This is a genomic window from Domibacillus indicus (assembly GCF_023715895.1).
Taxonomy (GTDB): Bacteria; Bacillota; Bacilli; order Bacillales; family Domibacillaceae; genus Domibacillus; species Domibacillus indicus_A.
Window position 1 is genome coordinate 1 of sequence record NZ_JAMBOO010000022.1, and the last position, 57,671, is coordinate 57,671.

Sequence of the window (57,671 nt, forward strand, 5' to 3'; positions counted from 1 at the left end):
AACACTCCATACTGCCAAACTTATTAAAACGAGAATTTAAACAAGCAACTCCAGGAAAAGTATTACTCACCGATATTACATATTTATATTACAGTAATAGAAAAAAGGCTTATTTATCCACTATTAAAGATAGTTCGACGAATGAAATTCTTGCCTATAATGTATCTAATCGGATGACATTAGAATTAGCTACGGATACGCTAATAAAGTTAAAAAGGAGTAAACGAGTAAAGCTTGCAGAAGGAGCCTTTATTCACTCTGATCAAGGAGTACATTATACTAGCCCCACTTTTCAGAAATACGTAAAAAAACTCGGACTTGGGCAATCAATGTCAAGAAGAGGAAACTGTTGGGATAACGCTCCCCAAGAGTCCTTCTTTGGTCACTTCAAAGATGAAGCCTATATAAAACAGTGTAATACTTTAGAAGAACTTAAAAGAGAAATAAAAAATTATATGACCTACTATAACAATTTCAGATATCAATGGAACTTAAAGAAGATGACTCCTACTCAATACAGAAATCACCTCCTCCAAGTGGCATGACTTTTTTTAAAATGTCCTTTACAAAGGGTACACTTTATTTTTCTGGTTGATCTTTTTTGTTTAGGATTTATCCTATCGGTAGCCGGGGTAGAACGTATCTGCCCGTGGAACAATGATTCCGCCAACTAACCTGTTCGCCCCCTACTTGTAGAAACATGTTTGAGGCTGGTTGGGACTGCGATCCCGTATAACAAGCGAAGCTATGAAACTGCAAGCAGAAATTAGGGGTTACCGGCAATTATTCAATCAGGAGGAGATAACAAGCATGAACCCAGTAATTGGTCTGGATGTGGCGAAAGGAGAAAGCCAAGCCCAGGCATTTTTAGACAAAGGAAAACCTTATGGAAAGAGCTTTAGCATTCAGCATACACGTGAGGGATTAGATACATTTCTTCACTTTCTGAAAGAGGTGGAAAAGCAGACAGGACATCAACCTGCGGTCGTTTTAGAGTCAACAGGACATTACCACATTCCTGTCATTCAGTTTCTGGAGGAGCATCATTACCTGTTTATCGTCATTAATCCTCTCATCTCTTATCAGGCGAAAAAAGCCAGTCTACGCAAGGTAAAAACCGATGCCATTGATGCTTATCATCTAGGGGAACTTTACTACAAAGAAGAACTTGAACCGTATAAAAAAAGAGGGATTCAGCTTTTAAATCTCCGGCATTTGACTAGGCAGCATGAAACCCTAACGGGTTTATGTGTTCAAGCCAAGCTGCAGTTTCATTCGATTTTAGATCAGGTGTTTCCTGAGTATAGGGGTGTGTTTGGTGACTTGTACTCCAAAGTATCCCTGCATACCTTATTGGAGTTTCCTACGTCAGAAGCTGTATTAAACGCTGGAGAAATGAAAGTAGCTGAAAGAATTGCCACACTATGTATGAGCCGTTCCGAACGGTGGGCAAAGGAAAGAACAAAAAAGCTAATGGAGGCAGCCAAACGAAATCCATTTCAAAGCATCATGTATCACAGTCATCTCATCAGCTTAGAAATGTATATCAAGATGGTTCTCCAATACCAAGAGCATCTAGCTCAGTTGGAGAGCGAAATTGATGCCCTGGCTGGAGAACTTGAAGAATATAAGATTATCCAATCAATCCCTGGTATAGGAGAAAAGATCGCCGCCACGATTGTTTCTGAAACAGGAGAAATTGATCGGTTTAATCACCCTAAAAAACTGGTTGCCTTTGCCGGTGTAGATCCTAGTGTTCACTCATCTGGTAAATTTACAGCTACGATCAATCGTATCACCAAACGAGGCTCAAGCAGGCTTCGGCATGCCTTATACATGGCCGTTCTCTATGGTATTAGAGGTTCCCGAAATAAAAAGCTGAAAGCTTTCTATGACAGAAAACGAGAAGAAGGAAAACCCTTTAAGGTGGCGATTATAGCTTGTGTAAACAAGCTAATTCATTGGATTTATACCCTGTTGAAACGCAAAGAGCTTTTCCTTGACTTAGATTAGAAAACAAGTTTAAACAAACAATCCAAAACCTTCCACACACAAAATGGAGGGTTATTTGGCATGTCTATTTTTAGTATAGCATCTAGTTTTTAAAATATTTATAGAAAAATATTGACAAACTATTAGCTGGGTTAGTTTAACAAGAAAATTAACAATATTCTTTAACAAGGCTTTCTTCTAAGTCAGTTATCGAAAGGAGCCTTTTACTCAACAATTTCGGTCAAGTCCTGATTAGTTATGCAGGTACATTTGTTAAGTAAAAAACTATTTGTTTTTCCATTTATCCATTAGTAAATATGAAAATGTTTATCAGCTAATACATGAACTCGTACTCCCTCAATTGTCATAAACTATACGAAATCTTCGTTATTGTACACACAAAGAGCAACTCTTTTACCACCGATTTTATATTAAAAAAAGCGCCGGCTCTTCTAATAGAAAACCAGCGCTTTTTTGAGTGTATCCCAATCCCAATCTTATCTTTTTTGAATTTTCATCATCGCATTCGCATTTTTCTGGAACTCAAAAGGCACCGGAATTTCTTCTACATGGTGTCCCTGTTCCTTTAATCCTGAGATCATGTCATCCAAGTGCTCATACCGGTTACCGGACAAATCAACAAGTGGGAAAAGCCGAATTTCCTTTTTAGCCACCCGCAGCAATTCTTCGATCACCTCGAGATGAAAAGACTGATCCAGCCGATCACCATATGTAAACAAAAAATGAGCGGAAAGAATAAGGTCAAATTCATCGTCTTCAAATGGAAGAACTGGCAGTTCAGCCGGGACATAGTGCTCCGGAGTAGCTTTCATTCCCGCTGCACACTCATCAAGAGCCCGTTTTCGGTGCCGGACAAGGTCATCGATATCACGAAAATAGTTAAACACATAATCTTGTTTGACTTTCTCCATGCCTTCCATCACATGTTCAATATCCTTCTTCCCCTTGCCAGCAAGTGCGTCGGCCGGGTGATAATACGCAATATCACAGGCTGTGACGTCCAGTTCTTTTTGACGTCCGATGGCTGTAAAGGAACAGGCGCCTGCCGGGCAGTCCAGCACTTTTTGTCCTTGCAATTCTTCTATGGAAAGATCGAACATGGCCATATACTCTTCAAACGTCCGTCCAATAAATACAATCCGCTCTAAGTCCAGCCCTGATTTTGTCACCGGATTCCTCCCTTTTCCTTTATTCCGCATTCGGCACTTTTCGTTTCAGCTTCTGCATCCACATGGAGCATAAAATTTATTGGTTATTCAGCATATCAAACACCTGCTCCACGTCTTTATCGCCCCGCCCGGAAATATTGACAATCAAACTTTCTTCTTTCGGCAGCGTCGGTGCCAGTTTCATCACATACGCGACTGCATGCGCACTTTCAAGAGCCGGGATAATGCCTTCTGTTTTAGATAAATGCAAAAAGGCTTCTAACACTTCTTCCTTGTTGACCGCTACATAATCGGCGCGGCCTTCTTCTTTCAAGTAGCTGTGTTCAGGGCCGCTTCCAGGATAATCAAGTCCGGCCGCGATGGAATAGGTCGGCGCCGGATTTCCTTCCTCGTCCTGCAGTACCAAGCATTTGAAGCCGTGCAGCGTTCCCGATGTTCCTTTCGTTAACGTAGCTGCTTCACTTGGTTCCACACCGATTAGGCGGACATGTTCATCAGATAGATATTCTGCAAAGGACCCGATCGCGTTGCTTCCTCCGCCTATACACGCAATGACCGCATACGGCAGACGCCCTTCTTTTTGGAGAATTTGTTTCCGGCTTTCTTTACTGATGACTGACTGAAAATGCCGCACCATCATCGGGAAGGGATGCGGTCCTACAGCGGAGCCTAGCAGATAAAAGGTATGATCATAGTTTTGGACCAGATCAGCAAATGCTTCATCTACCGCGTCTTTTAAACGCCCCTGTCCTTTTGAGACAGCCACCACTTTAGCGCCTAACAACTCCATTCGAAACACATTTAACGCCTGCCGTTTTGTGTCTTCCGCCCCCATATAGATCACGCATTCCATCCCGAACATGGCACAAACTGTAGCCGTTGCCACACCGTGCTGCCCCGCTCCGGTTTCCGCAATGACCCGCTTGGCGCCCATTCGCTTAGCCAGCAGGATTTGTCCAAGAACATTATTGATTTTATGGGAGCCGGTATGATTTAAATCTTCACGCTTCAAATAAATTTTGGCGCCGCCTAATTCCTTTGTCAGCCGCTCCGCATAATAAAGTGGACTTTCACGCCCGACGAATTCTTCTAAATACTCTGTAAATTCTTTTTGGAATTCGGGATCATCTTTATAGGTGTAGAATTCTTTTTCGAGTCTGTCCAGTACAGCTTGAAGATTTTCCGATACAAAGCTGCCTCCAAATTCGCCGAAATATCCTTTTTTCACTTCTGATTCATTCATTACAAACACTCCTTTATTCTAATTTTAAGTATAAAAAAAGGGCTTCTCATCCTATAAAAAAGGACGAGAAACCCGTGGTGCCACCTTTGTTCGTTTATTTATAAACGCGCTCGATGTACAGAAACCAAGACTTGGCTCGGTACATGGTCTCTTTTACCGGTGAGACGCTCCGCCCCGGCCTACTCTCTTGTTCAGCCAGGGTGCTCAGAAGCCCATTCAACAAAATTCCCACGCTGATTTCCACCATCCATCAGCTCTCTGAAGTGTCCGTTTTGCTTACTTTTCTTCGTCATCGCAGCGAATATTTACAAGTGTTTTCCATTTATTAATTTCTATCATTCTATTATAAACCGAAGGACGGGTCAAATACTTTTTGCTTTTCATTGGCTGGAATTTTTCTTATTCCACGTAAAGGTTACCGCGCTTTGAGAGGGCAGTGTATAAGTAAATGACTTTTCGCCGTCTCTTACCTGGAATTGCTGCTTCTCTTTACTTGGATTAGACGCAATCAAAACCGTAGAGCTGTCCGGATTTTGATAAGCGACGGTTTCAATCGCTCCCTCATACGTATCCGAGCCAATACGGACGGCACCTGTCTGTACAAATTTGCTGGCATGTCCAAGCACATAGTATTCAACGTTTTTCGTTACTTCCCCGGTTTGCTGGTTGATGGTGACGACCCCGCGGCACTCCTGGCATCCTCCATTTGCCGGACCGCTGTTTTCATCCAGCGCCACGTTCCACATCAGCACGCTTTTTGCCCAGTTTCTCGGACTTTCGATCATTAAATGGCTCATTTGCCAGCCCAAATTTTCACCGAAATCTTGACTCCACTCTCCGCCGCTGCATTCGCTCACATGCAGGTTTTTATTCGGAAAACGGGCATGTACCTCGTTCATGGCATCCGGGCTGCCTTCGTAACAATGAAACGCTGCGCCGTCTGTATAGCGGTTTGCTTTTTCATTGCTAAATAGGGAAGACGTATACGCTAAAGCATCTTTCCAATTATGGTCGTACGCAATAATATTCGTGTCGATCCCGTTTGCTTCAAAAGCCGGTCCCAGGTACTCACCAATAAAAGCCGCCTGCTCTTCTGCTCCCATACTCATCGTTGGATAATCCGGAGATGTATGGCCTGGTTCGTTTTGAACCGTTATACTGTCAATCGAAATTCCAATTTGCGCATACGCTTGAATATAGCGGACAAAGTACTCCGCATATGCCTGATAGATGTTTTCGTTCGTGTAATCCAAATACCAGCCATTGTGTGTACGTTCACCATATTTCATCCAGGGCGGTGCTGTCCAGGGTGTTCCCATAATAGTTAATGGGTGCTGCTTATCTAAAATCGACCGCAGCACGGTCGTTACATCCCCGTCTTTTTCGATTGAAAAATGGTTCAGGGAAAAGTCCTGCTCCCCATTTGTATCGTCATACGTATAAGTGCTCGGGTTTCCCTGTTCATCTACAGAAAAATCAGATGATCCGATTGTATGGCGAATGTGCGTAAGATTGATTCCCTTATTCGTAAATAAGTCTTCCAATAGCGCTTCTCTCGCCTCTTGATCCAATTTCTGATTGATTAAATAAGCGGATGACCCCGTCAGCGCCGCCCCAAATCCGTCTATCGTCTGATAGGTTTTTCGTCGGTTAATCTCAATGAGCCGCTCATTTGATTTTTCTGCAGCTGAAAAAGAAAGCGGCGGCTGTTTCGTTAATAAGCTTGTTTGATCACCTGTTGTCAGCCAGGCAGAAACCGTCGCTCCTGTTTCCTCTTTCTGATGGTTTTCTTCGGTCGATCCCCACTGAACAAACAAAACGACTAGCAGCACACCGATGAGTAAGATGAAAAGCGCTCTTCTTTGATACTGGTTCATTTCTCTTCACCTCCCTAGAAAAATTCCCCACCCGGTGGTATCCGGTGTGGGGAAAAGGAAATCAGTATTCATCGTTCATTGGATGAACGCACGCTCTAACGGCGTTTTTTTTCTATTTTGCTGCGTCGCTTATTGGTTAGCTGGCACCTTAATGCTGCCTGTTAAGCGAATGTCTGTCGACGAGCTTCCCACATAAACCGGCACGCTGCCTGAAGGCATTACCCAGTCGTGTTTTTCTTCGTCATAGTAAGAAAGTGCTTTTGAATCAAGCTGAATGGTAACTCTTTGCTGCTTGCCTGGCTCTAATTCAATCTTTTGGAAGCCAGCAAGCTGCTTCGGTGCTGTTTCTACATCCGTCGGCAATTTGCCTGTGTATACCTGCACCACTTCTGAACCGGCTTTATCGCCTGTGTTGCGTACGTTTAATGATACTTCAAACGTTGTTTCTTTGTTCTTGCCTGAAGACTGTACTTTTGTTTTTAGATTTTTATAGCCAAACTCTGTGTACGATAAGCCATGTCCGAATGAGAAAGCTGGCTTAATCCCGTACTCTTCAAATCCTCGGTATCCAACAAAAATACCTTCTGAATACTTCGATACATCGTCTACACCAGGGTATTGTTCATCAGATGAAACAGGCGTTTTGTCTTCATCTTCTGGGAACGTAACCGGTAATTTACCAGATGGATTAACATCTCCAAACAGAACATCTGCAATAGCATTTCCTTGTTCTTGTCCCGGGTACCAGGCTTGAACAATAGAATCGACGCTGTCTTTCCAGTCTCCCATTTCAACAGCCATGCCGCTTTCGTTGACAACGACAACATGTTTATTGACTTTCGCTACTTCTTTAATCAGCTGTTCCTGGTTATTTGGCAGTTCCATATCAGAACGGTCAATGTTCCCTTCACTGTCATACGTTTTAGTTACAATGACAGCTGCATCTGATTTTTTCGCCAGTTCAACGGCTTTTTTGATATTTTCATCTACTACGTCATCAGCCGCTTCCCAGCCAAAGCGTAATTTCGCACCATTGTCACGGCCAGGGTTGTACGGATAATCTGTTTTGTATTCAATTTTCAGGTCATACTTTTGATTGGCATCCAATGTGACCGTTTTTTCTACCGTGCCAAACGTTTCTCCCGTATTGTCGATGACTAGCTTTCCATCGAGATAAACTTTACTTGAGCCGTAGCTTGAAGTAGAAAGCTTGTATTCACCTGATTTTGGTACTTGGATAACGCCTGTGTATCGCGCTGACATCATGCTGTTTAAGCTTGTTGGAAGCTTATCGAGTTTTGTTGACTGCGCATTAAAACCTTCATAATTATAAAATCCTAGGTGCAGATTGGCCTGCTTAGCTGTATGTTCATAAACAGGATTGCCTTCCATTTTGGCATTAGACCAGTACTCTGCTTTTAAGCCATTTTCTTCTGAATCTGCAGATGGTGCCAAGAATGAAGATGGTACGGCATTCGGTCCAGGCAGCAAGTCTCCTGCACTAATTGGATCCGTTCCGGCTGCATATTCTACTTTTACATCCTTGCCTGCCCGGTTCTTGATTCCTTCCAATGGGCTGACTGTGTACGTTGGATTGACAAGCGAGCTTCCGCCGCCAGCCGCAGAGGCATTATCGGCATCTGGACCGATGACTGCAATGGAATCTAGTTTATCTGTATCCAGCGGTAATGCCTTGTCGTCGTTTTGAAGCAGAACCATAGACTCTGCCGCAATTTGACGGGCAATGGCACCATGCGCTTTGGCATCAATCTTATTGTTTTGTGCCGGATTATCAAATAATCCTTTATCAAACATTTGATATAAGATGCGATATGTACTTTGATCAATCGTTTCTTCACTTACTTCTCCGTTACGAACGGCCTGTACGAGTTTGTCGCCCCATAAACCGCCAGGATCTCCTGGTGTTTCTAAATCCATTCCCGCTTTAATCGAGTTTGACGTACTTACATTGGCTCTGTAATCACTCATGACAAACCCTTCAAAGCCTAATTTATCTCTTAATAGATTCGTCAGGATCTCTTCATTATCACATGCATAAACACCATTGACTTTATTGAAGGAACACATCACACTGCCCATCTCGGCATCTTCAATTACATTGGCAAACGGTCTTGCATAGATTTCATTGATCGTACGCTCACTTGCCTGTGAATCACTGACAAAGCGGTTTAATTCCTGATTGTTTAGCAGATAATGCTTCGCCGTTACTAATACGTTATTGCTTTGAATGGCTTTAACATACTCTGTTGCCATTTGAGACTGCAGATATGGATCTTCTCCTAATGATTCAAAGTTTCTCGATCCAAATGCATTTCTGGCAATGTCCAAACCTGGGCCAAGCAGGACATTGTGGGTTGTATTAAATGCTTCATCCCCAAGCAAATCTCCGTACTTTTCGGCTGTTTCTGTATTCCATGTTGCAGCAAGCCCGATCGCAGCCGGCATTGCTGTTGATTTTTTATCCTGTACATCCGGGTTGGCAATTCGAACACCGACAGGACCATCTGCCATCGTCAGGGCAGGAATCCCATATTTCTCGACCCCGTCATTGTAAAACCCGTAGTAGTTGTTTAAATTACCCGTGATAAAGTCCACTTTATCCTCGAGTGTCATTTTGTCCACTAACAGGTTCGCTCTTTCTTCAGCGGAAAGAGCTTTGTCCATCCACGGAAGCGTGTCTGCTTCTGCAGGTGAAGCGAGTGGTACAGCTGCTGTACTCAGTGCCATCGTCAAAGCGAGACCGAGCATAGCGGGCTTTTGTTTTTTTCTTAAAAAGCCGATCATTTCTTCAACTCCCTCTTTTATTACGAACAAAGCGGCTTTGTAACATTTCTGTATGCCTTTGCGCTTCGTCCCTTGAACACCAACATCATAACGAATATAAAAAAGAAGACCATAGAGAAAATGTTTTAATTTCGAGATAATTAAAAAGAAGCGTTTGGGGCTAGAAAAAGGAGATTATTTGAAAAAGACAGACGCTATTTTCACCAAAAAGAAAGTAAAGAAAAAGTGAGGCGCTTACATAAAAACGATCTTTTTGCCTATCGCTATTTTTCTTTTGTTTATATTTGGATAAAATTTCTTGAAACCTTTGTAATAAATGTGAAATCCAGATGTAACCTTCTATCACTCCTGCCGTAGAAGGCAGCAGGCTTTCCTGTTCGAAAGCCTGCAAATAGTCAGAGTACGATTCAGCTTTACCTTACTAGGGAATTATTCAGTTACTGGTGAATATCAGCTGTTTTTAATCATGAAGCAGCTGATTATTTTCAAATTCATTTATTTTGTTAATCCGTGTTTCATGTCTGCCGCCCGCTTCAAATGACGTCTCCAGCCAGACTTTCACAATATCACGAGCCAGCCCTGGGCCAATGACCCGTTCCCCCATTGCAAGCATGTTTGTATCATTGTGTTTTCTGGTCGCTTTTGCACTGAAAGTATCATGAACAAGTGCGCAGCGGACCCCTTGTACTTTATTGGCCGCAATACTCATGCCAATGCCTGTTCCGCATATCAAAATGCCGCGGTCTGCTTCTCCATTTGCTACTTTTTGGGCTGCCGGGAATGCATAGTCCGGGTAATCAACGGATGTACTGCAGTCGCATCCAAGATCTATATAGTCCATTTCTAGTTCTTCCAGCAGAGAAATAATTTCTTTTCGGATTGTTACTCCTCCATGGTCAGATGCAATGACAATTTTCATGTTGTTTCCTCCTAAATCATAAAAAGCAGTCAGGGAGAATAGAATCCCTGACTGTTTCATGTAATGAATAAAGTAAACTGTTTATCGTCAGCTAAGCGCTCCTTGTAGCTTCTCCCAGTCTTTTACGAATGTTTCGATTCCAGAAGTCGTAAGCGGATGGTTCCACAATGATGGAAGAATGCTTCCCGGAATGGTTGCGATATGAGCACCGGCTATAGACGACTGAACAAGATGATCTAGATTGCGGATACTTGCTGCAATAATTTCTGTTTCAAGTTGATAAGTTTCTAAAATGGTTTTCAGGTTAGTTACTAAGCCCAAGCCGTCTGCACCAATATCGTCTAATCTTCCGATAAATGGGCTGATGTAGGTGGCCCCGGCTTTAGCCGCCATCAACCCTTGAGCTTCCGTAAAGATAAGGGTTACGTTCGTGTTGATTCCTTCTTTTGTGAGCTGGTATGTGGCTTCTAATCCGGCTTCTGTCATCGGGATTTTAACAACAATGTTTTCTGCCCATGAAGCAATCTCACGTCCTTCATTAATCATTTCTTCTGCTGTCAGTCCAATAACCTCTGCACTGACCGGCCCGCTGACAAGTGTACAGATTTCCTGAATACGTGTTTTAAAATCTGCTCCTTCTTTTGCAATAATGGAAGGGTTTGTGGTCACCCCATCTACTAATCCTAGCTTTACAATACGCTTTATTTCTTCTATGTTTGCCGTGTCTAAAAAGAATTTCATTTTCTCCCTCAATTCATCTATTTATTCGAACATTATTCTCCCAAACCTTGTTTCGTGATCACGTCGGTTATCGCTTCCAATGCTTCGTCTGCATCCGTTCCATTTGCGGTTACTTGAATAGAAGCATTTTGTGGAATACCAAGGGACATGACCCCCATAATAGACTGTAAGTTAACACTTTTCCCCTTATACTCAAGAGTGATTGTTGATTGAAATTTTGAAGCCATTTGTACAAGCACTGTTGCTGGCCGAGCATGAATTCCGGTTTCATCAGTAATGGTAAACGTTTTTTGAGCCATCATGATCCACTTTCTTTCTTTTAATGATTGTCATTACTTTAAAAGTTTTTTAAATTGCTCCACTACGTTTTCAGGCGTGAATCCAAATTTTTTCATTAGTTCTTCCCCAGGAGCTGAAGCACCAAATTCATTAATCGAAAGAACGGATCCCTTGCTGCCCACATAAGCATGCCAGCCAAGAGGCGATCCCATTTCGATGCCTAAACGGGCAGTTACGTTTGGCGGTAAAATGCTGTTTTTATATTCTTCCGGCTGTTCCTCAAAACGGCTCCAGTCCGGCATACTGACGACTGATACATAAATACCGTCCTTCTCAAGCAGCTTCTGAGCTTCAACAGCCAGTGATACTTCTGAACCTGAAGCGAGTAATAATCCTTCTGCCGGCTGCTTTGCTTGAGAAATGATGTAAGCTCCCCGTTTTACCTGTTCGGATGCTTCTTCTGCTGAAACAAGCGTTGGCAGGTTTTGCCGTGTTAATACCAGCGCTGTTGGTTTATCCTTGCTTTCTAAAGCCAGTGTCCAGGCAGCGGCTGTTTCATTTCCATCTGCCGGACGAAGAATCGAAAGGTTTGGTATCGCCCGTAAAGAAGCAAGCTGCTCAATCGGTTCATGTGTCGGTCCATCTTCGCCTACTGCGATACTGTCATGTGTAAACACATAGGTGACAGGCAGTTTCATCAGCGCAGATAAGCGGATGGCTGGGCGAAGATAATCTGAAAAAACAAAGAACGTGGAACCAAAAGGTTTTACGCCGCCATGAAGACCCATTCCATTGATGATCGCTCCCATGGCAAATTCGCGAACGCCAAACCAAATATTCCGGCCGCTGTAGTCAGCCGCACTAAAATCACCGGCCTGCTTCAAGTTTGTTTTGTTGGAAGAAGCTAAGTCGGCTGAACCGCCTATTAAAGACGGCACCTTTTTGGCGAATGCATTTAATACTTCCCCGCCGGAAGCACGTGTCGCTAAGGAGTCTTCACCGACTTTATATTTCGGTACAAAGTAGTCGAAATCTTCAGTTAACTCTCCGTAAATTGCTTTTTTCAGCTCTTTTGCCAGTTCAGGATGATGCTTTTCGTACTCACTGTATAACTCATTCCACTTTTGTTCTTTTTCAGCGCTTTGCTCTTTTAATTGGGCAAAATATGCTCTTACTTCTTCTGGAACGTGGAAATCTTCTTCGTAGTCCCATTTGTAATATTCTTTTACGAGTTTCACTTCATCACGACCAAGTGGTGAGCCGTGGGAAGCAGATTTGCCTGATTTATTCGGTGATCCGTACCCAATTGTCGTTTTGACTTCAATAAGCGTCGGCTCATTTTCGTTTCCTTTTGCTTCTTCTATCGCTTTGGCGATCGATTCAATGTCATTGCCGTTTTCCACGCGGAGCACCTGCCATCCGTACGAGCGGAATCGATCTGCTACATTTTCACTAAACGACATATGCAGATCGCCATCAAGAGAGATGTCATTCGAATCGTAGAGAACAATTAAACGTCCCAGCTTCAAATGCCCGGCAAGTGAAGCAGCTTCTGCGGAAACCCCTTCCATTAAATCACCATCTCCGCAAATGCTGTACGTATAGTGATCCACTACTTCAAACGAGCCGCGATTATAAACAGCGGCTAAATGACGTTCAGCCATCGCCATTCCAACTGCCATGGCAAATCCCTGTCCAAGCGGACCTGTGGTGGCGTCTACGCCAGGTGTATGCCCATATTCCGGATGGCCTGGTGTTTTACTGCCCCATTGGCGGAAGTTCTTTACATCATCCAGTGATACATCATAGCCGGTTAAGTGAAGCAGGCTGTAGAGCAGCATCGAGCCATGGCCTGCCGAAAGAACAAACCGGTCTCGGTTAAACCAATTCGGGTTAGCTGGATTGTAGTTCATATATTGTGTCCAAAGCGTATACGCCATTGGCGCTGCACCCATCGGCATGCCGGGATGTCCTGAATTTGCCCTTTCTATCGCATCAATTGAAAGGGTGCGAACCGTATGAACAGCTAATTCATCAATACGTGAAGCATTTAAAATGTCCTGCATGCTTATTCTCCTTTATACTTGTTCATTTGAAAAAATAAGGAATGTAATGTTACGATTGCACAAGAACTTTGATTTGGTCACCAGAACGCACTGCATCAAATCCTTCACGCCATTGCTCAAGCGGAACAACTTTCGTAATCATTTTATCTGCATTAATTTTTCCTTCTGCCAGAAGGTTAAGTGCAATCGGCCATGAACTTGGCTTTTGTGAACGAGTCCCTACATATGTAAGTTCCCTTTGAATAATAGATTCTTGGTCAAGCGGATTTAGCTTTTCTGCAAAAATACCAACTTGCACAAATGTTCCTTTCTTTCTCACAAGAGGAAGCCCCTGGTTCAATGCAGGCACGGCACCTGAACACTCAAACAATTTATCCACACCATATCCATTTGTATGCTTCATGACCACTTCTTCTAGACTTTCTTTTTGAATATCGACAACTACATCTACTCCGAGCGATTTAGCCAGTTCAAGCCGCTTTGCATCCTTGGTAATACCCGCAAGAATGACGAAGGCTCCCTGCGCTTTAATCACCTGGCACTGTAGCAGCCCGATCGGTCCTGGTCCGAAAACAAGCACCTTGTCATCTTTCTCAATCGTTGTTTTTTCAAGTGCTGCATGCACACAGCAGGCAAGCGGTTCTGTTAACGAAGCTGCTTCAAAGCTTACATTATCAGGAAGCTTGTGAACACTTTCTTCACGGGAAACAACATACTCTGCGAAACTTCCATTCACCTGCGTACCAATTCCTTTTCGATTGGAGCATAAATTATAATCTTTTTCCCGGCAGTACTCACACTCGCCGCATGTTTCAAATGTGGTTTCACTTGTGACACGGTCGCCAACTTTTACTTTTGTCACATTTTCCCCTACTTCGACCACTGTACCGGAAAATTCATGCCCGAGAACAAGAGGTGTCTTAGAGTTTCGGTATTGTCCCGAAAATGTATGCATATCTGTGCCGCAGATGCCTGTATACTCTACTTTAATTTTAACTTGACCGCTTGCTGCCTTTGGTTCTTCAATGCTGTCTAACTCCATATTGTCGTATCCTGGTGCTGTTTTCATAACTGCTTTCATTCGTTATGCTCCTCTCCATTTGGGATGATTAAAACTTTTCCATAGGTTTCTTCACGATTGATCATCATATCGAAAGCTCGCTGTGTTTCCTCGAGAGAAAAGCGATGAGAAATCATATTTTTTACTTGAATACGCCCTTCTCGGATCAACTCCACACTTTTCGTCCATTCTTCTCCCGGAAATGGTGCTGAGTAAGAGTTCCAAAACCCGGTTAACGTCAATTCTTTGCGGAAAATATTTTCAAATGCCTCCTGAGAAATCAGCACATCTTGATACGCGATACCTAAATAGCCGATTTTCCCTTTTTTCTTTGTGATCAAAAGGCATTGTTCCTGGGTGATTTTAGAGCCGGCACATTCCATTGCAATATCGACGCCTCTGCCATTTGTGTATGTATCTATCCGCTCTAACAAATCGTCTTCTAAAGGATTAATCGTATATTCACACCCGTATTGCTTGGCTTCTGCTAACTTATCGTCTGAAATATCAATCGCAATGACTTTTGCGCCTGCCATTTTTAAGCATTGCATGACAAGCAGGCCAATCGTTCCAGCTCCAAAAACGGCGACTATATCGCCAAGGCGCGGTTCGATATTGAGCACTCCATGCAGAGAAACAGCCAGCGGTTCAATCATAGCCGCTTCCTCAAAGTCTATCTCACCAATTTTCAGCACATTTGAAGCAGGGATGTTTGCGTACTCCGCAAAGCCGCCAAATGATTTTGATCCAATCATTCCATGATCTTCGCAAAGAGAATAATGGCCGCGCTGACAATGTTCACAACTATAGCAAGGCAAAAACGGAATAACCGTTACCCGATCACCGAGTTCTACATGGTGAACCGCTGCTCCTTTTTCAACTATCCAGCCAGAAAATTCATGTCCCATGATGGCTGGCAGCGGATACTTCCACTCGCTTGTCATTTTGTGAGTGTCCGATCCGCAAATACCAGCTGCCATCACTTTTACTTTCACTTCATTTTCGCCACATGGAGGAATGGCAATATCTTCATAGACAAAATGATTTTTAGCGTGTAAAACAGCTGCTTTCATTTTCATAAGCTCCTTTCTAAAAAAGCCACCTGGCTAGATTTCTCCCGCCAGGTGCTTCATTTAATTAAAAAATAGCGGCCAAAAGCTGCGAGAATTTCAAAATAAGCCAGTTAAATAAGTTTCCTCCCATATCAAGGCTGGAAATCAAGGTTGCACCTTCAGGCATTGTAAATTTTGCCCCTTCCATCATCTCTGTGTGGACAACCGCAAAGTTTGTAGCCATGTATAAAGAAAGAGCAAGCATGACTGTTCCAGCCAGTACCGAATGAACAATATTTCCCCGTAAAAACCCTACAACGAAGGCTACGTAAAATGGAATCGTTGCCAAATCACCAAATGGTAATACTCTGTTTCCCGGTAGGATTACTGCTAATAGAAGCGAAATTGGGACAAGGATCAGCGCTGTTGAAAGTACTGCCGGATGCCCAACGGCAAGAGCAGCATCCAGCCCAATGTACAGGTCACGGTCTCCATAACGCTTTTGCAGGAACGAACGGGCTGACTCTGAAATAGGAATCAGTCCTTCCATCAAGATCTTTACCATCCGCGGCAAAAGAAGCATAACCGCTCCAAGTGAAATACCGGTGTTGAAAATATCTCCTGGTCCGTATCCGGCAAGCAGGCCGATGACGCATCCAAGAATAAGACCCATCATCATCGGTTCTCCAAAAATCCCAAAGCGTTTTTGAATCGATTCTGGATCCGCATGTAAATTCTTAATACCAGGAATTTTGGAAACTACCATTCCAACTAACATACCGATTGGTGCAAAAGCAGCCGTCGAGCCGGTTGGAAGCGAGATGCCCTGCAGCCCGTAAAAATTGGCTACCATTGGTGCTGTTTTATCTGCTACAAATAAGACGGCAAATTGGTATAAAATCGTACACAAAATCGCTACCCACCAGCTGCCGGTTACCACATATCCTGTTGCTCCGGCTGCAATAAAGTGCCAATAATTCCAAATATCAATATCTAATGTTTTGGTCGCTTTTAATAAAATAAGTAAAATATTAAATCCTAGGCAGACCGGAATAAGAATAGCTGCGACTGGCGAAGCAAATGACAGGGCTGCAGCGGACGGCCATCCAGTGTCAATAACAGTCAGGTTAAGACCAAATCTCTCAACCATTTGCTGAGCAGCCGGCCCTAGACTTGTCACTAATAAATTAATGACTAAGTTAACACCTACAAATCCAATCCCGATAATGATCCCCGATTTAAACGCTTTTTTAAATCCTGTACCAAAAATCATCCCAATAATTAAAATGGCTATTGGTAAAATAACTGTTGGCCCCAGGTTTAAAATCGATTGTACAACCTCAAACACTTTTTCCATGGTTCCACCTCATTTTTCTGCTTAATACTTACTTTTTCAAATGATCAATGATTTTTTGATCCAATGCCTCCATGCCGATGCCGGTAATGTACGCTGTCGCAATTTCAGATGGAATATTGTAAGTAGTGGGCAAAATTGTGGTTGAAACGATCAGGTCCGCGCCTTCCTGACGTGAAGCCACTTCCGAAATTTTGCATTGAACAACTTCTGCTGAGATGTTGTTGTCTTTCAATAAGTTTTCTACACGATCACACACAACTGTTGATGTTGCAATTCCTGCTCCACATGCTACTAATACTGTTTTTTTCATTTTTCTTCTCTCCTTTAATGTTTGAATAATTAATTTTTCAAGTGGTTAATAATTTTTTGATCTAATGCTTCCATGCCAATACCGGTGATATACGCTGTCGCAATTTCAGATGGAATTGTGTAAGTAGTCGGTAAAATAGTCGTTGAAACAATTAAATCCGCGCCTTCCTGGCGTGAAGCGACTTCTGAAATTTTGCATTGAACAACTTCTGCCGGGATATTGTTATCTTTCAATAAATTTTCCACACGGTCACACACAACCGTTGATGTCGCAATTCCTGCTCCGCATGCTACTAATACTGTTTTTTTCATTATGATTCTCTCCTTTAAATGTTATCTAGTTCTTCGAATAGTGTATAAACTTCCTTGGCGCTGCCTGCTGCTACTAATTTATCGTAGTTTTCTTCCTGCTGGACAATCTGCATAATTTGCTGCAGAACCGCCAGCTGGCTGTGAGGTTCATTCAATCCAAGCATTAAAATCACCTTTACGTCGATTGCTTTTGACTTATCATCCATTGATTGAAAAATAACCGGCTTTTGTAAAGTGATCACTCCAATAAACTGATGGAAGACACATTCCGGATCTGTATGTGGAATCGCAATTCCATAATGGTCTAAACTTAAACCGGTTGGAAACGTTTCTTCCCGTTCCTGAATCTTTGTTAAAAATGAATCACTCACATAGCCGCGGCTAAATGCTTCATTGTACATTAACTGAAATACTTCTTCTTTGCTTTCACAATCCGCATTCAGCTTAATTAATTCATCTTTTAAAAACTTTGCTATTGGCACTGTAATCCTCCCTAACTGACAAATAATTTATGATGAATGGGCTTGAATAAGCTCATACATTTCTTGTTTGGTGTTTAGGTGAATCATCTGGTCAAGGACTTCCCTTTTTTCTGCCAGCCGCATCAGTTGTAAAAGAGCACCTAAATGCTTGTCTTTATCAACTGCTGCAATCACAGTAACGAAATAAATTCGTTTACCTCCGCCTATAGGCAGACCATTTTTAATTTTGAGCAAGCTCATCCCTAATGCGTTTACACCGTCTTCCGGTGAGGCATGAGGAATCGCAATGTTCATCCGTAGCAAAATATGTGGTGAAACGGACGGATATTGCTGCTTCATCGTTTCAATATATTGAGCTGTAATTAACCCCTTTTCAAGGAGCGGCTGAGAAGCCTTTTCTAACGCCTCATGCCAATTATCTACGTCTTCTTCTAAAACAATTGTTTCTGGATTGATAAAATCTGATAATACGTAATCTCTGTCCTGCTTTGTTGTGCTTGATGCAGGGTCTGTAAACGTTGAAGTGGTAAAATAGGTCTCCAATGCTTTTTCGAGCTGTTTTCGATCTTTAATACTTGCATGTTTTCCAATGGTTTCAATTAACTGTTCCATGTTAAACGACGGAGTCTGAAGATCGAATACTTCTTTCATCACCCGCTGCCGCAGTTGCAGCTTTTCAAATTCTGATAAAACATGATGAACAATAAATAATTGTTTACTTGTCTGAAGTGGAATAGGTGAAAAAATAAGATCGTAGTCTTCTTTTAACTGTTTGAACTCCCGCAAGGAAAGAGGCGGATGAAAAAAGAATTCTGGAAACAGGCCTCTAAGTGTGTTGTTCATTAAATTAGAAATCGACACACCATTTGGACAGACAACAACGGCTTTTTTTCTTTTTGGAATGGACTCCCCGCTGCTAATTAAATGACCACCAATAAAGATAGTCATAAACATAATTTCGCTTTCCGGAACGGGTTCTCCTAAATATTCCTCAAATGGCTTAATCGAGTTTTTCACAATATAGTGAATCGCTTCAAATTCTTCTCCTACTTTTTCAATCATTGAATAATTAGTCGTTAATCGATACTTAATTCGGTAATAAGCAGGTTTCATATGGAGAACCAGCTTTTCTAAAAGCTTCTCTTTATCTTTTAATGTAAGGATGGCCTGTTTTTCAAACATCAGGAGACATTCCTGCAGTGCCGTTCTTAATTGAGGAATTTCCTTGTTTGTTAAAAACTGCGCCGACAAAATATTTGATGTAAGAAGCTGAAGCGTAATAAATAATCTTTCTTCATGCGGAACGGGTGTTGCCGCATTCTGAATGAAGAGTTCCGCCGCTTCATATTCCTTCGTATCTGATAATTCCTGATAATCAATATGATAAGAACCTGACAACAAATAACCGCTTTCAATTCTATTCAGGATCAGAGCGATAATATAAGGAAGAATTCTGGCCCTCTCGTCACTAAATTGAATAGACAACCGATTTTCTACCTCTTCTACCTGCTTGCTTAGCTGGCGGATCGTTTCTTCTTTTACATGACTGAATTGATAAATGTACGTTTTTCCTTTGTAAATATCTAATGTTCTTTTTAACACCGAGATAAGCAGCCGGCGTTTGTTCCACTCTTCCCCTGAAACGGTGTACCCTTCAAGGCGGGAATAAATGACTTCTAAATCATATAGTTCTACCATCTTATTTACATTCTTCAAGTCACGTAATATCGTATTTTTGCTTACCTTCAATGCACTTGAAAAATGAATGAGAGACAGTTCTTCTTTTGCACTTAATATCATAAGAAGAATAAGAATCGCTCTTTCATGCTCCGAAAGAATATACGTAGTTTGCGAATGAGCTGGCTTCTCAACAAGAAGCTCCAGCAATACAGGATTAAGAACAAACTTTCCGCTTTTGGTGCGTTTAATGGCTGGATAATTATTCTCCTCTAACCAGTCATTTATTTTTGTAAAACTATAGCTAATCTGTCTGCGGGACAATTCATACTTATTTTCCAGCTCGGCATTCGATACTTCCGGATTCCCTAATATTTCTTTAAATATTTGATTGCTCCTTTCATCCAGGTACATGATAGCAGCTCCCTTCGTTACATTTATTGTATCAGCAAAAATCTTGTTTTTGTTTACGCTTTCATTCTCACTTTCTGTCGATTAATTGTACAACATCATGATGAACAAAAGAATAAACATTCATGGTGTTATACGACAGAAAATATTGGAACTTCATTATCATGATATAACGTTTGATAAATGAAATTGCACCAGTAGTTCTTCCTGTTAAAAACAAAATGAACGGCCGTGCTTTAAAGCAAGACCGAGCAAAACTTTATTTAACTTTTATTTTCCTTAACATTCAAAATAACATTAGACAGTTATACTTTAAAAATATGTATTTTACATAGACAATAAAGAAACTCTAAAACAATCACCATCTCAGCTTTGAATAAAAGGTCTTTTCCCCTTCCAAACAGTTTGAGATGGGAGGCGGGCAGGCTTTCACACAGCTCAATCACTGTCACTGAGGAAACGGCCATTTTATGATAGAGTAGGAAGGATGAAATAAAAAGGAGAGATCACTTGCGGCAAATTGATTTTACAAATGGAAATATTTTTAAGCAGTTGTTTTTCTTTTCGACGCCTATTATGGCAGCCAACCTGCTGCAGGTGTCTTACCAGTTTGTGGACTCTTTATGGGTCGGCAACCTGCTCGGGGCGGATGCGCTAGGAGCCGTCAGCATTGCCAGTACGGTAATCTTGACCGTTCTTTCTTTTATTCTTGGAATAAACAATGCCGCTCTCACGATATTATCCCAGCAGCGGGAAAGCGAGAGTACTGCAGGATTAAAAAGCTATCTCAATGCTTTTGTTGTTCTTTTAACAGGCTTATCTCTTTTGATGGGTGCTGCAGGATATTTATATACGGAAGAGATGTTAAAGTGGCTGGATACACCAACTGAGATGATTCCTGACGCCGCTGTATACTTGCAGATTAACTTTATCGGCATTCTTTTCTTGCTTGGCTACAATTTTATCAGCACAGTACTTCGGGCACTCGGAGACAGCCAGACGCCGCTTTACTTTGTTTTGGCTGCTGTTCTTTTAAATATTGTGCTCGACCCTGTGTTCATTTCCGTCTTCGGACTCGGCATAAATGGCGCTGCCTGGGCAACTGTCATCTCGCAGGGACTGGCTTTCATCATGGGTGTTGTGTATACACTCCGCAGGAAAGCCGTGCCTTTTTCCATTCCAGTCCTTCCAAAAAGGGAAGAGGTTCTGCTTATTTTAAAGCTTGGCATCCCGGCCGGCTTACAAATGACGGTTATTTATGCAGGGGTGACAGCGATCATGACGGTCGTGAATTCTTTCGGAAGCGATGCTGCTGCAGGGTTTGGGGCGGCGCAGCGCTTAGACAGCTTGATTACACTTCCGGCTATGGCACTCGGAACAGCTGTCAACAGCATGGCCGGACAGAATATAGCCGGCCATCACTGGAACCGTGTTCGCCAAATTGCTCTTTACGGTGCTCTTTATAACTTCATTACCATGCTGGTCATTGCTGTCATTGTCTTTTTGCTGGCACGATTTGCAATCACCTTGTTTATCCGGGAGGAAGAAGCCGTCCAGTTCGGCACCTCTTACTTAAAGACGATCGCTTTTTTCTATCCATTTATCGGGCTGAATTTTATTTTAAATGGAATTGTGCGGGCATCCGGTGCGATGTATCAGGTGCTTGTCCTGAATATCCTCTCTTTTTGGGTACTGCGTTATCCGCTGACCTATCTTTGCTCAGCTTTTTGGGGAGAAGACGGTATTGCCCTGGGAATGGGAATTGGCTTTGTAATCAGCAGCGCCTTCTCTTTTGGCTATTACCGGTTCGGCAAATGGCGCCGAATTGATTTGTTTGCTTCCAAATAAGCCTGTATGAAAAAGAACCTGCACTCCTTGAGAGGCAGGTTCTTCCATGTTTACTGCATAATATTTGAAGCCGTACCAGGCCGTCTGGCTACTTTCTTTTTCGGGGCCTTTTCTTCTTTTTCTTCTTTCGGTTCTGCCGCCTCTGCTGCTTCTACAGATACCGTCTCTTTATTTTCTTTCTCGCTGCCCTTGCTGCTTTTTTCTTTTGCGGCAGGCGGATCGGTTTTAGCCGTTTCGCTTTTGGTGATTGTTTTTGAATTTAAATCATTTACAAATTTCAGCTCAACGATATCTTTATTTGCGATCGGTTCTGTTTTCTTTTTCGCCGCTGAGTCTTTTTCCGCTGTGACTCCCTGCGTTTCTTTTATTTCCTGTCCAATAACGGGCTTACTGCTGTCCTCCTGTCCGGTGGAGAGCTGCATCCGCTCCGCTTGATTGCGGGTCAGCATGGCATTTAATGTGTTGATAATAGCAGGGTCAAAAATGTCGGTGTTTCCGAAATGGGCAGCCAGCTGAATAATCAAGTATTTCACTGATTCATTCGGATTTTTTTGCCCTGCGGCCCAGTCCCCGACAATATCGGGGCAGGCGGAGCTTGCAGTTTTTACATAAATGGTCGGCTTTTTGTCTTCCTGCATATGGAGCCCTCCCCTCCTTCTGCCGTGCCTTTTTTATGAGACAGGGGCAGTCAATTCATCCATATAGATGTCATTAAATGTATTTAGTCCGTTTACGTTCATGTCCACTGCATATTGCGGCGGAATCCACAGCAGCTTGAACCGTTCTTTCTTGGCAATCGTCATTAATTTGCTGTACAAGTGATCTTTTAGCAGAATCGAGCCGCCTCCATACACGACCGCGATATGAATTTCTTTGGAACGCATATTATTTACGAAGCTCTGCACATCCTCTGCAATATCAAACGATAAGTTCTCCAGCGGTTCTCCGTTTAAATCCGTTAAAATATCTTCTTTAAAAGCATGAGATTTTGATTTGATAATTTCAGAGATGTCCTGCCGTGTATACGACTTTTTCTCTTTCCAGATACTCACGACCGACTCAAGTGCAACGCCAAGCCCGTACTCCAGACCTTCACTATGTTTTAATTCGTACCCGTTTGTAATGATCAGCTCGGTCGTCCCGTCGCCAATATCAATATGCATTAAGTTTTTATCCTGAAAATATTGACCGTCTAAATCCGGCTTCATATTATACTGCTTAATAAACTCATCAAACATATCCCCGGAGCGGTAGTTTCCTTCTCCGTCTTCAATAATTTCGAATAATGGCGGCGTTCCTTCGGCGGACACACCTACATATCCAAATGTAACTTTCACGACTACTCTTAAATCACTTTTAATGTTTACAGTGACCATATGCGTTCCTTTTTGGAACCGCTCTTTAAAGATCTTTGCGTTCACTTCATTATAAACAGAAGCCGGCAGGCATGTGGACATGTTAACCGTTACTTCTAACACATCGTTGTTTTCAATTTCTTTCTTTTCTGAAAAATGCTCTTGTACTGTTTTTACGGCTACAATGCCAAGTGTATTAATAATAGGCAGATCCTGTTCATGCTTTTTTCCTTTTTCTAAATTCATATTCTTTACTTTACTAGCGGCTACCCCTGCCATTGCCGCATGTCCTACCAATACTCTTGTATTGTCTGCGAGCTTTATGGCGGGACTTGAAATCGTAATATCAATATTGTTATGCAGTTCGTTTATCGCTTCTATCAATGTGGTTTTCTTTTCAGACCGCGGTTTGGAAATGCGGGCAAAAACGTTCGGGTGCTTTACCGGAACTCCGTTTATAACCAACTTGTGTTCGCTGTTTCCATTATCGTTTGAAACAATCAAATCATACGTTTTCTCCATTTTAATCTCTCCTTTTTAGTAAGTAGGCCAATAGAGATAAGCAGCGTGTTTCTTTTTAAAAATTAAGAGAATAATATAGGATATTACGCAACACTAGTAATTATTCTTTTAAATTACCGTTCTATGAAATTTTTTTTAAAAAAAGAATAATTTTTTTATAGACTGAGCAGTTGCGCGCTGTATTGTCCCGTGTATAAAAAGAAAAAAGCTGTTTTGAACACAAAAACAGGGCTGCTCCAGAAATCGGTGTTCATCGACTTTTGAGCAGCCCTGTTTTCTTATTTCCGGACATCTTTTGCAATATGGCGTACCTTTGCCATTGTGCTTCTTCTATCAGCAAATTTGTCAAACCCCAGAAATATACCAGCGACATGAAAACCTCCGAGAATCACTTCAGCTGCTGTGTACATTGAGCGGAACACGCAATAAAAAACCTCCATTCATATGGGCAGGTTTATGGTTATTCATCGTGTATTTGTCAAAAAAATCAGCCAAACTTTTTCCCTGTTTCGTTCTTTTTGCTTCTCTCTTCTACGGCTTTTAAAAATTGATTAATATGATTTAATTCTTCTTCATTTAAAGGGACACCATCCCAATGAAGCTCTCCAGCGAGCAGGTTTTTCGTATTAAAGCCTTCAATCCGGTCTTTTCTTTCTTTTTGGTCCGTTAAGCATAAGATGTAATCCACTGAAACATTATAATAGTGGGCAAACAACGTCATTTTTTCTAAAGAAGGCTGCCGGAACTCAGACTCGTATCCAGCATAGGTTGATTTTGCAACACTGACAATTTTAGCAGCATCATCCATGGTGAGATTTTTTTCCAATCGAAGTTCTTTTAACTTTTCTCCATATCCTATAATGATACTCACCTCATTTCAATGACTTATATGGATTGGCATATCTTATTTTGCATTTTTAAGAATAGGGAGTAAATGATTTTTAACTTCCGCTAATTTCTCCTCAATGAGTGTCATATACATGCTGAACATGTTTATTTCCTCCGCTGTAAACATTCTTTTTTGTTCGGAAAATATCACAGTGTGGCCAATGATATGATCTTTATAGGTAAGCGGACAGCAGCAGATCGACTGATAGCCATTTTTCAAAAGTTCTTTTTTATGGTTAAGAGAGGTAATATCTTCGCCTCTTTCCAAATCCGGAATGGCAACGATTTGTTTGGAATATACAGGGATCTCATCACCATCTAGAATATCATTTACAGTGGATAAACCGCTCGAATATTCATTGTACCCTGGTGAAACATTAGTCACTGCTCCGTTCCACATCTTCTTCTCATTTTCATCGTGTATGTATATGCCGCAGCTTAATTCTTTAAAATGATGCTCCATTAAAGAAGTGAACTGGTTTAACATAAATTTTGTTTGAAGTGCTGCCAGCTCATCCTCACCAATAATCCCTTTTTCGTACAGACTAAAAAAAACCGTTGATAAATCCTGATGATTCTTTAATATAGGTTCAATGTGGGAGAGGGTCTTTTTTATTTCTTTTCTATATATGAACTTTTCTAGTGATTGAGCAATGTTGATCTCGTCCATAAATCTCCATACCCTTTCATTAGTGTACATGATTTTTCAGAAAAATAAATTATTCAGTATGTTTCTATAAAAGAGACATTGCTTTACCTACTTCAATTTAGTTCTTTTTCCAGTAAACAAATCAATTTGCCAGGTTCCATTGTATTGAGGGCGGTGATTTATTTCCGTTATCGTGAGGGTACAGTCCTGAACAGTGAAATCCACTCTCCCTCCCCCTCTTGTAATCGAAGCCGACAGGCCATCCACTACTTGAAATAATCGATGCATCGGGCGCAGCCGCCATGGAAATGTATCAGGAAGCTCATGCTCTCCATGGTGATGGTAATAAATAATGTCGACAATATCTTGATGTACGGAGTAAAATTGTTTAGCAATTTCAGCCCCCCGATAAGCATGCAGTTTGCTGTCTTCAAAAACTTTTTTTGGATCGACTACATCCCCAATAGACAGAATAGGCTGAGATTTCCCCAAGTCATGAAAGATAAAAGCCTGTACTAACTGATCTTTATCAATACCAATGATTTTTGCAATACCCTGTTGATACAAATTAGAAAGAAGTTTAAGGCAATTCACCACATGGCGGTACCCGCCATCCGGTATGATTCCTGTGATGGTAATCATCTTTGTTTCAGGATCATAAATATCATTATACTCCACTGTATTCTTCAATTTATATTCCACTCTAGTATTTGGAAGTGTTAAAGCAAAAGCCATATCGATTTCATTTTGTATGTCTACAATGTCCGTTACATCTTTTCCCGTAACCAAAACGCCTTTTTTCACGCCTTCTTCCACTAAAGGAACGGCATTCATTGATAAAATCCTGTTTGTAAATGTTTTTCTTAATACGTTTTTTCGTGCTTCCCCTGTTTTTAAAACTTCTTCTAATACCTTATTATTGTAATCGATAGGCAGGTGTACAAAGTTTGCTTCGTTATAAATATGCTTGCCTTCATAGTCAACTTCTTCGAGCCCAAATAAGCGCTCCCCAGAAGGGTTAATATATTGAATCTTTAGTTCCTGGTCAATCAAAATAAGCGTTTCATCCATTGAACTTAAAATGTATTCTAAAAACTTCTCCTGAGATACTAACTTTTTCATCCCTTTCGCTCCTTTAAGCAAGCCGTAATCTATTATTTATATCGATTAAAAATATTTTCCCCTGACTCTTTGGACTTGGCTGTTCATAATAAATCTATGATAATGACTGGCCGCTTTTCTTTACTATTTTTTACAGTATGCAACAAGTCCTCTATGTCTACATAAAAGTGAAGCTTCCATTCTATATCTTGGTTAGGCTTTATAAAAAGCAACACATCTTCCGTTTCTCCATACACGTAGTGGCCAAAAGAATCTTTTGCCAGGCAGTACCGGGTTTTTTCCATGCTATTCCCCCGAAAGTTCTCGAAACGAGAACTTTATTTTTATTATATAGGTTACCAAGGAAATATTAAACAGAAAATCACTCAAACATGTTAGAATCCCTGCAAATTAATGGCACAAGAATTCACACAAACGTACGAAACCGTTTTAGGGAATAGTGGGATTAGCTGCTTTATAAAGAGAGAAAGAGTAAATACCTGTTTAATTGAAAATCGATCATTAATACACCCCTATCTTCAGAGTCAGAAAGTAAAAATCTCATAAAAAGGATAAAACCGAATAAGTAACAGAGGCATTTTTTATAGTCAAAGAAAAAGTAAATGTTTTACTTTTCCTAAAAGAACAGGTCTATGAATATGTAAAGGATAATGAAAGGAAATTTATTTGTGAGGTAAAAATCGGTATCAGTTTATTATCTTAGCTTAACAGCCATTTTAAAAAGCGTGATTATTTTTTAAAATAGAACATTTCTATATCATATTATGTTACTTTTTAATAAAGACCTGATTAAATAGTAATTCTTATTTTTCTGACTACATGGCGATTATCTAAGATCCTTTTGCGGTTTCTCATCAATTACAGCAGCTTCAGTGTATTACAACCTTATTAAACAGAAGGGTGTAATCACTAGATAAAATTGAAAAACCGCTATACCATTTAATTGGGAGTGAACTATATGAGTGAAAACATTTCAGATATCGATTATAAACAAGTAATTGAGTATGCCTTGGAACCATTAATTATTCATTCACAGCTAAAAATTATTGATATGAATCGTGCCGCAGAAATATTTTTTAGAGCCTCCAAAAAAGATATTATCGGAGCAAGTCCTTTAGATATTTTTAAAGATACATCCAAATCAGCAATAGAAAAAAGAATACAATCGGCTTACGAACAGCCAGCAAAGGTAATTGAAGAAACAATCTACAGAATGGATGGCACAACCGTTGAGGTTGAATTATATTGTCACCCTGTATGGATGGGTGAGACAAAAGCGATTCAGACATATGTACGAGATATAACAGAAAGAAAAGCAGCGGAGAATGAGCAAAAAAGGATGTTAGAGCAAGTAAATGAGTTGTCTTCAACCCTCGTTCCTCTTTTAGATGGAATTGCCGTACTTCCTCTGGCAGGTTCTATAGATGAACAAAGAGCAACGCAAATATTAGAAAGTGTTCCGATAAAAGCACAAAAACAAAATATAAAATTCTTAATTATAGATTTCTCTGGTCTTTATAACTTAGATTCTGTCGTAACAGAATATATTTTTAAAATGAATCAAGTATTATCCATGCTTGGTATACGTTCTCTCTTAACAGGGATAAGACCAGAAACAGCACAAATGGCCGTACAGATAGGAACAACTTTTAAATCCACCCCAACTGTGTCGACCGTCAAAGATGCCCTTCAATTATTAGGCGTCGTGCATAATAAAAGCCTGCTAATTTAAATCAAAGAAAATAAGTGAATTTAAGTGAACAATGCAGTCAGCATTGCTTTTTTATTTTAAATTTATCCCTTGTTAACACAGTGCTATATGTTTATTTAATAGTCCTATCATAAAAAAATGCAGGCATTATGATTTGCCTGCAAGTTAAAAACGCTTTAAGTAATTCCTCAAAAGGTATCAAGATTATCTAAATTGTTTTCCTTTGTGCCATCCGGTTCACTGCGAATAATTTCCCGCCCGTATCGCTCAAAAACGTCCACATGGGCGAGACGTCCTGCTTTTGCTTCTTTCAGCGCTTCCATATAATCCAGCTCTCGGCCGCTGCTGGTTTTAAATGCTATAATATCTCCTTCCTCGTTTTTCCGGACCGCGGTGATTTGTTCCTGGCCATCCGAAGAAGAATTTTGAATTACCTGGGAAGCCATCTGCTGACTTTGCTGTTTGTACTGATCGTATACTTGTTCAAACCGATCTTGTGACATGCCATCCCCTCCTTTTTGGATAGTATGGCGAGCTTCTGACTTTTTAATCATGACTGTGCTTAATGAAGGTCTATTTGGTTAAAAAGAACTTTCTTTTTCTGCCACGTCCGGTGCATCAATAAATGATTTTGTGCCATCTTTTCTGTAAAGCTGAGCAGCCCCAGATTATTATCGGTTTCCATGATTGGTCCACCCGTTGTGGCTATATACTGGAGCGTTTCTTTCCATAAGCAGTTCTTGGGTACAGCAGCACCGGGTTCTTGGCAAACAATCCGACCCTGCTCGTCGCAATAGCGGATGATGCTTTTCTTTTTTCGTTTGAATGCATTGATCCGGGCCACAGACTCCATCAGCCGGCCCCATACGCCTGAGAAGCTGGCGTTATTGATCGGGCTGCTCGTGCATTGCATAATATGCGCGCTTCGTCCGTCATTGGATTCGACGGCTGTGTAAACCGAGGAGGCGTAGTGAACATCTCCCGAAAGAATAAAACAATGGTGCGGCGCCCAGTTAAAGATTTGCTCTAAAAAAGCCGTAAAACCTTGCCCATTGTACTTCCAGGCTTCGAAATCAAACAGCTCATGAACAGGAATGCCGATTAGCCGAAGAGGATTGGTGTATGTGTGCAGAGCGGATTCAATTAAGCCAATTCCATAGAGCGGAGCAGGTGAAGCGACTATTAACATATTCCCTCTCTTCCAGCCGCTCTCTTTCAGCAACGCAGCAATAGCCGGCCAGGCGCTTTGGCGCACGAGCTCCGGGCTTTGCAATTTCTCCTGCATGATCCGGCCGACCCTCCCAGGAGCAGATGAAACCTGATATCCTCTTTTCGTCCGCGTATCTAAAAAAACGGTTTTCGGCTCAGTAGGAGCGATAAAATGCCAGGATGGATAATTCCATAAAGTGTGCAGCCAGTCCCCATAGCTTTCTGATTCCACGTCGAAGTGTCGAGCGTATCGCTTCATGGTTTTTAAAAACGGCTGATCAAACGAATCGGGTGTGTTTCCCCAGCCTTGAAAAGCCCAATACGCTCCTAAACCGTTGGCTACAACGTGAGATCCAAGCGGCGAGTTTTTGACGTTTTCTTTCCATTCCTCTGACAGGTTCCAATCATCGGTGATGTCATGGTCATCAAAAATCATATAAGACGGGACATTCGCCATCAGGCGCCTGACGCGCTTTAACGAAGCAATGAACTCTCCCAGCTCTTCTGTTTGTTCCGCAAAACGCTGTTTATGCTGCCGAAGTTCCAAATCGTGTATTTTTTGAAAAGCGGGCTCTGTAGAAAATACAAAGTGAATCCGGTCATTCGCTAACTCTTCTTCAAAAACAGGAAGCCCCCCGTTTTCCTGAATATACTCCCATACTTGCGGACCCCAGGATAACACATATAGGGCTGCATATTCGGAGAACTGAATAAGATGATTATGCGACTGGTTAGATGTAAACCGGCATAGATGATCCATAATCAATTTTCTTCCATGAATTTTATAAAGAGAAGAATACCTTTCCAGGCGTTTATCTATTTTATGAAGAGGTTCTTCTTTGCCCACTAGCTCCCTGCCAAGAGACGTAATCACCGGGAACAGCGGGTCTGCCACATGATCCGCATAAATCTGGTCTCCCAGCAAAAAAAGTGCCTGCGGTCTTTTTTCCAATACATGAACGGTTTCTTCCATATACATATCTCCTGCTGCCATGGCATCTTCGCCTTTTCCGTGAAATTTTCGGCATGAACCATATAAAACGTTTGTATGTTTTCCTTCCGAAATGAAAAAAGATGGATAGGGAAGATTTTCATAGACAAGTGAGTCCGCACCGGGTTCGAGCAGGCCAAAATGGCTCAAATCGACGGTGTCAGATCCCTTTGTAAAGAAAAGGTTGTAGCCGAGGAGGGTTTGAAGCGGGAAAGTACCTGAGGCAGGAACGATTTTAATCATATAAACAAACAACCGCTTTCCAAAACGGACATACTCCATTTCGCTTTGATCGCTGATTAGCCCATCGTCTTTTCCTGATGGCGCGAGCTGGTACAGTTTTGCGCTGATCTGAAAAGGCTTGCTCGTGGCGATCCAGATAAAAACATTGCTTTGATCCACTCTTCTTAAAACAGGGCCAGATAAAATAACAGGAAGGTCCATCCGTCTCTATTCCTTTCTTTTCAGGCTGTTTTATAAGATATTCAATAGTAGAATAGAATGTGAGCTGTCAGGGAAGACCTGTTTTTTCAGATGGATGGCTTTCATACAAAAAAGCTCCGCCTACGGCGGAGCTTCAGTGGGAGACTGGTGGCATTCTATTGACTTACTTGATTTTTCCTAAAGAGAGCCTCGTTCATCTTCTTCAATAAAGATTTCAACTTCTTCCCATTCACCTATATCGATGCTGCAAAACCACCGGGGCGCTCATACAAGCTTCTGATTATCTTGATGGTTCAGCGGCTGGGATAATCTAAGTTTCTGTGCCCAATCTTCACCCAAACGAAAAAGTCTGTTCCGCTGATGTGTGTGAAAATGGCTCATGGATGCCTCCTTAAAAGCTTTGCTTCATTACTTGATGAGAGCTGCGTATGCACTCTGTTTCGTCCATTTTGCTTAGCCTGATACAACGCTTGATCAGCCTGCTTGAATAAACCCGTAAAAGAATGCGAGGTGCCCGGGATCAATCCGGCTACCCCTACGCTGACCGTAACCCATGGGGCAGCCGGAGAGTGTTTATGTTCGATTTTTTCCTCTTCTACATTCCGGCAGAGCGCTTCTGCCCGCAAAAGAGCTTCTTCCGGACTGCACCCGGGAAGCGCAATAAGGAATTCTTCTCCTCCGTACCGGCTGATACAAGCACCGCTTTCTTCCAGTGTTTTTTGAATGACACCCCCTACCTTAACAAGGCAGCTGTCTCCCTTTAAGTGGCCATAATGATCATTGTAATGTTTAAAATAATCAATATCGATGATTATAAACGAAATAAAATGGCCGTTTTTCCGGGCATTCTCCCACCCTGTTTCTAAACATTTTTCGATTCCTCTTCGATTAAGGAGGCCTGTTAAACTGTCTGTGTGGGACATTTTCTCCAATGACTCATTGGCTTCCTTCAGCTTTCTTTCCATCATTTTGCGCTCTGTAATATCCACTACAACGCCAATAATCAGTGTTTCCTGCTCATCTTCGTCCACCATTAAAGAAGACGTCACTTTTCCCCAAATCGTCCGGCCATCCTCGCAAATGTATCTTTTTTCAAGCTGGTAATACTCAATTTCCCCGCTTACAAGCTTGTCGAGCAGGTCATTATTCGGCAGAACATCTTTCGGATGACTAAAATCACGAAAAGTCATATTTAAGAATGCTTCTTCTTTATATCCAAACATTTCAGTCATTTTCGGATTCACAAAAACAATTTTCCCGCCGGGCTCCATTAAGGCGATCCCGACTCCCGACTTTTCAAAAATCAGCCGGAATCGATCGTGGTTGTTCTGGAGCATGTCTATTTGTTTTTGCTGCCGGTCATATAAAGCACCTGCTCCCCAGATAACGCCTATGTATATAAAAAGAATAATGAGCTCAAAAGCCCCGAATCCTTTCTGTGTAAAACCCTGCTGGTACGCAAATGCGAACCATACATTCCCTGTTAAAAAGAGTGCAGCCAACAAGCGCCCTTTATACAACTTGATTTTCGTCCATTTCGGCCCCACTTTATATCCCCCATATCGCTGACTTTCTTTTTCTGTAACCCTATTCCCTGCTTCTATTTTTGTACATAATTAACAACATTAAAGCCTGTTCTTCCCCTATACACTTTACCACATTTATACAATAACAACTAAGATGGCTGCTGTTTTAAGTATCCACTAATTTCTCCTCAAGCGCCAGGCTCTTATCTTTTTCCGGCACAAACCCGTATATTTCTTTCCCTTTCGTTTTTTGTATAAATGTCCTGTAAACCGTTTAAACTGGTACTGTTAAATCCCCAAATTTCATATGATACAGCTCGAAACCATTTCTGCAGCCAGGCTCCCCTCGCCTGGCTGTTTTTTTATGATCGTTTTTCAAGTAAAAACTCCAGCCATCCACTTTTTTGCTTCAACGATCCGGTTCTCGTATCTTCCTTTTATTGAAAACTAAGTCTATCAGATTTTACCGAAAGAGTACCCCCGCTTCAATTTCGTAAAGGGCGAAGCCCAGAAATAAGCGGTGGGATGAATGTCGGTTTTGCGAAGCAAACGTTTTTAGTTTTGTCATAATTTTGGTATAATTTGTATTATTGCTAACAAATGAGGTGAGTAGAATGCTGGTTAACAAAGCCTATCGCTTTCGCCTATATCCATCCAAAGAACAAGAAGTGTTGATTTCGAAAACCATTGGCTGTTCGCGGTTTGTGTTTAACCGCTTCCTTTCCTTATGGAACGAAACCTATCAATCAACTGGAAAAGGCTTATCGTACAGTGCCTGTTCAGCTCAGCTTACCAAACTCAAGAAAGAACTAGATTGGCTTCAAGAAGTTGACTCACATTCCCTGCAGTCATCCTTGAAACATCTTGCAGACTCATTTGACCGTTTCCTCAAGAAGCAAAACAAGGCTCCACGATTTAAGAGTAAGAAGAATAAAGCGCAGTCCTACACGACAAATATTGAAAAAAAGAATCAGCTTCCGGAGGTAAGCATTTTGGGCAATCTTATGAAACTGCCTAAGCTGGGCTGGGTTCGTTTTGCGAACAGCCATGACGTGCAGGGCCGCATTTTAAACGCAACGATACGGAAAAACCCTTCGGGCAAGTACTTCATTTCCTTGCTTGTTGAAACAGACGTGCAAGACCTGCCCAAAACAGATTCCACTGTTGGGATTGATGTTGGTTTAAAAGACTTTGCCGTTCTCTCGAATGGGAAAGTGTACAAAAATCCGACATTTTTTAGAGCGTTAGAAGAGAAGCTGGCCAAAGCACAGCGTGTTCTTTCCCGCCGCCAGCGCCTGGCCATTCAGCAAAAAAAACCGTTATCAGAAGCGAAAAATGTGCAAAAGCAGCGTATCAAAGTGGCACGTATTCATGAACAGATTGCGAACGCACGGACTGATTACTTGCAGAAAATCACGACCGAGATCATCAAAAACCACGATGTTATCGGTATTGAGGACCTGAAAGTGTCAAATATGCTGAAGAACCGTACATTATCCAAAGCAATCAGCGAAGTTTCCTGGTCGGCATTCCGCACGATGCTGGAATACAAAGCGACGTGGTACGGCAAGAAGGTGATTGCGGTTGATCCTCACTACACCTCCCAAAAGTGCCATTCATGCGGATATACAGCGGAAGAAAACCGTCGAACACAAGCGGCATTTATTTGTGTTTCCTGCGGTCATTCTGAAAATGCGGATATCAATGCTTCCCGGAATATCCATGATTTAGCCATGGTTTAGTCACACAATTTGATTTTCCGCAGGAGACTTGCTGCAAAGTCGTTCGTACTGCCAACCGTCGGAGTGACGGGTGTAGCCTAATGAATTAGGGGCCGATAGGTTCCTGTACTTAGGAATCCCCCATGTTCAACGAACGCAGTGAGTAACTGGGGGTAATTCAAGTATTATCTTTACTTACTATCCAACTAGTGTATAATAATGGAATAACTGTTAAGGGGACCTAAATATGTTTGAATTATTTCTTTATATTATTGGATGTATCTATTTATTTTTCGTTGCTCTCTCTTAATTTCTGATTATGTTTTTGAAATGTGCTGTTTTCCTTCATGTTCGGTTTGAAGCAAACTTCATTTTTTCAAAAAGGAGGCGGCCTGATGGCTGGAGATGCTTTTTTTGCTGTTTTTCCAATTTTGACTCTTTTTTTTTATATTGCTCCTATTATATTTCTTGTTTGGTTTCTCATTCGATTTCTTAAAATACAACAGGAAAAGAATCAAATTTTAAAAACGATTTCTGACAAGTTAGACAAGCTGGTTAAATAACCAGGAAATCTTTCTTTTTTATATTACGCCTACGGCCTGCAACTGGAAAGAACCTCATTGCAGAGATTTTCACCAGCTTTCTAATTCATGCTGTTTGACCTTCTCACACCCTTTTCCCATTCTCTTTATTCTGCACTTCTAATCTTTCCTTTTATTACATATCCCTCTGACAGGCCTCGTTCAGCGATCTTTTTTTCCTGACACAGCTATTTTGTTTTCACTCCATACCCACCGCCCAACATCAGCAGCATATAGTTTCCTTCTGAGATTAGACGCATATGCTGATAAGAAATCACTATTCATAAAGGAGCGGTATTGATGAGCGATTCTTCCAAAAATCCGAAAATCCTGTCTGATAAGGTCATTGATCTACTTGTAAGCACGACGCTTCAAAAAAACGGTGTGAATATCGAAAAAGCGAAAAGCAAGCTGTCCGATGAGCAGAAAAAAATGTTTAAAGATCTGGTGGAAGACCTGACGAAGCAAGTGGATTCATTTGTGAAAAAGCCGCCTGTTGACAAAAAAGAATCAAAATAACGATTTTGCCCTAAAGCCCCGTCTTTGGGGCATTTTTTATTTTCTAAAACAGTTACAGATGCCCTTTCCGAAAGACTGATAACTTCATATGGTATGGTATAACGCAAAAAAGGAGGGTTAGAACTATGTCAAAATGCTATGACGATTACGAGTCCAACAGAAGAAAACGGAAACGCCGTGAGGAAGAGAATGATCGCAACAAGCACGAGGATGCGGAAGTGGTACAAGACGGAGTTCAAAAATCATTTATCGATCAGGAATCGGATGAATTAATCTGGATTAAAGATTCCTGCAACGTTGAGGTGCAATCTACTGATACACAGGCCGCTGTATCTCTTCAAGTAGGCTTGCAGCTGGCGATTGCGCTCGTTGTCAGCATCACAATTGGCGACTCAGATGAAGGTGAGTCCGTTGCACAGGAGCTGTTCCAGCAATTTGACGCGGAGCAGACGAACAAACAAAAAGTGGTAATTGACAACTCAAAAGATGTCAGAATTACAACAACGGATACCGATCTGGCTGTGAACATTCAGGCGCTTCTGCAAGTGCTTGTGGCGCTAGTTGTTAAATTAGACGTCTTGTAATCAAGTTCAGTAAAAAATGAAAGAGGTGAACAACATGAGTGAGAAAAAGTGGAGAGCTTTGGATCATTGCGATGATGATAAACAAAAAGACGCGGACGTACTGCAAGAAGGAGATCAGTCCGTTTCTAACGATCAAGAGTCCTTTGAGTGGATTATTGTAAAGGATTCTGAAGATGTCGAAGTTCAAACAACAGATACGCAGGCTGCCGTATCATTGCAGCTGGGCATCCAGGTTGCCATCGCGGTTGTTCTCAGCATCACGGTCGGTGACTCAAATCAAACAAAAGCTGTGGTGCAGGACTTGAAGCAATTCATTAAAACAAAACAAAAAAATACGCAAAAAACCGTGATCGAAGGTTCCAAGCATGTTAAAGTGACAACAACGGATACTGACTTGGCTGTGAACATCCAAGCCCTTCTTCAAATCCTCCTGGCTATTGTAGTAAAACTGGATGTTCTTTAATTGTTAAGTTTTATGGGAAAAGAGGCGGCAGACATCATATGTAAAAAACTGGCTGGTGTTCTTCTGCTTCCATATACTTAAAGATTTGCTCGATACAGGCGCAGCTTTTTGCGCCTTCTTTTCTTTGAAAAAACGACTGGACTGCACACCTTTTTCGTGAATCTTTTTGTCATGCTTGGGTTTCCCTTTTATTACAGCCGTTTAGCCGGCTTTTAGGAAATAAAGCGGCTTTGTTGAAAAGCCGCTCGCTTGCGTACCAATCCTTACCTTTTTCGGATCCTGAAGAATTTCCTTAAAAGCCAAGGACCTTGCGGGAAACCGAGTGTGAGCTGCCAGGCTCCAAGACCCTGCAGGCCGTTTTGACGAACAGCAAGCATTTTAGCGCTGATGCTTCTCACATCTTCAAACCATACTTCATGTGCAATGCCCTGTTCATCCCTATATCGGAAAAAAGGCGTTTCGTTTTCTCTGGAATATTGAATAGGAGATTGATATCTCATCGCTGTGGCAATGGCATCTTGATTGGAAATCGCCCGTGCTGCTGTGCCAGGCGTGTATGGAACAACCCAGTCGTAGCCATACAGCGGCATGCCCAAAATAATCTTGCTTCGCGGAAGCCGGCTGGACGCAAATTCAATCGTTCTTCTTACTTCGGTAATGGGAGCTCCAGGGCCCGGTTCGCTGCCGGCGTGATGCCAGTCATAAGCCATGATAAACATGTAGTCCACTACAGCCCCAATTCCGCCGTAATCGTATCCTCTTAACCATGGAATATCCTCGCTTGTTTTAGCCGGGACCGCTACCGTCACAACAAACCCTGCCGGCTTCAATCGTTCGGACAGCTGTCGAAGAAAGCCTGTGAAAAGATCACGGTCCTCTTGCCGAACCTGTTCAAAATCAATATTGACCCCGCCATATCCTTTTCTGGAAACGAGTGAGAAAATATTATTGATCAGGTTTGTTCTTGCAGCCGGATTGTTTAATACTTGATGAGCAAGCTCCGGACTGAAGCCTTGCTCTGTTAAATTGGTAACTGTTACAATGGGCGTCACACGGTTTTGCCAGGTCGTTTGAACAGCTGTTACATCATTTAACTCATTGACGATATCCCCATTTGCCGCAAAATGGTATTCAAAAAGCGAAATAATAGAAGCATATGCCGCAAAGTCTGTAATAAGTGCCTGGTCCAAAGCAGGACTTCGGACCACATAAAAACTTAACGTAGTGGCTAAATAGTTAGATATATCGGGTATTTGTATACGTGTGCCAGCCTGCAGAGAATCCGGATCAACTGAAGGATTAGCGGCTCGCAGCTGTGCGACAGTTACATACGATTTTCTGGCAATGGTAAAAAACGTGTCTCCCGGCTGAACAATATAAGTGTATAAAGGGATCAGAAGTGCCTGCCCGGGCACCACATTAGTTTCGACCAGCCCATTGACCATTCGTAATTGATCAACTGACGTTCTGTATCTGCTGCTTACTTGAAATAAAGATTCACCGGATTGGACCTCGTGAATAAACATAATTTTCCCCCATTCACTATTTCCGCCTTTCCATAAATATGATCTGCAAACAGCGCTTATTCACTTGTATTATGGGCCGCTCCCCTATTTAAAAAAAGGTTTTTCCTCTTATTTTATAAGCAAAAAGATAAAATTGGCTTTTTTCAATTACAATCGTTCGCCTACTTATGTAGCATTGACGTTATAGATTGATTTGTTATAGTTTTAGCATGTTTTAAATAGGAAGGAACGCGTTCTGTGAAAAGTATTCGACGCCGCTTATTGTTATTGTTACTTATCTTCATTCTTCTGCCTTATTTTCTCTCTGTTTTTTTAATTTATGGCTATACAAAAAACAGTGTGGAGCGGCAGGAACTTCAAAACAGCCGGGAGCAAATTCAAAGAAATGCCGAAGAGCTGGAGCAATACGCCGAAGATATTGTGAACCTGCCCTATATTTTATACCGTAATCCAGACTTGCTTCGAATGTTTGAAAACGGGTTTGAAGATTCGATTTACTTTGACTCTATGGCGATGGAAAAAAGCATCGAAACCTTTTATTTGATGCGAAAGGAAATTCGTCAGCTTCGCTTTTATATTGATAAAGATCAGGAATCCTTTACGGTTTACAATGCGATGATCAGCACACGTAAGCGGCAGCCTCGTTTTTTGGAACAAGATGTGATCAAGCAGCTCTATCAATCTAATGCCAAATATGTGATGGAGCCGCCGCATCCCATTCAAAATTATAACAATGCGGCCATCATTCCGGAGTCCGACCACACGATGGTCATGACCGTTCACCATAAAATTGTGGACGTTCCTTCAAACGAATTTCTCGGTATGATGACAATGGACATTGATTTAGCCGCTTATGCCCGCATCGTTCATAACCTGGTTCAGGAAAACGGCGCCTCTGTACTGCTGATTGATTCTCATGATCGTATTGTGTATGCCAATGATCCAGAACAGATCGGCACTTCCGTTTCTTCTAATTTAAAGAAGCGGTTAACGAAGACCAGTACTGATACAGACAAGGACATTCTCTTATCCAAAACGTTATCAGGACCGCTGGATCAATGGAAATTAGTGAAGATCATTCCGAGCCACGCTTTGTTTCACGACGCCCGAAAAACCGCTTATATCAATATAGCGGTCGGAATCGGTGTAGGCGTGTTAGGACTGCTGATGATCGGCTTGATCTCTTACCGGATTACCCGCCCGATTCAGCTTCTCAGCCGGAAAGTACGCTCTATCGAAGGCGGAAACATGGACGTTCCTTTTGATACGGGCAGAAAAGACGAAATTGGTCATCTGGAAACGCATATGAAAGATATGATGAACCGCATTAATCGCCATATTGACCGTGAATACAAGCTTGAAATTGAAAATAGAAAAAATGAGTTCAGGGCATTGAAATCCCAGGTCAACCCGCATTTCTTATTTAATGCCCTGCAGTCCATCGGGGCGGTTGCGCTTCGTTCCCAATCTCCGAAGGTATACCAGCTATTGACTTCTTTGTCTCAAATGATGCGTTATTCCATTCAAGCCAATCAATGGGTCTCACTTCGGGATGAAATGAATTATATAAACGCTTACCTCACTCTTCAAATGGAACGGTTTGGGCCCAATGTACATCATTCCATTCAGATCAGTGAGCAAGCACTGGATAAGAAATTGCCAAGCATGACTCTTCAGCCTCTTGTAGAAAACTTCTTTAAGCACTGCTATGAGGAAGGATTTTATGACGCTCGTTTAACCATTTCCGGAGATATTCAAGGGGATGACCTATACCTCCGCGTTGAAAATGATGGGCCTGGTCTGACGAACACGAAGCTTCAGGCATTAAGACATCATATTTATGCTTCTCTTGGCAGCGACATGTATTCGGGCAATCATATTGGCTTAAAAAATATCCATGATCGATTAGTACTGCATTACGGGACGGAAGCCGTCTTCACAGTCGATTCGAGAGACAGCCGGGGATTCTCGGTCGCCATACGCATTCCGGCCGAAATAACACTTTCCGAGGAGTAAATGAATATAAAAAAACGCTTGAATTCTTTTTTATGAGGAGGATGAGGACAGTGAAAGCCTTAATTGCCGATGATGAATTTAATGTGCGTGACGTGATACGCCATCTCGGAAACTGGGAACAATACGGTATCACTCAGCTTATCGAGGCCTGCAATGGTGATGAAGCCAGAAGCATGATTGAAAAAGAAAAACCAGAGATCATTTTGACCGATATTAAAATGCCCCGAATGAGCGGCATCGAATTAATCGAGTGGCTTGATTCTATTTCCTATCCGGGCAAAGTGATTTTTATAACAGGGTACAACGATTATTCGTTTATGCGAAAAGCTATCCAATTCAACAGCTTTGACTATTTATTGAAGCCCATTGAACCGGATGCTTTTAACCAGGCGATTCAAAAAGCGGTTGAGACCTGGATAAGCGATGAAGAAAAACGGCTGTACGAAGAAAACGGTTTGTTTGAAGATGCCAAAAAACTGCAAATGAACCAGCTCGTTACGTCCGTTTGCGCAGGTGACGTTTCAGAAATAGCGCTTCTTCAGTCCTCTCTGCCAGCAGCAGAAGAATATGATATGACACTGCTTTCGTTTTATCACATGCATGACCCTTCCCCTTATATTCAGTCGCTCGCTGAGGAGCTCTCAAAACAACAGTGGGGAAATGCATTTGCGCTTCAAAACGACGCTGCCCTATGTGTCTTGCTCACCATACGCGGCCGCTGGCTGGCTGTGGAAGAGTGGATCAGCCAGCATTTTGATCTGCCCGTTCGCCTTGTCAGCAAGCCTCTGGATGCATTTAAAGAGATACCCTTATTGTTTCAATCTCTGCAAAAATCAATGGACGAGCAGCATTTTAGAACGATCCACCGCTTAGATGATTTAGAAGCAGCCCGCCGCATAAAAGATATTATTGCTTATGTAGATACGTATTATATGGAAGAATTAAGTTTAGAGAAACTCTCAAGCCGTTTTTTCTTCAGCCGTGAGCATATTTCAAGGAAGTTTAAACAAGAAACCGGTATGCCTCTGTCTAAATACGTGACAAAATTAAGGATTGATCAAGCCAAAAGCTGGCTTCAGAATACAGATGAAAGTATTTATTCCATTTCTTTAATGCTGGGCTACCAGGATGAGAAATATTTTTCCAAGCTGTTTAAAAAGGTCGTAGGGATGACCCCTTTTGAATATCGAAACAGTCAAGCATTACCACAAAATGAAACAAAAACATCCACTTTATCTTAATGAGGACCGGGGTAATAAAATGAAAAAAAGAACACTTTCTGCCCTTTTAGCCGGACTATTGAGTTTGTCCCTGTCTGCCTGCCAGCCGGCTCCTCAAAAGGAAAGCGTGCATACAGACAGGGATGAACCCAGGATTACGTTAACGATCCGAAATCCAAAAGTAGAAATTTCTACACAGTTTGAACAAATGGCCATCGCTTATGAAAAGGGCCATCCCAATGTCAAAATAGATATTCATACAGTAGGCGGCGCTGTTGATGACTTTTCAGATTTAAAAGCAGAAATAGCTGCAGGCACAGGACCCGATATTTTTACCAACAGCGGTTATGAAACAGCCAAAGAATGGCAGGACTATTTGGAAGACCTTTCTGACGAGCCATGGGTTAAGCACGCTTATGAAGAAGCGTTAACACCGATGACCTTCGACGGAAAAATACATGGAATGCCGATGAATTTGGAAGGCTACGGATTTATCTATAATAAAGATTTGTTTCAAAAAGCAGGCATTGACACCGTTCCAACAACACTGACGGACTTAACTGAAGCAGCCCAAAAGCTGCAAAAAGCCGGTATTACCCCTTTTGCAACCGGCTATTATGAAGAGTGGAAATTAGGCGACCACTTAATGAACGTAGCATTTGCCCAGCAGAAAGATCCGGCCGCTTTTATCCAAAGCCTGAATAACGGGAAAGAAACCATTCAAAACAACCCGGCATTTCATGATCTCCTCAATCTCTTGGATGTCACCTTAAAATATGGAAATCGCGATCCTTTAACGACGGATTACAACATGGAAGTGAATTTATTTGCTTCCGGGAGAGCCGCCATGATTCAGCAGGGAAACTGGATACAGCCGATGATTGATCAGCAGTCACCGCATATGAATATTGGCTTTCTCCCCATCCCCCTGAATGACCACACTAAAAGCAAGTTAGTGGTCAGTGTGCCGAATTATTGGGTGATCAATAAGCAATCGTCCCCTGCAGAAAAAAAAGCAGCAAAAGAATTTTTAAACTGGATGGTGTCCACGAAACAAGGCCAAATATTTATGACCGACCGCTTTAAATTTATTCCTGCCTTTAAACATATTAAAGCGGATCATTTAGGACCGCTAGCGGATGAAACTATCTACGCCTACAAAGAAGGAGATACCTTGCACGCCAATTGGTTTCACTTTCCGAGCGGGATTAAAGAAGAATTCGGCGCGGCTATGCAGCTGTATATTGGAAAGCAGCTGCCGCGTAAACAATTGCTTGATGAATTTCAAAAATCGTGGGAAAAAGCTTCAAACAGCTGATTTCACTAAAACATCCGTTTTTTGTTTTCAAGTCGCTAACCTCATACTTTTTACTTACACCCCATCTTGATGGGGTGTTTTTTTCACGCTTCCTTTTTCCCGTACCAAATCAATTTAAGACGAAATCCTGATCAATCTATGCCATATCCAGAAAACCCGGACTCTCTTATACTTTTACTTGTATTACATACATGGCGGCACCGCTGCTTGTCACCCCAGCGGTGCCCCTTTATCAAAACGTACAGGAGGAAGAAAAATGAAATTTCACAAGCTTGCCGCAAAAGCCAGCGTTGTATCGCTTAGTGCTGGTATTTTATTAGGAGGAATCAGCCCGCAGGCATTTGCCGCGCCAAAAGACACGCTCGATCATAAGGAAACGTACGGCACTTCCCAAATTACCCGCTCTGACATGCTGGATATGATCAAGCAGCATGGCGATGCCAAGTATACAGTACCTCAGTTTGACGCATCAACAATAAAAAATATCCCCGCTGCCCAAAAAGTGGACGAGAACGGCAACTTAATGGATTTAGATGTATGGGATACATGGCCATTGCAGAACGCGGATGGAACCGTAGCAGAATATAACGGCTACCATATCGTGTTTGGACTCGCTGGAGATCCGAAAAACGGCAGCGACACATTCATTTACATGTTCTATAAAAAAGCAAATGAAAACTCAATTGATGCATGGAAAAATGCAGGAAGAGTATTTAAAAACGACGATAAGTTTAAGCCAAACGATCCATATTTAAAATATCAGGCAGAAGAATGGTCTGGTTCTGCAACGTTCACAGAGGATGGGAAAGTCCGCTTGTTCTATACAAACCGCGAGCCATTTACACCTGAATCCGGTCATTACGGCAAACAAACGCTGACAACTGCTCAAGTGAACGTGTCTGAAGAAACAGCTGGCACGCTGAAAATTGATGGTGTAGAAGATTATAAATCTATTTATGAAGGCGGAGACAGCAAAACGTACCAAACCGTTTCAAAGGCATTCGGTGAAGGAAACTTTGCAGATAACCATACGATGCGCGATCCTCACTATGTGGAAGATAACGGACATAAATACCTTGTATTTGAAGCAAACACAGGAACGGAGTACGGCTACCAGGGAGAGAAATCTCTATATAACAAAGCTTATTATGGCGGCAGCGAGCGATTCTTCCAGGAAGAAAAAGCAAAGCTTCTGCAAAGCCCTAAAAAGGACGTGGCTGAGCTTGCAAACGGCGCCATCGGTATCATTGAAATCAATGACGATTATACAATGAAAAAAGAAATGAAGCCTTTGATTGTATCTAACACTGTCACAGATGAAATTGAACGTCCAAACATTTTTAAGAAAGACGGCAAATGGTACCTGTTTACGAGTACACGCGGTTCTAAAATGACGATTGACGGCATTGATAACGAAGACATTTACATGCTTGGCTATGTAGCAGATTCTATTGACGGACCATACAAGCCGTTAAATAAAACAGGTATTGTATTGCATCAGGACTTAAACCCTCGTGATATTACATGGACATATGCGCACTACATTATTCCGCAAAAGAACAGCGACAACTTTGTTGTGACAAGCTACATGACAAACAGAGGCTTCTTTGAAGACCATAAGTCTACTTTTGCACCAAGCTTCCAACTTGATATCGAAGGACCAAAAACATCAGTTGTAGAAAATGGCATTCTTGAACAAGGCCAGCTTACGATTAACGAGTAAAACAGCCTGTTTACAATGCTTTATAAGATTTACGAAAAAGAAAATGTCAGTTCATTTGGCATTTTCTTTTTTTATTTAAGAAAAAGTGTGGTGAGTGTAAATGAGTAAACATTTTTGGCAAAAAAAGCCCCCTGTTTGGATCTACCTGCTCCTTCTTGTTGTATGTACAAGCGGACTGTCAGTATATCTCGTTTCTTCCTCAACAGAAAAGCCCACAACAGAAGAGCAAAAAGCACCGTCGTACCGGGCAGACTACCATTTTACCGCCCCTGACAAGTGGAAGAATGACCCGCAGCGGCCTGTTTATTTTAACGGAAAATATCATTACTACTACCTTTACAACAAGGATTACCCGAGTGGAAATGGGACCGAATGGCGCCATGCCACTTCAGAAGATCTGGTGCATTGGCATGATGAAGGCATCGCCATTCCGAAATACACAAATAAGAATGGCGACCCGTGGTCAGGCTCTGTTGTCGTAGATAAAAACAATACCGCCGGCTTCGGCCAGAACGCCTTTGTAGCGATTGTTACACAGCCTTCTAAGAACGGTGGAAAGCAGGAGCAATTTTTATGGTACAGCACCGATCATGGAAAAACGTTCACCTCTTACAGTGACAAGCTGATTATGTCCAATCCGGGTACAAAAGATTTCAGGGACCCAAAAATCATCTGGGATGACGAGCACCATAAATGGATGATGGTAATGGCGGAAGGAACGAAAATCGGTTTTTATGAATCCGCCGACTTAAAGAACTGGCAGTACACGAGCGGCTTTTTCACGAAGGATATCGGCCTTATAGAATGCCCTGATTTATACATGATGCGTGCAGATGATGGGACCGTTAAATGGGTGCTCGGAGCCAGTGCAAATGGAAAGACAGCCGGCAAGCCCAACACATATGCTTACTGGATAGGAACTTTTGACGGAAAAGAATTTTCCCCCGATCATAATGAACCTCAGTGGCTTGATTATGGTTTTGATTGGTATGGAGGGGTCACATTTGAAAGTGGCACGGAAAGCGATAAGCTGACAAAACGTTATGCACTCGCCTGGATGAATAATTGGGATTATGCCCATAATACGCCGACCCTGCAGGAAGGCTTTAATGGAATGGACTCAATTGTCCGTGACCTTACGTTAAAGCATGCAGGGGATCATCAATATTATCTGGCTTCACAGCCAATTGAAGCATTAAATGAATTGACTGCTTCCACCGATTATTATGAACAAATTGAAGTCGATGGTACTAAAACCCTTCCTGTATCCGGTGATGTGTATCAATTGGAAACCGACATTTCCTGGTCGGACCTTCAAAATACAGGCCTACGGCTGCGGGAATCAGCGGACCGAACCCGCCATGTGGATGTAGGTATTTTCACTGCTGGCGGTTACTCTTACGTGAACCGCGGCTTTACGGGACATCCTGATAAAACGAATCACTCTCTTGAAAGCAAGGCACCATTTGATACGGGCAAAAAGCAGGTACATGTAAAAGTACTTGTTGATAAAACAAGTATTGAGGTATTTATCGATGACGGAAAAGTGGCTCATTCGAGCTTAATCTTTCCCCCTCTTACCGATAAAGGCATTACCCTTTTCTCTGAAGGCGGTAAAGCTGTTTTTAAACATGTAAAAATTCAGCACCTCAATTGATTCATCAAAACCCTTATAAGTTGCAAAAAATAACTGCTTTACTTTTTTCATTTCACACAAAAAGACACCCTTTCGCTTTTGAAAGAGTGTCTTTTTTCTGTATTAGGACTTAGCTGATAATTTAAAACCTTGAATGATTGCGTCAATATCTTCCTCCCTAATATTAATAACCTCTCCTACATGCTTTGCCTGGACAAGTGCTTTAGCGCTGTACTCTGCCACTTCGATCCGGTCAAACACTTTTAATAAATTTCCCCCGGTTACTACCGCATAACCGTTTTCCACTAACAGGACAGGGTTATTATCTGCAATCTTTTTCGCGACAGCTTTATAATGATCGCTTCCTGTATCAAACGGAACTTTACCAATATCTCTTAACACAACATAAGCTTCCGGAATAATATGGGTATTGTAACGGGCTTCTGTAATGGCATATGCCATTAAGTATGGCGGTGCTACAACAGCTGCGGAGGAGATTTCAGGGTGCTCTTTATACATTTTTTCGTGTAGTTCATAGAATTCACAGGGCTCTTTTAATGCTTCACATTTTCCCTCTTTTAGATGAACAATGTCTTGAGTAGAAATTAACTTTCGATCGGTATGAGCTGGGGTAACTAAGATTGAACCATCTGAAAGTTTAACCGATAAACTCCCCATTTTGCTTGTAATGAGTTTTCGGTCGTAAAGGCGCTTTAAAAATTGAACAATAGCAGCCCGAGCTTGTGCTTCCTCTTCCGTTTGGCTATGCTTCTCTTGTACTGGCAGCTGCTTTGCCCCGCTGTCGTTTACTTTTTTCAGCTGCTCTTCTGTTAGTTCAAATGTTTTACCAATAGTATTTGCGTTTATTTCAATACGTGCTAGATATTCAAGCATTTCAAATAAATGAAAGGCTTCGAAAAGATTTGTTCCGCCCACCACTAACCCATGGTTTTCCATAATCACAGCACTTCCACCTTTAGCAAATTGAGAAGCAATGTTGTTTTTTAGCGCCTCGCTTCCCGGAATAGCATAAGCGGCGATTTCCATTGAGCCGGCAATGTGCTTATACGTATTCATGAATAGCTTTGCATTCGGCTTTTTGCGTGCCATGCTAAAGGAAACAAGTGCCGGCGGGTGTGCATGAACAATTGCTTTAATATCCGGCCTCACTTCATAAATCCCCTGATGAAAAGGCAATTCAACGGAAGGAGTGTGAATGCCTTCAGCGGTTCCATCTTTTTTTAAACGCATAATATCACGCACTGTTAGGTTTCCTTTGTCCACACCCGAAGGAGTGATCCACATATCACCATTTTCATCAATTAAAGAAAGATTTCCACCGGATATCGTCGTCATCTCATATTTATAAATCCGTTCCATAATACTTACAATTTGTTCAGCTGGGTGTATATTAGTCTTCATTAGCTCATCCCTTTCAATATTTCTCTCCTAGAAGCGATTTCTTTAAATTTCTTCAACAAAGCCGTATCTTTTTGATTGACTGGCCGATACTTTTTAATGTTAAATGAATGCCGTATTAACTGGCGCCCTGCTTGTAAATCCTTGACCTCTTTTTCGGCAATTAATTGAATCAGCAAATTTCCAATAGCTGTTGCCTCAAAAGGTCCAGCATAAACCGTTTTTCCGCTTACTTGTGCGGTCAGCTCGTTTATCAAGTCATTTTGTGCTCCCCCACCGACAATATAAATCTCTTCAATCTCTCTTCCATTCATTTCTTCAACTTGTTCAATAGAAGCTGCATAAATCACTGCCAGGCTTGTAAAAATACAATTGGCCAGCTCCCCTGCTGTCTGCGGAACTTTCTGGTTTGTTTCTCTGCAATATTGTTGGATTTCTTCAATCATATTTTCAGGATTTAAGAACCGATCTTCATTAAAATCAACAAACTGTTCACCATTTTTTTCTTTTCTTGCTTCAATCACAAGCTGCTCAAAATTAAAATCTTGTGGCAGATGTTTTCTGACTTCCTGAATAATCCACATTCCCATGATGTTTTTTAAAAACCGATAGGTTCCAAACGCACCCCACTCATTTGTATAATTATTTTCTCTTGTCAGATCTGTAATAACAGGATGTTCATTTTCAACACCAATCAAAGACCAGGTTCCACTGCTCACATATGCCCAGTTGTTCCCTTGTCCAGGTGAACCTGCAATGGCTGAAGCTGTATCGTGAGATGCTACTGTAATAATTTTTGTGATCGGCAAATCAAAAGAAGGAAACCTTTCATGCAGCAAATGACCAAGGTTTCTTCCGGGATAAGTAAGCGGTGGAAATTGGTTTCTTGAAATGCCCAGCAGCACCAGCAAGTCTTCATCAAAATCCCCTGTATGAATGTTTAACAGCTGTGTTGCCGAAGCATTGGTTATCTCCGTTACCGGAATTCCGGTTAAACAAAATCCTAAATAATCAGGTACTGTCATAATAAACTTTGTTTTTGAAAGGTTTTCGGGAGTTTCTTCATACAATTGATACAAGGTATTAAACGACAAAAACTGTATTCCCGTTTTTTCATAAATGATTTTTTGTGGTAAATGAGCCGCAACTTTCTCAATCGTTTCTTCTGTTCGCTTATCGCGATAAGAGATCACTTCCTGGAAACGGTTTCCGTTTTCATCTACCAGCACATAATCCGTTGCCCACGTATCGATTCCAAGCGTACAAACTTCGCAGCCAAGATTTTTGGCTTGCTCTAACCCTTTTAAAATTTCGTTGAGCAAGTGTTCAATATCCCAAAAACACATTCCATCTTTTTTTATAAAGCCATTTGCAAATCGATGTATTTCCTTGATCTCCAGTTTTTCATTTTTAATATCTCCGACTACAAGGCGCCCGCTTGAAGCACCAATATCTACGGCAATATGGATCATTCTCCCTTCCTCCTTAATGCTTTCAATCCATGCATGACATTTCGCTCGCTTCGCCCAAAAAAATCGTGTACTTGCAAATAATATTGATAAAGCTTTTCGTAAATAACACTGTTTTCCTCTGAAGGACTGATCATTGTTCCTGACGTTTTTGCCATATAAGATGCGGCTTCCTCCAGAGAGTCATATCCACCCTGTTTTCTTCCTGCTGCTACGGCAGCGTAAATAGCCGAGCCGAGGGCAATAACTTGCTCCGCATCTGTTACCTTTATATCGCGTTTTAATACATCAGCATAAATTTGCATAAGCAGCTTATTTTTCTTTGGCAGCCCGCCACATGCAAAAATATCCTTAATCTCTATATTTTCATTCTCAAAAGATTCGATAATTTTCCTTGTTCCAAAAGCAGTTGATTCAAGTAATGCCCGGTATATCTCTTCTGGCTTTGTCGCTAGATTTAAACCAATGATAGCCCCTGATAAATGACCATCCATGAGAACAGATCTATTTCCGTTCCACCAATCGAGTGCAATCAGCCCGGATTCTCCAGGATTAAAAGTGCTGCTTTTTGCTCTAGGTAATCGTGGATATTCATACCTTTAAGATAAGCTTCTTTTTTAGCCTGCTCAGGAACACATTCATTGATATACCAGGCAAAAGCGTCTCCCACCGCCGCTTGTCCGGTCTCATAACTCACGGCACCCGGTACAATACCGTCTTCTACTACTCCGCAAATCCCTTCTAACACTTGCTTTTTTTCTGCAATGAGCATATGACAGGTTGATGTCCCCATCGTCATCACAAATTGCCCAGCATTCACTGCTCCTACCGCGGGTACTCCTGCGTGTGCGTCAATGATACAAACAGAAATCGCTATTCCCGGATTTAATCTCAGCCTAGCAGCCATCTCTTTTGTTAAAACGCCTGCACATTCTGCTACATTTTTTATTTCTCCGCGTAATTTTGTCTCAACGACTGTCTCTAATCTTTCATCTACTGATTTTAAGAAAGAAGCAGAAGGATATCCTTCTCCATCGTTCCAAAAAGCTTTGTAACCGCTGAGGTTACTACTTCTAACCAACCGGCCGGTAAGCTGCATTGTAATCCAGTCCCCTGCTTCAATAAACAAATCAGTAGCTTCATAAATAGAAGGATCTTCCCGTAAAACCTGTAACATTTTTGGGAACAACCATTCTGACGAAAATTTCCCTCCATATTGCTGCAGGATTGGTTCGTTTCTTTCCTGAGCAATCCGTGTGAAATCATCTGCTTCTTTTTGAGCGGCATGGTGTTTCCAGAGTTTTACCCAGCTATGAGGATGCTTTTTCCATTTTTCCTGAAAGCACAACGGCTCCCCTTCTTCATCAACAGGTAAGAGGGTGCACGACGTAAAATCAATGCCAATTCCAATCACATCTTCTTTATTGATCCCACTTTCCTTCATTACTTTTGGAACAGATTTAAATAATACATCCAAATAATCTCGGGGATGTTGAAGCGCCCAATCCTTTTCAAGTTTTACTCCATCAGGAAGTGATTCGTCGATTACTCCGTGGTGATAAGGTGTGACATGAGCCGCTGCTTCACTTCCGTTTTCTACGTTTACAAGCACTACTCTCCCTGATTCTGTCCCATAATCGATACCGATCGTATACTTAGCCACATTTACAACCTCCTTTTTTCTATAAAGTAAAACCCCTCTCACGAGTAAACGTTAGCGGGAGAGGGGTCAAGTTATAGTTACATTAGATTAAAAATCATAATCTGCTGCGTTTTCTTTTGTGAAGTCTGTTGGAGGACCCATGATAACTGTTTTACCATCTTCCCAAAGTTCGATTTCACCTACACCTTCAACGTTTTGCCCGTTTTCTGGTTTTTCACCTTCAACCAAATCTTTTGCAAGAGCCACTGTTAAGTAACCTAGCTTATCTGGCTCCCAAAGAATGGCCACATCCAATGCTCCATCTTCTAGATAAGGAGAAGAATCTTTCGGCAGCGCCGTACCAACAACCGCAATTTTATCTTGAAGTCCTTTTTCTTGAATCGCCTGAGCTGCGCCAAGTGGTGCTGGTGTTGAAAATGCCATAATACCTTTTAAATCCGGATTAGATTTAATCAAATCCAATGTTTTTTGATAAGCAACTTGCTGTTTTTCATCAGTTGCAATTTTATCTGTAACGAGTTCGATGCCAGGATAGTTTTCTTCGAGTTCTTTCTTGGCTGCATCAATCCACGTGTTTAAGTTTGCTGCCGACAATCCACCTGTTAAAATAGCAATCTGGCCTTCTTCAGTACCCATTTGTTCAACAAGTGATTGAGCAATGTGTCGACCGTATGCCTCGTCATCAATTTGGTGAACAGATAGCTCAACCAAGGACTGATCCGCCGGCGTATCCCAGTCCATTACAATGATTCCCTGGTCTTTTGCTTTTTTAAGGACCGGTGAAAGGGAAGCCGCATCATTTGGAGCGACCGCAAGAACGTCTACATTTTGGCTAATTAAGTCCTCAATAACCTTTACCTGCTGTGCAGCATCCGGCTCAGTCGGTCCTGTGTAAACCACTTCAACGCCAAGATCTTTTCCTGCTTGAATAGCACCAGCTTCTGATGCATTAAAGTATGGGATACCAATCAGCTTTGGTACTACAGCAATTTTTACTTCCCCGTCATCACCGCCGCCACTGTTGCTTTTCGTACTTTTATTTCCAGCAGCACCTTCCTCTGATACGCATCCTGCCAATAACCCTCCTGCTAAAATAGCAGTTGCAAACAACCCTGTAACTTTTTTCATCGTCCATCTCCCTTTCTGAAGTTAGTAGTACGCTTTATTTGATCTGACTTATTCAGGTAAATCCTTTTGTTGTTATGCAGCTGATAATTGTTTTTGTTTTTTTTCGTCCAGCTTTGATTTCACAAAGTTAATGACGAGCACTCCTACTAAAATAACCCCCATCATTACGGTTACTATTGAACGAGGAACTCCAAGAAGATTTAATCCACTGGACAACATTTGGAAAATAATCACTGCATATATAGTACCCATGACTTTTCCATAGCCTCCTTGAATTTCAGTTCCTCCGAGAACAGCTGCTGCTACACTTTGCAGAAGATAGGATGAACCCAAATCTACTTTTACTGTATTGTAACGAGAGGTCATGATAATTGAAGCAATCGTCGCCAGCAAAGCCGCGTATAAATACACTTTCATTAAAACCCGGCTGTTGTTCACGCCTGAAAACAGTGAAGCGATTGGGTTGCTTCCAACCATATAAACGCTTTTTCCCCATCCTGTCTTCGTTAATAAAATACCGGTAACAACGGCGAAAATAATAAAGATAATCATCGATAACGGAACAATTCCCATATAGTATCCATTTCCAATTAAACTGTAAGCTTCACTAAACCCAGAAATCGAGTTTCCTTTTGTAATGCTTAATATAATGCCTTCAAATAAAACCATTGTGCCTAGTGTTACGAGGATTGGTGACACCCCGATTTTTGAAATAATAAATCCATTGAGAGATCCGCACAAAAGACCGACTACTACACCTGCTAAAATAGCAACAATCATTGGATATCCGTTGCTCGACATCGTTGCAATCGCCACCCCTGATAGGGCTGCCGTATAGGTGATGGATAAATCAATCCCGCCTGTTACAATGACCACCATCATTGCAAGTGCAATTAATCCAAACTCAGGAAGCTGAAACATCATGTTATTTAAGTTGTTAGAAGACGTAAATTCAGGAACTGTGACACTCATTAAAATAAATAAGGCAATGGCAATGAGGCCTAGTATATTTTCTTTAGTCAGTGATATCTTTTTCATTTTTTCACCTCTTTCTTATGCTTCTACTTCGATTTTTGACAGCTTCTCTTGAGAGCGTTTGTATTGAATATGATCATAAGAAACCGCTAACAAAATAATGATTCCAGTAAACACTTTTTGCCAGAATGTATCAATTCTCGCCAGAATCAGTCCATTTTGTACAATACCGAGAAGTAGAACACCTAAAATCGTTCCCATTACCGTGCCTCTTCCTCCCATAATATTGGCTCCTCCCAAAACAACGGCTGCAATAACCATTAATTCAAGACCAAGCATTCCATTAGGATCAACGGCTTTTGTGTATGCAGTTTGGGCAATGGCAGCAATTCCTGCTAAAAACCCCATATAAGAAAAAACGAAAATTTGGACTTTATCAAAGTTAATTCCTACGCGGACAGCAGAATCCTTATTTCCACCAATCGCCATTACTTCCCGCCCAATTAATGTGTATTTCAGCAAATACCAAGTCAATAACGCTACCGCAATAAACATAAGAATAACAATTGAAATTCCAAAAACCTCAAAGCTTGAAAATTTCAAGAAAACACTTGGAAAGCTGCTGCTGTTTAAGTACTGCCCATTGGTAATGTATAAAACTAAACCATTGATGATACTCATCATACCGAGTGTTACTACAATCGCTGGAATTTGAATTTTTGCTACTAAAACTCCATTTATCGCACCCAGTATAATGCCAAGCAATGGTCCAATTAAAAATAATAGAAGAATGGAGACCGGGCTATCTGGCATCATAACCATTATTTTCCCTAAAATCACACATACCGCGCTTGTGACAGCTGCAACCGACACATCAATCCCACCGGTGATAATGACCATTGTCATTCCGATAGCCAATATGCCGAGAACAGCATTTCCTTTAATCACATCCAGTAAGTTGTCTGCTGTAAGAAAAACAGGACTGATAAATGCAAGTACAATACTGAGCAAAATGACAATCATGGCAATACTGACTTCTTTTGACTTTAAAATACCATTCATGCCGGAGCCTCCTCTTCATAGAGCTCTTCTGCTTTAGGACCAAGCAGTGCGTAGTTCATAATATTTTCTTGTGTGGCTTCTTCGATACCGACTTCTCCTGCTATTCTTCCATGTCTCATAATTAAAATCCGGTCGCTTACAGCAAGAACTTCTGGCAGTTCGGATGAAATCACAATAATCCCCATCCCTTCTGCAGCCAGTTTTCTCATCAGCTTATGAATTTCAGATTTTGCACCAATATCAATTCCATTGGTTGGTTCATCAATAATTAAAATTTTAGGCTTTGTTGAAAGCCATTTTCCGATAACTACCTTTTGTTGATTACCACCGGATAAATCTCCTGCTGCGCGGTTCGGTAGCGCAGGACGGACATCGAGTGTTTTAACATAATGATTGGCTAACTGGACTTCTTTTTTCCGATCAATTAATTTAAATTTATTGCGAAGCTGTTTTAAAACAGGAAGCGAAATATTATTAATAATGGACTGTCGAAGAACAAGCCCTTGCGTTTTTCGACTTTCCGGAACATAAGCAATCCCCTTTTTTACCGCATCTTCAGAAGATTTAACGACAACTGTCTCTCCATTTATTTTCAGCTCTCCTTTATAAGGACGATTCACCCCAAAGATTGCTTGGGCCAGTTCTGTTCTCCCTGATCCAACCAAACCGGTAATTCCAAGAACTTCTCCCTCTTTTAGTTCAAACGTAATATCTTTAAAGTTTCCTTCTTTAGACAACCCCTTTACTTCCAGCAGCGTTTTGCCTGTCTTGACTTTTTCTTTATTTTTCTCGTAAAGAACCTGACGCCCTACCATCAGCTGAATAAGTTTATCTTCGTTTAATTCTTCTGTATCGTAACTGCCTACATATTTTCCATCTCGCAAAACCGTAAAACGATCCGAAACAGTGAAAAGTTCTTTTAATTTGTGACTAACAAAAATAATAGAAATGCCTCGATTTTTCAGATCATCAATTACTTTATATAGTTTTTCTACTTCACCTGAGGATAAAGAAGAAGTCGGTTCGTCCATAACGATAAGTTTTGAATCAAAAGCCAATGCTCTAGCAATTTCAATAAGCTGCTGCTGGGCTATGCTTAATTTCTCAACCGGTGTGTGGACATCTATTTCAACCCCTAGCTCTTTCAGCGCTTTTTTTGCTTTTTCTTCCATTTCACTCCAATTTATTTTTTTCCAAGGTTTTTTATCGCTGTCCCGTCCGATATAAATATTTTCCGCTACGGATAAATTCGGAAATAAGCTCAAATCCTGGTAAATGATTGAAATACCTTTTAAAGTTGCATCAATTGGTTTTTGAATTTCAGCTTCTTTTCCTTCAAAGTAAAATGCTGCACCCGGATCCGGCTTGTAAATGCCAGCTAAAATTTTAATTAAAGTTGATTTTCCAGCACCGTTTTCTCCAATTAGTGCATGTACTTCTCCTTTTTTAACTTCAAGCATTACATTATCCAATGCTTTGACGCCTGGAAATGTCTTACTTACACTTTTCATTTGAAGTAAATAGTCTTTCACTGCTTTCACCTCTTTAACTAAATATAGGAAAGTTTTTTATTGAAGCTGGGTTCGATAACCATTTAGTCCGCGTTCCTGGCAAAAAGCTGTTACTTCTTCCAATGTCGGAAGGCCTTTTTGTGCTCCCGGTTTTGTTACTTTCATAGCTGCTACAACGGCCGCAAACTGAGCTGCTGATTCCAGCGCTTCTCCTTCTGCCACAGCACAAGCTAATGCACCTGCGAATGAGTCTCCAGCTCCTACTGTATCAACTGCTTGGACGGGAATAGGATCTACAAAGAATGTTTTTCCTTTTTGATAAACCAGCGCTCCTTTGCTTCCCAGCTTGATGATGCTGTTTGAAACACCCAACTGATGATCAAAATACACCCCTGCTTTGTATGCGCTTTCTATTGAGTCAATTTTGATTCCCGTCAGCTCATAAGTTTCCTGGGCATTTGGTGTAATGACGTCTGCATACTGAAGAGCTTCTATTGTTACACCTGCAGCTGGTGCTGGATCGAGAATCACAAACATTTCTTTTTCTTTTGCCAGCTTTACGGCTTGAAGAATCGTTTTAGATGGAATTTCCATTTGAATAAGAAGCACGCTTCCTGCTTCGACATCCTTAAATTTTTCAATGATGTCTTCTTCTCTCAGCTCATCATTGGCTCCCTTGATAACGAGCATTGTATTTTCGGCAGTTTTGTCAATGGTAACCAGAGCACATCCAGTCGCTTGACTCTCCGTGTATGTCAGCAACGAAATATCTACATTATTCTCTGTCAATGTTCGAATCACTTCCTGTCCAAATGCATCACGGCCAACCGCTCCGATTAACTGAACCTGTTTGCCAAGCTTTGCACAGGCTGTTGCTTGATTTGCTCCTTTCCCGCCACTAAACATTTGCATGCTGTGACCAAAAACGGTATCTCCGTGAACAGGGTATTGATCCGTTGTTGCGACAATGTCCATATTAATGCTTCCTACCACAACGATTGACTTCATATCATTCCCTCTTTTTGTGGGTTTGTTTGTTCAAGAAAAATGTTAAGCTGCTGAACAGCTTCTTTTAAAGAAAGCTCTTTTTTAAATAAGCAAGATGTTCCGCATACAAGCATATCTGCTCCGTTTTTTACAACTTCAGGTATAGTATGAAATCCGATATTACCATCCACTTGGATTTGGATGTTGTATCCTTCTTTATCAATTAACTCACGTAGCCTTTGAATTTTTTTGTACATAAGCGGAATAAATTTCTGTCCAGCAAAGCCTGGATTCACTGTCATGACTGTTACATAGTCTACAACATCTAATACATATTCAAGTTCTTCAATCGGCGTTGAAGGATTCAAGGCCACTCCTGCTTTTATTCCTTTGTTTCTCAAGTTCTGCAATATCCTTTGCAAATGAGTAGCTGCTTCTGCATGAACGGAAATCATATCAGCTCCTGCTTCAATAAAAAGATCAATATGGTCTTCTGGTTTCATGACCATTAAGTGAACATCAAATGGCTTATCTGTGAACGGCCTGATTTGTTTAATTAAATCTGGTCCCATTGTAAAATTTGGAACAAATAAGCCGTCCATTATATCCAAGTGAAAAAAATCAACTCCTGCCTGATCTAGTTCTCTGACAGTGCTTTTTAAGTTTCCCATGTCCGCACACATAAGTGATGGCCCAATTGATGTCATAATCATAATCCCCCATATCCATACCTAATTTTTCAATCAATGTTTAATAAAGCGTTTTCTATTTGTTATCTATACTATATTGAAAGCGTTTACCTTTGAGTAGGAGAGAAAATTCGGATAGGGGGGAGTTTATTCGGTACATTTTCATTTTTTGAAATACAAACAAAAAAAGCCCCATTAGGAGCTTTTCAACTGTACTCATGCATTTCTCTAAATTCAGAAGGTCTCTTTCCTGTCCATTGTTTAAACAAACGGCTGAAATACTTTGTGTCTTGATAACCTACTTTCGCGGCAATGTCGTAAACTTTCAAATCGGTATGAATAAGCAATTCCTTCGCTTTTTTAAGACGCTCATTTGTCACATAATCTAAAACAGTTTCCCCTGTCTGGTTTTTAAAATATTCGCAAAAGTACGTTGCATTTAAATGCACATGGGCTGCAATTTGCTTGATAGTAATGCTTTGCTCAAGGTGCTCCTGTATCCAAACTTTGGCTCTTTTTACTGGCTCTCCCTGCTCATTGTGCGCAGCTTCCCTCTTGTCCCTCATTTTTCGCATCCATATTTCTGTGTCGAGTTTTAGCTTTTCAAAAGAAGAAGGTTCTTCTGTAATTTTAAATGCTTCCTGAATTAATTCCGGAAGTTCATTCAAACCATCCTCTTTAATCCAACAGTTAATAATCCTTATACATAAATAACGGACAGATTCTTGTATCAAAAATGGTGAAGACGCTTCCTTTAAAGAAACAAAGAATTGATTGAATGCCTGCTCTGCTTTATCTTCTCCATGCTCCATTGCTTCTACCGTCTCTTCTGCCCATTTGTAAATAGCTGGGGGAACTTCTGTGATTTTATTATAGGAAATACGCTTTAATGATTCTGTTTTAAAAAGTTTATTGCCTCCCTGAACCATACGGAACTGGAGGGCTGAACGCAGCTCATCTTTAACATTGGTTAAAAGAGAGAGATCTTTAAATGGATCACTCAGCGCAATAGATATAGTAAAAGGCGTTGAACGCTTGACAGCTGATTTAAGCCTCAAACACTCTGGCTCAATGTTTTCCTTATCAGGGTCTTTGATCAATACCCAATAGGCATACTGACTGTTTTTCCATAACCAGTACTGACTGCTTTTTTGTGTTTCTTTAATCAGATCCTCAATTTTCTTATCCCACAACTTCCAATCCTCCAAGGATACAGCCTGCTTTTTAGCTAAAATCTGATCCACTCCAAGGTAAAGCAGATAGTAAGTTCCTTCTGGGAACTGACGGAACCACTCAAGGAAAGATAAATCTACACTGTCTTTTGATGTGGCATCATTTAGCAGCTGAAGCTGCCGTTCAACGGTCAATCTAACCAGTATTTCTTCCGCTTTCTCATATTTCTCCCGCTCTGCTCTAGTTTGGAT

48 protein-coding genes, 1 pseudogene and 1 other annotated feature (1 of these 50 running past the window's edge) are annotated in these 57,671 nt (G+C 41.4%); of the genes and pseudogenes, 14 read left to right on the forward strand and 35 right to left on the reverse strand.

Annotated elements, in window-relative coordinates:
* Window positions 1-545: IS3 family transposase (locus M3221_RS20125; RefSeq protein ID WP_251273479.1), on the forward strand; the 545-nt coding region annotated here is incomplete at its 5' end.
* Between the two features lie 265 nt (window positions 546-810).
* Window positions 811-2,013: an IS110 family RNA-guided transposase gene (locus tag M3221_RS20130; protein ID WP_251273480.1), complete on the forward strand. Its 1,203-nt coding sequence runs from the start codon at window positions 811-813 to the stop codon at window positions 2,011-2,013.
* A gap of 476 nt (window positions 2,014-2,489) precedes the next feature.
* On the opposite strand, the gene M3221_RS20135 is transcribed toward M3221_RS20130, so the two are convergent.
* The 15 genes from M3221_RS20135 to M3221_RS20205 all read right to left on the reverse strand — a co-directional run bounded on the left by M3221_RS20135 (window position 2,490) and on the right by M3221_RS20205 (window position 19,775).
* Window positions 2,490-3,212 carry a class I SAM-dependent methyltransferase gene (locus M3221_RS20135; RefSeq protein WP_251273481.1) on the reverse strand — a complete coding sequence of 241 codons (723 nt, stop codon included), beginning with the start codon at window positions 3,210-3,212 and terminating at the stop codon, window positions 2,490-2,492.
* Window positions 3,213-3,258: 46 nt separating this feature from the next.
* Entirely contained in the window at window positions 3,259-4,425 is a 1,167-nt protein-coding gene (gene trpB, locus M3221_RS20140; RefSeq protein WP_251273482.1) for a tryptophan synthase subunit beta, read from the reverse strand.
* Window positions 4,426-4,481: 56 nt separating this feature from the next.
* Window positions 4,482-4,727, reverse strand: a binding site (T-box leader).
* A 78-nt stretch (window positions 4,728-4,805) separates the two neighbouring features.
* Window positions 4,806-6,302, reverse strand: coding sequence for a glycoside hydrolase family 30 protein (locus tag M3221_RS20145; RefSeq protein ID WP_251273483.1), 1,497 nt, complete (start codon window positions 6,300-6,302; stop codon window positions 4,806-4,808).
* A 129-nt stretch (window positions 6,303-6,431) separates the two neighbouring features.
* The gene (locus tag M3221_RS20150; protein ID WP_251273484.1) at window positions 6,432-9,107 is read right to left on the reverse strand and encodes a beta-glucosidase; all 2,676 of its coding nucleotides are present in this window, start codon (window positions 9,105-9,107) and stop codon (window positions 6,432-6,434) included.
* A gap of 460 nt (window positions 9,108-9,567) precedes the next feature.
* Window positions 9,568-10,026 (reverse strand): ribose 5-phosphate isomerase B, encoded by a 459-nt coding sequence (gene rpiB / locus M3221_RS20155; RefSeq protein WP_251273485.1) that lies wholly within the window; start codon window positions 10,024-10,026, stop codon window positions 9,568-9,570.
* Window positions 10,027-10,113: 87 nt separating this feature from the next.
* Window positions 10,114-10,767, reverse strand: a complete 654-nt coding sequence (fsa, locus tag M3221_RS20160; RefSeq protein ID WP_251273486.1) for a fructose-6-phosphate aldolase — start codon at window positions 10,765-10,767, stop codon at window positions 10,114-10,116.
* Between the two features lie 32 nt (window positions 10,768-10,799).
* Window positions 10,800-11,066, reverse strand: a complete 267-nt coding sequence (locus M3221_RS20165) for a phosphocarrier protein HPr (RefSeq protein ID WP_251273487.1) — start codon at window positions 11,064-11,066, stop codon at window positions 10,800-10,802.
* Window positions 11,067-11,099: 33 nt separating this feature from the next.
* Window positions 11,100-13,112: a transketolase gene (gene tkt, locus M3221_RS20170; protein ID WP_251273488.1), complete on the reverse strand. Its 2,013-nt coding sequence runs from the start codon at window positions 13,110-13,112 to the stop codon at window positions 11,100-11,102.
* Between the two features lie 49 nt (window positions 13,113-13,161).
* The gene (locus M3221_RS20175; RefSeq protein WP_251273489.1) at window positions 13,162-14,193 is read right to left on the reverse strand and encodes a zinc-binding dehydrogenase; all 1,032 of its coding nucleotides are present in this window, start codon (window positions 14,191-14,193) and stop codon (window positions 13,162-13,164) included.
* Window positions 14,190-15,245 carry a galactitol-1-phosphate 5-dehydrogenase gene (locus tag M3221_RS20180; RefSeq protein WP_251273490.1) on the reverse strand — a complete coding sequence of 352 codons (1,056 nt, stop codon included), beginning with the start codon at window positions 15,243-15,245 and terminating at the stop codon, window positions 14,190-14,192. The genes M3221_RS20175 and M3221_RS20180 overlap by 4 nt, the downstream gene beginning before the upstream one ends.
* A 64-nt stretch (window positions 15,246-15,309) precedes the next feature.
* Window positions 15,310-16,581, reverse strand: coding sequence for a PTS galactitol transporter subunit IIC (locus tag M3221_RS20185; protein WP_251273491.1), 1,272 nt, complete (start codon window positions 16,579-16,581; stop codon window positions 15,310-15,312).
* 28 nt (window positions 16,582-16,609) lie between these two features.
* Window positions 16,610-16,891 (reverse strand): PTS sugar transporter subunit IIB, encoded by a 282-nt coding sequence (locus M3221_RS20190; protein WP_251273492.1) that lies wholly within the window; start codon window positions 16,889-16,891, stop codon window positions 16,610-16,612.
* Window positions 16,892-16,920: 29 nt separating this feature from the next.
* Entirely contained in the window at window positions 16,921-17,202 is a 282-nt protein-coding gene (locus M3221_RS20195) for a PTS sugar transporter subunit IIB (RefSeq protein ID WP_285881458.1), read from the reverse strand.
* Window positions 17,203-17,216: 14 nt separating this feature from the next.
* On the reverse strand, window positions 17,217-17,684 hold the full coding sequence (locus tag M3221_RS20200) for a PTS sugar transporter subunit IIA (RefSeq protein WP_251273493.1): 468 nt from the start codon (window positions 17,682-17,684) through the stop codon (window positions 17,217-17,219).
* A gap of 27 nt (window positions 17,685-17,711) precedes the next feature.
* Complete coding sequence (locus tag M3221_RS20205; RefSeq protein ID WP_251273494.1) at window positions 17,712-19,775, reverse strand: BglG family transcription antiterminator; 2,064 nt, start codon at window positions 19,773-19,775, stop codon at window positions 17,712-17,714.
* A gap of 507 nt (window positions 19,776-20,282) precedes the next feature.
* On the opposite strand from M3221_RS20205, the gene M3221_RS20210 reads away from it, so the two are divergent.
* A complete protein-coding gene (locus M3221_RS20210; protein ID WP_251273495.1) occupies window positions 20,283-21,620 on the forward strand; it encodes an MATE family efflux transporter in 1,338 nt (445 codons plus the stop codon).
* A 50-nt stretch (window positions 21,621-21,670) separates the two neighbouring features.
* Here M3221_RS20210 and M3221_RS20215 read toward each other — a convergent pair whose 3' ends face one another.
* The 6 genes from M3221_RS20215 to M3221_RS20240 all read right to left on the reverse strand — a co-directional run bounded on the left by M3221_RS20215 (window position 21,671) and on the right by M3221_RS20240 (window position 26,440).
* Window positions 21,671-22,258, reverse strand: coding sequence for a hypothetical protein (locus M3221_RS20215; protein WP_251273496.1), 588 nt, complete (start codon window positions 22,256-22,258; stop codon window positions 21,671-21,673).
* Window positions 22,259-22,291: 33 nt separating this feature from the next.
* Complete coding sequence (locus M3221_RS20220) at window positions 22,292-23,497, reverse strand: ParM/StbA family protein (protein WP_251273497.1); 1,206 nt, start codon at window positions 23,495-23,497, stop codon at window positions 22,292-22,294.
* Window positions 23,498-23,984: 487 nt separating this feature from the next.
* The gene (locus M3221_RS20225) at window positions 23,985-24,368 is read right to left on the reverse strand and encodes a helix-turn-helix domain-containing protein (protein WP_311316157.1); all 384 of its coding nucleotides are present in this window, start codon (window positions 24,366-24,368) and stop codon (window positions 23,985-23,987) included.
* Window positions 24,369-24,401: 33 nt separating this feature from the next.
* Window positions 24,402-25,055 carry a GAF domain-containing protein gene (locus M3221_RS20230; RefSeq protein WP_251273499.1) on the reverse strand — a complete coding sequence of 218 codons (654 nt, stop codon included), beginning with the start codon at window positions 25,053-25,055 and terminating at the stop codon, window positions 24,402-24,404.
* A gap of 87 nt (window positions 25,056-25,142) precedes the next feature.
* Entirely contained in the window at window positions 25,143-26,156 is a 1,014-nt protein-coding gene (locus M3221_RS20235; protein ID WP_251273500.1) for a PAS domain S-box protein, read from the reverse strand.
* Window positions 26,157-26,239: 83 nt separating this feature from the next.
* Window positions 26,240-26,440 carry a hypothetical protein gene (locus tag M3221_RS20240; RefSeq protein ID WP_251273501.1) on the reverse strand — a complete coding sequence of 67 codons (201 nt, stop codon included), beginning with the start codon at window positions 26,438-26,440 and terminating at the stop codon, window positions 26,240-26,242.
* A 674-nt stretch (window positions 26,441-27,114) separates the two neighbouring features.
* On the opposite strand from M3221_RS20240, the gene M3221_RS20245 reads away from it, so the two are divergent.
* Window positions 27,115-27,888, forward strand: coding sequence for a PAS domain S-box protein (locus tag M3221_RS20245; protein WP_251273502.1), 774 nt, complete (start codon window positions 27,115-27,117; stop codon window positions 27,886-27,888).
* Window positions 27,889-28,055: 167 nt separating this feature from the next.
* Here M3221_RS20245 and M3221_RS20250 read toward each other — a convergent pair whose 3' ends face one another.
* From M3221_RS20250 to M3221_RS20260, 3 genes are all read right to left on the reverse strand, one after another.
* The gene (locus M3221_RS20250) at window positions 28,056-28,370 is read right to left on the reverse strand and encodes a DUF3892 domain-containing protein (RefSeq protein ID WP_242237364.1); all 315 of its coding nucleotides are present in this window, start codon (window positions 28,368-28,370) and stop codon (window positions 28,056-28,058) included.
* Between the two features lie 59 nt (window positions 28,371-28,429).
* The gene (locus tag M3221_RS20255) at window positions 28,430-30,511 is read right to left on the reverse strand and encodes a metallophosphoesterase family protein (RefSeq protein WP_251273503.1); all 2,082 of its coding nucleotides are present in this window, start codon (window positions 30,509-30,511) and stop codon (window positions 28,430-28,432) included.
* Window positions 30,512-30,888: 377 nt separating this feature from the next.
* Window positions 30,889-32,058: a sensor domain-containing diguanylate cyclase gene (locus M3221_RS20260; RefSeq protein WP_251273504.1), complete on the reverse strand. Its 1,170-nt coding sequence runs from the start codon at window positions 32,056-32,058 to the stop codon at window positions 30,889-30,891.
* A 593-nt stretch (window positions 32,059-32,651) separates the two neighbouring features.
* Here M3221_RS20260 and tnpB point away from each other — a divergent pair.
* The 5 genes from tnpB to M3221_RS20285 all read left to right on the forward strand — a co-directional run bounded on the left by tnpB (window position 32,652) and on the right by M3221_RS20285 (window position 35,905).
* Window positions 32,652-33,779: an IS200/IS605 family element RNA-guided endonuclease TnpB gene (tnpB, locus tag M3221_RS20265; protein WP_396395131.1), complete on the forward strand. Its 1,128-nt coding sequence runs from the start codon at window positions 32,652-32,654 to the stop codon at window positions 33,777-33,779.
* A 374-nt stretch (window positions 33,780-34,153) separates the two neighbouring features.
* The gene (locus M3221_RS20270) at window positions 34,154-34,321 is read left to right on the forward strand and encodes a hypothetical protein (protein WP_251273505.1); all 168 of its coding nucleotides are present in this window, start codon (window positions 34,154-34,156) and stop codon (window positions 34,319-34,321) included.
* A 318-nt stretch (window positions 34,322-34,639) separates the two neighbouring features.
* Window positions 34,640-34,858, forward strand: a complete 219-nt coding sequence (locus tag M3221_RS20275) for a spore coat protein (protein ID WP_251273506.1) — start codon at window positions 34,640-34,642, stop codon at window positions 34,856-34,858.
* 125 nt (window positions 34,859-34,983) lie between these two features.
* Window positions 34,984-35,442 (forward strand): spore coat protein, encoded by a 459-nt coding sequence (locus M3221_RS20280; RefSeq protein ID WP_251273507.1) that lies wholly within the window; start codon window positions 34,984-34,986, stop codon window positions 35,440-35,442.
* Window positions 35,443-35,476: 34 nt separating this feature from the next.
* Window positions 35,477-35,905, forward strand: a complete 429-nt coding sequence (locus tag M3221_RS20285) for a spore coat protein (protein WP_251273508.1) — start codon at window positions 35,477-35,479, stop codon at window positions 35,903-35,905.
* Window positions 35,906-36,168: 263 nt separating this feature from the next.
* On the opposite strand, the gene M3221_RS20290 is transcribed toward M3221_RS20285, so the two are convergent.
* A complete protein-coding gene (locus M3221_RS20290; RefSeq protein WP_251273509.1) occupies window positions 36,169-37,431 on the reverse strand; it encodes a glycoside hydrolase family 18 protein in 1,263 nt (420 codons plus the stop codon).
* Window positions 37,432-37,668: 237 nt separating this feature from the next.
* Between M3221_RS20290 and M3221_RS20295 the strand changes: the two genes are divergently transcribed.
* The 5 genes from M3221_RS20295 (at window position 37,669) to M3221_RS20315 (ending at window position 45,365) form a co-directional block, all read left to right on the forward strand.
* Window positions 37,669-39,447 carry a cache domain-containing sensor histidine kinase gene (locus tag M3221_RS20295; protein WP_251273510.1) on the forward strand — a complete coding sequence of 593 codons (1,779 nt, stop codon included), beginning with the start codon at window positions 37,669-37,671 and terminating at the stop codon, window positions 39,445-39,447.
* A 50-nt stretch (window positions 39,448-39,497) separates the two neighbouring features.
* Complete coding sequence (locus M3221_RS20300; protein ID WP_251273511.1) at window positions 39,498-40,688, forward strand: response regulator transcription factor; 1,191 nt, start codon at window positions 39,498-39,500, stop codon at window positions 40,686-40,688.
* Window positions 40,689-40,707: 19 nt separating this feature from the next.
* The gene (locus tag M3221_RS20305) at window positions 40,708-41,985 is read left to right on the forward strand and encodes an ABC transporter substrate-binding protein (protein ID WP_251273512.1); all 1,278 of its coding nucleotides are present in this window, start codon (window positions 40,708-40,710) and stop codon (window positions 41,983-41,985) included.
* 256 nt (window positions 41,986-42,241) lie between these two features.
* Window positions 42,242-43,708: a glycoside hydrolase family 68 protein gene (locus M3221_RS20310; protein WP_251273513.1), complete on the forward strand. Its 1,467-nt coding sequence runs from the start codon at window positions 42,242-42,244 to the stop codon at window positions 43,706-43,708.
* Window positions 43,709-43,808: 100 nt separating this feature from the next.
* On the forward strand, window positions 43,809-45,365 hold the full coding sequence (locus tag M3221_RS20315) for a glycoside hydrolase family 32 protein (RefSeq protein WP_251273514.1): 1,557 nt from the start codon (window positions 43,809-43,811) through the stop codon (window positions 45,363-45,365).
* 102 nt (window positions 45,366-45,467) lie between these two features.
* Here the strand turns inward: M3221_RS20315 and M3221_RS20320 are convergent, their stop codons facing one another.
* The 10 genes and pseudogenes from M3221_RS20320 to M3221_RS20365 all read right to left on the reverse strand — a co-directional run.
* A complete protein-coding gene (locus M3221_RS20320; RefSeq protein WP_251273515.1) occupies window positions 45,468-46,766 on the reverse strand; it encodes a class II aldolase/adducin family protein in 1,299 nt (432 codons plus the stop codon).
* Window positions 46,766-48,235, reverse strand: coding sequence for a rhamnulokinase (gene rhaB / locus M3221_RS20325; RefSeq protein ID WP_251273516.1), 1,470 nt, complete (start codon window positions 48,233-48,235; stop codon window positions 46,766-46,768). Before rhaB ends, M3221_RS20320 begins: the two co-directional genes overlap by 1 nt.
* Window positions 48,232-49,895, reverse strand: a pseudogene (locus tag M3221_RS20330) (ribulokinase). The gene rhaB and the pseudogene M3221_RS20330 overlap by 4 nt, the downstream one beginning before the upstream one ends.
* 87 nt (window positions 49,896-49,982) lie before the next feature.
* Window positions 49,983-51,023, reverse strand: a complete 1,041-nt coding sequence (locus M3221_RS20335) for an autoinducer 2 ABC transporter substrate-binding protein (protein ID WP_251273517.1) — start codon at window positions 51,021-51,023, stop codon at window positions 49,983-49,985.
* A gap of 72 nt (window positions 51,024-51,095) precedes the next feature.
* On the reverse strand, window positions 51,096-52,061 hold the full coding sequence (locus M3221_RS20340) for an ABC transporter permease (protein ID WP_251273518.1): 966 nt from the start codon (window positions 52,059-52,061) through the stop codon (window positions 51,096-51,098).
* Between the two features lie 15 nt (window positions 52,062-52,076).
* Window positions 52,077-53,060, reverse strand: coding sequence for an ABC transporter permease (locus M3221_RS20345; RefSeq protein ID WP_251273519.1), 984 nt, complete (start codon window positions 53,058-53,060; stop codon window positions 52,077-52,079).
* Window positions 53,057-54,592 (reverse strand): sugar ABC transporter ATP-binding protein, encoded by a 1,536-nt coding sequence (locus tag M3221_RS20350; RefSeq protein ID WP_251273520.1) that lies wholly within the window; start codon window positions 54,590-54,592, stop codon window positions 53,057-53,059. Before M3221_RS20350 ends, M3221_RS20345 begins: the two co-directional genes overlap by 4 nt.
* A gap of 36 nt (window positions 54,593-54,628) precedes the next feature.
* Entirely contained in the window at window positions 54,629-55,579 is a 951-nt protein-coding gene (gene rbsK, locus M3221_RS20355) for a ribokinase (protein ID WP_251273521.1), read from the reverse strand.
* Window positions 55,576-56,265 carry a ribulose-phosphate 3-epimerase gene (rpe, locus tag M3221_RS20360; protein ID WP_251273522.1) on the reverse strand — a complete coding sequence of 230 codons (690 nt, stop codon included), beginning with the start codon at window positions 56,263-56,265 and terminating at the stop codon, window positions 55,576-55,578. Before rpe ends, rbsK begins: the two co-directional genes overlap by 4 nt.
* 188 nt (window positions 56,266-56,453) lie before the next feature.
* Window positions 56,454-57,671, reverse strand: partial view of a response regulator transcription factor gene (locus M3221_RS20365; protein WP_251273523.1) — the 3' portion only. 381 nt of this gene lie beyond the right edge of the window; only the last 1,218 of its 1,599 coding nucleotides appear in the window; the start codon falls outside the window, past its right edge; the stop codon is at window positions 56,454-56,456.

Bases quoted from the DNA above. Each gene is read 5' to 3' on its own strand.
- M3221_RS20240 (WP_251273501.1), bottom strand. From the start codon at position 26,440: ATGGAAAAAACCCGGTACTGCCTGGCAAAAGATTCTTTTGGCCACTAC.
- M3221_RS20320 (WP_251273515.1), bottom strand. From the start codon at position 46,766: ATGAAGACTAATATACACCCAGCTGAACAAATTGTAAGTATTATGGAA.
- M3221_RS20255 (WP_251273503.1), bottom strand. From the start codon at position 30,511: ATGGACCTTCCTGTTATTTTATCTGGCCCTGTTTTAAGAAGAGTGGAT.
- rpe (WP_251273522.1), bottom strand. From the start codon at position 56,265: ATGACATCAATTGGGCCATCACTTATGTGTGCGGACATGGGAAACTTA.
- M3221_RS20310 (WP_251273513.1), top strand. From the start codon at position 42,242: ATGAAATTTCACAAGCTTGCCGCAAAAGCCAGCGTTGTATCGCTTAGT.
- M3221_RS20180 (WP_251273490.1), bottom strand. From the start codon at position 15,245: ATGAAAGCAGCTGTTTTACACGCTAAAAATCATTTTGTCTATGAAGAT.
- M3221_RS20250 (WP_242237364.1), bottom strand. From the start codon at position 28,370: ATGTCACAAGATCGGTTTGAACAAGTATACGATCAGTACAAACAGCAA.
- M3221_RS20275 (WP_251273506.1), top strand. From the start codon at position 34,640: ATGAGCGATTCTTCCAAAAATCCGAAAATCCTGTCTGATAAGGTCATT.
- rhaB (WP_251273516.1), bottom strand. From the start codon at position 48,235: ATGATCCATATTGCCGTAGATATTGGTGCTTCAAGCGGGCGCCTTGTA.
- M3221_RS20205 (WP_251273494.1), bottom strand. From the start codon at position 19,775: ATGTACCTGGATGAAAGGAGCAATCAAATATTTAAAGAAATATTAGGG.
- M3221_RS20185 (WP_251273491.1), bottom strand. From the start codon at position 16,581: ATGGAAAAAGTGTTTGAGGTTGTACAATCGATTTTAAACCTGGGGCCA.
- rbsK (WP_251273521.1), bottom strand. From the start codon at position 55,579: ATGAAGTCAATCGTTGTGGTAGGAAGCATTAATATGGACATTGTCGCA.
- M3221_RS20195 (WP_285881458.1), bottom strand. From the start codon at position 17,202: ATGAAAAAAACAGTATTAGTAGCATGCGGAGCAGGAATTGCGACATCA.
- M3221_RS20280 (WP_251273507.1), top strand. From the start codon at position 34,984: ATGTCAAAATGCTATGACGATTACGAGTCCAACAGAAGAAAACGGAAA.
- M3221_RS20285 (WP_251273508.1), top strand. From the start codon at position 35,477: ATGAGTGAGAAAAAGTGGAGAGCTTTGGATCATTGCGATGATGATAAA.
- M3221_RS20315 (WP_251273514.1), top strand. From the start codon at position 43,809: ATGAGTAAACATTTTTGGCAAAAAAAGCCCCCTGTTTGGATCTACCTG.
- M3221_RS20145 (WP_251273483.1), bottom strand. From the start codon at position 6,302: ATGAACCAGTATCAAAGAAGAGCGCTTTTCATCTTACTCATCGGTGTG.
- M3221_RS20220 (WP_251273497.1), bottom strand. From the start codon at position 23,497: ATGGAGAAAACGTATGATTTGATTGTTTCAAACGATAATGGAAACAGC.
- M3221_RS20270 (WP_251273505.1), top strand. From the start codon at position 34,154: ATGGCTGGAGATGCTTTTTTTGCTGTTTTTCCAATTTTGACTCTTTTT.
- tnpB (WP_396395131.1), top strand. From the start codon at position 32,652: ATGCTGGTTAACAAAGCCTATCGCTTTCGCCTATATCCATCCAAAGAA.
- M3221_RS20150 (WP_251273484.1), bottom strand. From the start codon at position 9,107: ATGATCGGCTTTTTAAGAAAAAAACAAAAGCCCGCTATGCTCGGTCTC.
- M3221_RS20130 (WP_251273480.1), top strand. From the start codon at position 811: ATGAACCCAGTAATTGGTCTGGATGTGGCGAAAGGAGAAAGCCAAGCC.
- M3221_RS20165 (WP_251273487.1), bottom strand. From the start codon at position 11,066: ATGGCTCAAAAAACGTTTACCATTACTGATGAAACCGGAATTCATGCT.
- M3221_RS20135 (WP_251273481.1), bottom strand. From the start codon at position 3,212: ATGCGGAATAAAGGAAAAGGGAGGAATCCGGTGACAAAATCAGGGCTG.
- M3221_RS20230 (WP_251273499.1), bottom strand. From the start codon at position 25,055: ATGGACGAGATCAACATTGCTCAATCACTAGAAAAGTTCATATATAGA.
- rpiB (WP_251273485.1), bottom strand. From the start codon at position 10,026: ATGAAAATTGTCATTGCATCTGACCATGGAGGAGTAACAATCCGAAAA.
- M3221_RS20340 (WP_251273518.1), bottom strand. From the start codon at position 52,061: ATGAAAAAGATATCACTGACTAAAGAAAATATACTAGGCCTCATTGCC.
- fsa (WP_251273486.1), bottom strand. From the start codon at position 10,767: ATGAAATTCTTTTTAGACACGGCAAACATAGAAGAAATAAAGCGTATT.
- tkt (WP_251273488.1), bottom strand. From the start codon at position 13,112: ATGCAGGACATTTTAAATGCTTCACGTATTGATGAATTAGCTGTTCAT.
- M3221_RS20290 (WP_251273509.1), bottom strand. From the start codon at position 37,431: ATGTTTATTCACGAGGTCCAATCCGGTGAATCTTTATTTCAAGTAAGC.
- M3221_RS20215 (WP_251273496.1), bottom strand. From the start codon at position 22,258: ATGCAGGAAGACAAAAAGCCGACCATTTATGTAAAAACTGCAAGCTCC.
- trpB (WP_251273482.1), bottom strand. From the start codon at position 4,425: ATGAATGAATCAGAAGTGAAAAAAGGATATTTCGGCGAATTTGGAGGC.
- M3221_RS20175 (WP_251273489.1), bottom strand. From the start codon at position 14,193: ATGAAAGCAGTTATGAAAACAGCACCAGGATACGACAATATGGAGTTA.
- M3221_RS20245 (WP_251273502.1), top strand. From the start codon at position 27,115: ATGAGTGAAAACATTTCAGATATCGATTATAAACAAGTAATTGAGTAT.
- M3221_RS20305 (WP_251273512.1), top strand. From the start codon at position 40,708: ATGAAAAAAAGAACACTTTCTGCCCTTTTAGCCGGACTATTGAGTTTG.
- M3221_RS20190 (WP_251273492.1), bottom strand. From the start codon at position 16,891: ATGAAAAAAACAGTATTAGTAGCATGTGGAGCAGGAATTGCAACATCA.
- M3221_RS20345 (WP_251273519.1), bottom strand. From the start codon at position 53,060: ATGAATGGTATTTTAAAGTCAAAAGAAGTCAGTATTGCCATGATTGTC.
- M3221_RS20235 (WP_251273500.1), bottom strand. From the start codon at position 26,156: ATGAAAAAGTTAGTATCTCAGGAGAAGTTTTTAGAATACATTTTAAGT.
- M3221_RS20335 (WP_251273517.1), bottom strand. From the start codon at position 51,023: ATGAAAAAAGTTACAGGGTTGTTTGCAACTGCTATTTTAGCAGGAGGG.